The organism is Caballeronia sp. DA-9, from assembly GCF_051615025.1.
GTDB classification, from domain to species: Bacteria; Pseudomonadota; Gammaproteobacteria; order Burkholderiales; family Burkholderiaceae; genus Caballeronia; species Caballeronia sordidicola.
The window spans coordinates 1651259-1707923 of sequence record NZ_CP195132.1; the positions used below are offsets into that span (position 1 = coordinate 1651259).

Genomic DNA, 56665 nt, shown 5'->3' on the forward strand with positions numbered 1-56665 from the left:
CAGCTCCAGCAAGGTGCTTGCGACCTGCGCTTCGGGATTGAGCGTCGCGAGTTGTTCGTCGCGAAAGCCTTTGTCCATCAGCAGGCGGATCAAATGCGGATAGCTCGTGAATGGGCCGCCGTTGGGGTGATCGGTTGTCATCGACACGCGCCAGGGATCTTCGACCAGCAGGAAGATCTCCAGTCCGATGATCCATTGCAACGCGTTCACATAACTCTGCTCGCGATATTTGAATGGCACGACGCCGCAGCCCGCGTCGCATTCAATGTCGCCGGCTATCCACTTCTTCGGGTTGCCGAGCGGCGCGTTTCTGAACTGCATCATGGTGTCGCCGGAAGCGGTCACGGTCTGCCCGAAAATGATCTGCCCGACATCGATGGACACATTCGGCCGCGCGTTCACAGCGTCCGCAATCGCCAATGCGCCCGATGAAAACTTGCGCGGGCCCTCCACGCCATAGCTGTGAAACTGGATGTGCGTCAGATGGATCGGCAGGCCGCCGGCGGCGTCCATGGTTGCGATTGTCGAATCGATATTGCCCGGCACGCCGAGATTGCTCGCATGCACGTGAAGCGGATGCGGCACGCGCAATTCGTTCAGTGCGCGGGTCAAGGTATGCAGCACGTCGCGCGGCGTGATGCCGTAATGAATGTGCGGTTCGTCCACGTTCAACGAGCGCTGGTTGAACTTGAACGCCGAGATGCCGCCGGGATTGACCACCTTCACGCCGAGCGCCTTGCTAGCATGCAGCGTCCAGCCAAGGTAGTCGCGCAAGCGCTCATAGTTGTCCTGTCCGGCGAGCAGTTGCAGGAACAGTTCGTCGTTGCCGAGCATGACGTATGCGCCGTGATCGATGATCGGCGTGTCGCCCATTTCCAGATGCGTATGGCGCGCGTTGGAGGGCATCATGGCGGGCTCGAACGCGGCGGTGTATCCCATCTCCGCGTAACGGTAGCCGGTGGCGAGCGTGCCGGGTGTGCAGACGCCGCACGAAGGCAGCTTCAGATAACGGCCGTCGGCGCTCACCGGTTCATCGGCGGCGCTCGTGTTGCGATGATCTTCCGGCAGCAGCAGGCGCGAGAGATTGGTCTTGCCGCCGCCAATATGCGAATGCAGGTCGATACCGCCCGCCATCACAACCATGCCGTGCGCATCGAAGTCGTGCGCGATGGATGCATTGGGTTCTTCGGCGACAATGCGGCCGTCGCGCATATACAGGTCGCGGCGTTCGCCATTGACGCCGTTTGCCGGATCGTAGAGCGTGCCGCCTTTAAGCCGCGTCAGGCTCATGGCTGGCTCCTCGCGGCTGGTGTGCTGGCGAGTGCGCCGTGCAGACGTTCGACGATGTCGGCGAGCGTTGGCAGTGTGCTCGCCCGCGTGGCCGCGAGCGACGCAACCACGGAACCGTCGATACGAAAAACATGACCGGCACTGTCGATCGCGGGCGTCGCGACAGGAATAAAAACGGTGGAACCGCCTCGCTTGCCGAGCAGCGTTCGCAGCGCGGGATGCCCCAGCACGACGACCGGAATATCGCTGGAAAGTGCTCGAGGCAAGGGCTCGGGTTGATAACTCGATACCCACAGCAAGGCATCCACTTCACGCGCTTCCAGCAGCCGGCGTGTTGCATAACGCGTTGCATCGTGATCGAGCGAAGTTTCGCCGGAAAGACGCGTTGGCTTCGATACGCGGGTGCGCAGCGGAAAGCCCGACAGCCACGTCACGGCCTGATTGACGGTCAACGCGCCATCGTCGCCGCCAAGCGCCAGCGCGCCCGCGCGCGTTGTCCGGTTGATCGCCTTCACGATGCGGTGCAGCGCTTCTATCAGCAGCGCCGCGTGCGGCCCGGGCAACGCTGCGGGTTCGTAAACCACGACCGTATAACGTGCCGCATCCACGCGTTCCAGCAACACGGCAAGCGCTTGCGCCATGCCTGGATTGTCGCTAAAGGACGCTGCGCCGCGGCCTTCCGCCAGTGCGGACCAGATGGCAAGAAGATCGAATGGATCGGCTTCTTCAAGGACGCCTTGCAGGCGCGCATTGCCGGTTTTCTGCGCTGCGGGATCGATAGGGCAGCCGAGAAAAACCAGTTCGCGCGGCTGTTCCGTGCCGCCAAGCACGCGCTCATAGAAGCGCGGGTATTTCGCCGATGGCGTGCTGCAGAACACGATCAGCAAATCGGCGCGCGCGCGCACTTCGGAGAGCGTGGTGAAGAATGCGCCACGATCCTGCAATGCCGCGTTCGATGCCGCCATCGCATCGCCGTGCAGATGGTCGAGGATCGCGCCGCACCCGGCTGCGAGCGGATAGAGGGCGCGTGCGCCGGCGACATCGGTGGCAAGGCCGCCGAAGAGTGGGCGTTTTGTGGCGCGCAGGATATCGGCGGCCTGATTGAGCGCCGAGTCGAGGTCGGTGTCCACGTTATCGATTGCGGGCGTCGGCGCCGGGCTTCCGGCAAACCACGTCAGTGCGTGGGCAAGCCGTGGGCAATCGGTGCCGGGAGTGGCGGGTGCGCCGTCGTCCTGGACGATGATGGTGATGTCATCGCACAGCAGCGGGCAGAACGGGCACGTCCAGTCGCGCACGCCCGCTGTGACGGGCGTCCTGGCGGCCAGCGTTCCTGTGTTCGACGTGGGGGCGGACGAAAGAGGCATGAAGCCCCGTTTGCAAGGTCCATGCCGGTTAGGTAACCCGCAATCGAGGATGGCCGCGGCTTACGTGTAGTGCAGGATGGGAACGGATGCTCCCCTGTCCGGGCAACACAGGTTGTGCGTTGCTGGAACAGTGTGTCACCTTGCTGGCTGCTTTGCGGCAGTCTTGCCAAACACTTACAGGCATGCGCCAGTATTGCCGGTTGGCATGGATATTGTGTAGTCGCATCGGGGCTGCGACGTATGGCGCTATATGTGCCGCAACATGTGCCGCAGATCGATTCGCCGGTCGTGGATAGCCGATGCCACGAGCCACGCAACGGCGCGGCTTTGCGCCGCGGCGGAAAGATCCGAATCGTTGCGGATGCCGCCAGCGCCGATCAGTTCGCGCTCGCCTGCGTGAGCGCGTATGGCTTCGAATGTGGCGAGGTCGGGACCTTGGTAAGCGCCGACCTGATCGAGCGTCATCACGATCACGCGCGCCGGCCACCATGAGGTATCGGCATGTGCGGCAGCCGGGTCCGAAGCGTCCGTCATGAGCCGGCCCGCGCGATGATCGAGCGACAGCACGGGCGCGAAGCCGGCGGCCTGCGCTTCTTGCAGTGCATCGGTGCTGACAAGCGTCTCGGTGCCGAAGACCGGAACGAGTTTGCCGCGAGGGAAGGAGGCAGTGCAAATGCGATCGAAGAGCGTACGCATGGAAGCGAAATCGGTAAAGCCCGCATCGAGCCAGATTTCGATGTCGAGCGCATCGAGCAGCGTGGCAATTTGGGTGGCGTGATCGTTCTGCTTGAGGATTGCGCCCAGGTCCGCAATGTAGAGCGTGCGCGCGCCGCTCGCGGCCAGCAGTGCCTGCGCGACAGCCAGTGGTTCGCTGGATGCGCACAGCGAGGACTCGACGGGCCGGTAGCGTTCCCGCTCGCCGCGCACGGCGCGCACCGCGTGGCCATCGAGAAGATCGAGTACGGGTATCACTTGCATGGAAGGAACCTTGACCAAGTTATTCGTCTACGAGTATCTCACTGGCGGCGGCATTGATCCGGCATTGGCCGGCGAGGCCAGCTTGCTCGATCTTGGCGCGCTGATCGTCGAAGGACGCGCCATGCGCGATGCACTGGTCGCGGATCTGCTCGATCTCGGCGGCGTGCAGGTCACCTTCGCCACTTCGCGCTTCGAGACTGCGGCGTCCACGCGTTCGCACTGCATGGCAATGCCCGGCGAGTCGATCCCGGGGTTTGTTGCACGCGTGGCGCGCCAGCATGACCACGCATGGATTATCGCGCCGGAATGCGACGGTCTCTTGCTGCATCTGCACGACTCGGTAGGCGCTGCGCGCTGGCTGGGATGTTCGAAAGAAGCCATCAGGACGGCATCGAGCAAGAGCGCGACGGCCGCGTGCCTTGAAGCGCACGGCATACCCGTGACGGCATCGCTCAAGCTCGATGCGGTCGTTCCGCAGACCGGCGCGGCCGCGCGTTGGGTGGTCAAGCCAGATGATGGCGCAGGCGGGCTCGACACTTTCGTTTATGACCGGATTGAAGACGCTGGCGCTGAATACAAAGCCCGTGCGGCTGCGGGACGCAACCCCGTGATGCAGCAATGGGTCGACGGCGAGCCGCTTAGCCTCTCGCTCGTATGCGGCGCGCACGACGTCGAACTCGTCAGCACCAACCGGCAGTTGATCGGGCTGCCAGACACAGCCGCGCCTGGAAAAAGCGCGCGCGTGCTCGAGTTCAGCGGCGTGCAGATCAACCAGATCGACAAGCGAAGCAAGCAAGGCGTGGAGCTTGAGGCGCTCGCGCGCAGGGTTGTATCGGCTATACCGGGGTTGCGCGGTTTCGTCGGCATCGATGTCGTCTGGCATGCGCAGCGAGGGCCGGTTGTCATCGAGGTCAATCCGCGGTTGACGGCGGCGTATGCGGGTTTGTCGGCGCAACTCGGGCGCAATCTCGCGGGCGATCTTCTCAGGGCGCACGGGGTCGCGTGTGCGGCGGGAGTGCGCGCATGAATGCCGGCACGGAAATCTTCGGCTGGGACGTGGGCGGCGCGCACGTCAAGGTATCGGTGGCGACAGGTTCGGGGGCGCTGCGCGATATCGCGCAATGGGCATGTCCGCTATGGCAAGGACTCGGGCATCTTGAACAGGTCATCGATTCCGCATTCCAGCGCTGGCCGCTTGCTTGCGACCCGCATGCGAGTCACGTTGTCACCATGACGGGCGAGATGGTCGATCTCTTCGCGGATCGCGAGGAAGGCGTGCGTGTTCTCGCCGATACATTGGTGCGGCGGCTCGGAGCACAGACGCGGTTTTTCGCAGGCGCGGCCGGTTGGCTGGACGCGCAGGGTGCTTGGCTGCAATGGCGCGAGGTTGCATCGGCGAACTGGCTGGCGACCGCGCAATGGGTCGCACGCCGCATGAACGAAGCCGTTCTGATCGATATAGGTAGTACCACGACTGATATCGTGCCGGTCGTCGCGGCCCGGGTCGCGGCGCGCGGCTGCAACGACGCGACCCGGCTCGTGAGCGGCGAGCTTGTTTATCAGGGCGTGGTGCGCACGCCCTTGTGCGGTATTGCGCACCGGATCGGATTTCGCGGCGAAGACACCAACGTCATGAATGAGTGGTTTGCCACCACCGCCGATGTTTATCGATTGACGGGCGAACTCTGGGCGGCGCACGATCAGCATGCGAGCGCCGACAACGGACCGAAGACGCAAGCCGCGAGCCGTGCGCGAATTGCGCGAACCATAGGACACGATGCCCGCGACGCCAACGAAAACGAGTGGCGTGATTTTGCCGGGTGCTGGCGAGAAAAGCAGATGCAAATCCTGATGGCGAACCTTGGCGATGTGATAGCGGTGCATCCTTCGTTGCAGCGTGCGCCGCTGGTTGGCGCGGGGTGCGGGCGCTTCCTCGTCGAGGCAATTGCGCGACGGGAGAAACGGGCGTTCATCGATTTCTCCGATCTCGTCGATACCCCCGCCAACGAGCGCGAGCGCCGCGAGTGGATCGCGACGTGCGCGCCGAGTGTGGCAGTTGCGCTCCTCGCGCAGCACGAAAACACGGTCGCGCCTCAGGGCGGGTGACAGCAGTGAAACTCAAAGCGGGGGACATGTCATGTGGGTGGTGAAGATCGGGGGAAGCCTGAGTCACGACCCGTCGCTGCGCGAATGGCTTACCCAGCTTTGGGAAGTGGGCGGCGGGCGGGTCGTGATCGTTCCCGGCGGCGGAGATTTCGCCGATAAGGTTCGCCAGTATCAGAGCGAGTGGCAGTTCGGCGACCTCGCGGCGCACAACATGTGTTTGCTTGCCATGGCGCAGTACGCAATCCTCATGCAGGGCGTGATGCCGGAACTGGTGCTGGCGTCGAACGAAATGCGGATCCGGCGTGCATTGCGCGATGGCCGCGTGGCGGTGTGGGTTCCCACCGACCTGATGCGCGACAAGCCCGACGAAATGACGAACTGGAACACGACATCGGATAGTCTTGCCGCATGGCTTTCGACCACGCTCAACGCCGAGCGTCTGATGGTGGTCAAGTCGTGCGCGGTGGAAGCAGGCACACCAATGGAGACGTTATCGGCCAAAGGCGTGGTCGATGCGGGCTTCGCTCGATACGTGAAAGACGCGAACTACGTGGTCGAGTTGTTCAACAAGGGCGACGTCGCGTTGATGCGCGAACGCTTGCTGCATATTCCCGTGGCGTAGTCTTTGGATTTAATGAGGCTGAGCCACGGCGTGAGGATGAAGCGCCTCCGCCCATTGCGCGACCCGCGCGGGGTCGAGCCGGGACACGCGGCCGTTATTGCATAACGCGGTGCGAAATCCCGCTATGTCCGGCCGGAGTTCATGAATCATCGGCAAGTGCGCCCAGTTCATGGAACCGGCAAGTCCTGTCATTCCGCCGCGCGCGCTGGCTGCATGCAGACAAGCCTTGAGTGTGCCCACGTCCACGCAGTCGAAGATGCTCTGGCCGTTCTTCGTCGCGGTATCGAAGACGATTCCCGCAAAGCCCAACCCGGCGGCGAAGCGGATGAGTTCCAGATCGATACCCGCATCGCAGAGCAGTACAGGCACAACAGCGGCGCGCAAGCTCGCCAGCACGGCAAGGCAATGGTGCGCGGACGCTCCGGGGGTCACGCCAACCTTCACATAATCCACGCCCGTAGTGTTCACTTCGATGACTCGCCGGGTGATGGCGTCGGACGCGTCCGTGGGCACGTCGCCTATGGTTGCGCTGATCGGCTTGACCGGATAACGCGCGCGCAGCAGGTTCACGATCAGCGTGATTTCATCGATCGCCACGCCGCCCAGCGCACCCGCGCCAGGCTCTTTCAAATCGATCAGATCGGCGCCTGCGCGTGCCGCGTCGAGCGCTTCTTCAGCCGAGCGGACGCTCGCGAGCAATGCGGTCATGTCAGACTCCGGAAGATTCAGCGCCGCTCGGGCGCGGAGGTGTTCAACGCTGTATCAGGTTGCGGCGATTCACCGGACGTCCGGGCATTCGCGCGATGACGCTTGACCGCCGCCGTGATCCAGTTCCATGCAACGCGTTCGCGCTCGCCGGCGGTTTTATCGATGGCAATCTGAAGGTACGCCATCTCGCTGTCCACTTTTTCCGCGGGCAACATGAAGAGGCGGCTCACGAGGATCGCACCTTCCACAACTGCGTTCTGCGCACGATTAAACCCTTCGAACGGCCCATGCGTCTCGCGATACACGCTCTTCATGCGCAGTATCGGGCGCTGCGGGTCATCCTGAAGCGAATGGAGTTCGAGTTCGGTGTGCGCGAGCGAATCCGCAAGGCGCACGCTGTTGACAACAGTGGCCGGGAGCGTTGGCCAGTCGTTCGCATATCCGGTCACGCAACCTGCGAACACGCGCGCATCGGTCGTGAAATTGATGACGGCCGCTTGCGTCGCGATGATGTTGTCGAGCGTCGCCGAGGGACGAAACGGCGCGAGAATCGCCAGCCCGTCTTCGAAACGCACGCCCATGGGCGCGATGTGAGGCCGGCCATCGTGCGCCGCGGTCGTGACGATCGTCTCGTGGATCATGGCGAGGAACGCTGGTCAACGCAGCGCACTATGGTCCGGCGGTTATGACTTTGAAATGAATCTGAAAAAACAGGCTTACGGTCAACGCAGGCACCACTAAAGCCGCGCGTCAGTAGTTACGGCCGACGGCGGCGGCAGCGCTTTAACGCGTTGCGATATACATCGTGATTTCGAAACCAAAACGCATATCGGTGTAGCTCGGGGTCGTCCACTGCATAGTCGTCTCCATCAAGTTGACCAACGGAAACCGGCGCGACGACACTTTCACGCGCGTACCGGCAGGTACGTCGTTGCAAACAGCGTGCCTACGCAGCGAAAGGGGCTGCGCCGCTTGTTTGAAGCACGTACCGAACATCGCGGCGGGTAGGGGCTGATTTTGCCGGCGGAATGTGCCGCGCCGGGCGCGCGCCTGACTGTCGCGGTTCTGCAGCAAAGTGTCCCACGTCCCCATTGGCTGTGACCTTAGGGTGTTCCCCACGTTAACGGATCGCTTAAGCCTGCCGAAGAAAATCGTGAATTCCCCTCGCCGCAGGTCGCGCCTACATTGCATTCACGGCACAAGCGCCGGGTCCATCCCGCTCACAATCCTTAAGGAAACGCCATGAACGACTTCACCAAGGCCGCGGTCGCGCCGGCATCCGCGACGCCGCAACCAGCGGCCGCGCCCCGTTCCCGCTATTCGGCGGGCGTCATGAAGTATCGCGAGATGGGTTACTGGCAGCCGGATTACGTACCGAAAGATACCGACGTCATCGCGCTGTTCCGGATCACGCCGCAAGCGGGTGTCGAGCCCGAGGAAGCGGCGGCTGCGGTGGCGGGCGAGTCGTCGACGGCGACCTGGACCGTGGTGTGGACCGATCGCCTTACGGCGTGCGACATGTATCGGGCAAAGGCGTATCGCGTGGATCCCGTGCCCTCGTCCAGCAGTGACGAACCGCAATTCTTTGCTTATATCGCCTATGAGCTCGATCTCTTCGAAGAGGGATCGGTCGCGAACCTGACGGCCTCGATCATTGGCAATGTGTTCGGCTTCAAGCCGTTGAAAGCGCTGCGGCTGGAAGACATGCGCATGCCGGTGGCTTACCTCAAGACCTTCCAGGGGCCGCCGACCGGAATCGTGGTCGAGCGCGAACGGCTCGATAAATACGGCCGTCCGCTGCTCGGCGCGACCGTCAAGCCGAAGCTCGGGCTCTCGGGCAAGAACTACGGCCGCGTGGTCTATGAAGGGCTGAAAGGCGGTCTCGACTTTCTCAAGGACGACGAAAATATCAACTCGCAGGCGTTCATGCACTGGCGCGACCGCTACCTTTTTTCCATGGAAGCCGTGGCCCGTGCGCAAGCCGCGACCGGCGAAGTGAAGGGCCACTATCTCAACGTCACGGCCGCGACCATGGAAGACATGTACGAACGCGCCGAGTTCGCGAAGGAACTGGGGTCGTGCATCGTCATGATCGATCTGGTGGTCGGATGGACTGCGATCCAGTCAATGGGTAAATGGGCGCGCAGGAACGACATGATCCTGCATCTGCATCGCGCGGGTCACGGCACGTACACGCGCCAGCGCAATCACGGGATTTCGTTTCGCGTGATCGCGAAGTGGCTGCGCATGGCGGGCGTGGATCATGCACATGCTGGCACGGCGGTCGGCAAGCTCGAAGGTGATCCGCTTTCGGTACAGGGCTATTACAACGTGTTGCGCGAATCGGGCAATGCAGTGGACCTGTCGCGCGGCATCTTCTTTGAACAATCGTGGGCAGGCTTGCGCAAGGTCATGCCGGTTGCTTCGGGTGGTATCCACGCCGGGCAGATGCATCAGTTGCTCGACCTGTTCGGCGACGACTGCATTCTCCAGTTCGGTGGTGGAACCATCGGACATCCGGGCGGTATTCAGGCCGGAGCAGTGGCGAATCGCGTGGCGCTGGAAAGCATGGTAAAGGCGCGCAACGAGGGCCGCGACATTGCAAACGAAGGACCGGAAATCCTGGAAGCCGCGGCGCGCTGGTGCACGCCGCTGAAACAGGCGCTGGATACATGGCGCGACGTGAGCTTCAACTATGCGTCGACCGATACACCCGATTTCGCCGCCACGCCGACGCCGGCTTGACGCCAGCCGAAGCAATCATTGAATGAGAGGTACACCATGCGCATTACCCAAGGTACGTTTTCATTTCTCCCCGAGCTCAACGACGAAGAGATCGGCCAGCAGATCGACTATGCATTGCAGCAGGGCTGGGCGTGTTCGGTCGAGTACACCGACGACCCGCATCCGCGCAACACATATTGGGAAATGTGGGGCTTGCCGATGTTCGACCTGAAGGACGCGGCCGGCGTGATGCTGGAAGTCACCGCATGCCGCAATGCTTGCCCGCAGCACTACATCAAGGTCAACGCGTTCGATTCGGTGCGCGGCTTCGAGACCATGCGTCTTTCGTTCATCGTGAATCGTCCCGATCATGAGCCGGGATTCAGGCTCGAACGGCAAGACGTTCAGGGTCGCGTGCAGCACTACGCAATCAAGGCCTATTCGCTGGATCAACCGCCTTCAAATCATTAGGCAAGGGAGGCAGACATGTCGTTAGCCGTCGCTGAGCTGCGGGTGCCCGAGCCAGCCGCGCCAACCGTCGATCTCGTTGCGCTGTTTCGCGAATCGACGGTTGGCGAGGTGCTGGCCGAGCTGGATCGCGATCTTGTCGGATTGATGCCGGTGAAGACACGCATCAGGGAAGTCGCGGCGCAGTTGCTGGTGGAACGCGCCCGCGAAACGCTCGGCATTGCGAGCGGCGCACCGACCTTGCACATGTGTTTTTCCGGCAATCCGGGCACGGGCAAGACCACTGTCGCGATGCGCATGGCCGACGTGCTGTTCAGGCTCGGCTATATTCGCCGCAGGCATCTCGTGTCGGTTACGCGCGACGATCTTGTCGGGCAATACATCGGCCATACAGCGCCAAAGACGCGAGACGTGCTCAAGCGTGCAATGGGCGGCGTGCTGTTCATCGATGAAGCGTATTACCTGTATCGCCCCGAGAACGAGCGCGACTACGGGCAGGAAGCCATTGAGATCCTCCTGCAGGTCATGGAAAACCAGCGCGCCGATCTGGTCGTGATCCTCGCCGGCTACGAGCAGCGGATGGAAACGTTTTTCCAGAGCAATCCGGGCTTTCGTTCACGAATCGCGCATCACATTACCTTCCCCGATTACGACGCCGCCGAGTTGCTCGCGATTTCCGAAGGCATGCTTGCGCGCATGCATTACAGGCTCGACCCGGAAGCACGCGCCGCATTCGAGGACTATCTCGCGCTGCGTATTCGTCAGCCGAATTTTGCGAACGCGCGCTCGGTGCGCAACGCGCTCGATCGCGCGCGCCTGCGTCAGGCGAACCGCATTTTCGCCGAAGCAATGCAAGGCGCTGGCCCATCGAGTTCTGAGGCGTTGACGTTGTTGTCCGCCGCCGATATCCGCGCGAGCCGCGTGTTCAACACGCCGCCGTCGAGACCCGCTTGATCACAACCCTTCAGGAGTGCGCCATGCTGGACGGACGGACCACGCTTTCAAAGTTCCTGATCGATACACTTGATCGCAATCCATCGCCGGTTCAGGCGAGCGGCTTGTCTGCCCTCTTGATCGACGTAGCGGCGTCGATCAAGACCATCTCGGCGCAATTGACGAAGGGCGCGCTGGGCGGCAATTACGGGTCGGCATCGAGTATCAACACACATGGCGAAGAGCAAAAGAAGCTCGACCTCGCGACCAATGACATCTTCCTTCAGCACTGCGAGTGGGACGGATTGCTGGCTGGCATGGTGTCCGAGGAAATGGAGGATGTGTACGCGATACCGCCCGCCTATCCGCGCGGCGAATATCTGCTGGCGTTCGATCCGCTGGACGGCTCGTCGAATATCGATATCAACGGTGTGGTCGGTTCCATCTTTTCGGTACTGCGCATTTCCGAAGGGACGAAGGCGAGCGCTGGCGTCGATGCTGCATTCCTTCGCCCCGGCCATGAGCAGGTTGCAGCGGGCTACGCGGTTTATGGTCCCGCTACCATGCTGGTCATTTCAGTCGGCACCGGCACGCATGGCTTCACGCTTGATCGTGAGGTCGGTAATTTCGTGCTGACCCATTCCGGCATCCGCATTCCCGACGACACGTGCGAGTTCGCCATCAATGCATCGAACGAACGTTTCTGGGAGCCGCCCGTGCGGCGTTATGTGCAGGAATGCAAGGATGGCCGCAGCGGTTGCCGCGAACGGGATTTCAACATGCGCTGGATTGCTTCCATGGTGGCGGAAGTCCATCGCATCCTGATGCGCGGGGGCGTCTTCATGTATCCGCGCGACTTCAAGACGCCTGCAATGCAAGGTCGATTGCGACTGCTGTACGAAGCCAGCCCGATGAGTTTCCTGGTCGAGCAGGCGGGCGGCATGTCGATCACGGGACGCGAACGCATACTCGACGTGCAGCCTTGCGCGTTGCATGAACGCGTGCCCGTCATCCTGGGATCGAAGAATGAAGTCGAGCGTATTGCGCGCTATCACGCCGACTACGATCGCGGCGAGGACAAGCCCTTTACGTCGCCGCTATTCAACACCCGGTCCTTGTTCCTGCCCGAAGCGCCGGTCTGAGCGAACCTGAAGCCGGACACGAAAATCCAGGAGAGGCCTTATGTCAGTCAAGCATCCGATCATCGCGGTGACCGGCTCCAGCGGCGCGGGCACGACTACTGTCATGAAAAGTTTCACGCATATTTTCAGGCGCGAAAAGATCAACGCGCAGATTGTGGAAGGCGACGCGTTTCACAGGTACGACCGCACTGGCATGCGCGAGGCGCTCAAGCAAAGCGAACGCGATGGAGTGCGAGACTTCAGTCACTTTGGCCCCGAGGCCAACCTGCTGGAAGAACTGGCGCAACTGTTTCAAACCTATGGCGAAAGCGGCGGCGGGCAAATCCGTCATTACGTTCACGACGACAACGAAGCCATGATTCACCAGCAGGATTCGGGTACGTTCACACCGTGGAAAGACATTGCTCTCGGCACCGATCTGATGTTCTACGAAGGTCTGCACGGCGGCGCTGTAACGGACAAGGTCGATATTGCAAAGCACGCGGACCTGCTTGTGGGCGTGGTGCCGATCATCAACCTCGAGTGGATCCAGAAGCTGCACCGCGATCAGAACCTGCGCGGTTATTCGCACGAAGCCGTGGTCGACACCATCCTGCGCCGCATGCCTGATTACGTGAACTATATTTGCCCGCAGTTCTCGCGCACGCATGTCAACTTCCAGCGCGTGCCGACAGTGGACACGTCGAATCCGTTCACCGCTCGCGAGATTCCGCAGCCCGACGAGAGCTTCGTCGTTATCCGCTTTGCGCGCCCGAAGGGCATCGACTTCCCGTATCTGCTCACCATGCTGCACGACTCGTTCATGTCGCGTCCCAATGTGATCGTCGTGCCGGGCGGAAAGATGGGCATTGCCATGCAACTCATCTTCACACCCATGATCCTGCAATTGCTGGATCGCCGCGCCCGGGCGTAAGCACTCCGTTCATCGTTAAGTAAAGGAGGTTTCCATGGATGCAGTCATCATTGAGCAGCACTCACCGCCCGCCGTTCACGACGACACGCGGCTGATGGCGAACGCGCTTCGCATGCTGGCGGTCGATGCGGTCGGCCAGGCGAAGTCCGGTCATCCCGGCATGCCAATGGGCATGGCCGAAATTGCCGTTGCATTATGGGACCGGCATCTGAAACATAATCCGCTTGATCCGGACTGGCCAGACAGGGATCGATTCGTGTTGTCTAACGGACACGGCTCCATGTTGTTATACGGCGTGCTCCATTTGACCGGATACGACTTGCCGCTTGATGAGTTGAAGCGCTTCCGGCAACTCCACAGCAAGACGCCGGGGCATCCCGAAACCGGTCTCACGCCTGGCGTGGAAACGACGACTGGACCATTGGGGCAAGGATTGGCCAACGCGGTTGGAATGGCGCTCGCAGAGACGCTGCTCGCGCAGGAGTTCAACCGTCCGGGGCATGCGATTGTCGATCATCGAACCTATGTTTTTGCCGGCGATGGATGCCTGATGGAGGGCATCTCGCACGAGGCGGCGTCTCTTGCAGGAACGCTGGGACTGAGCAAGCTCACGGTGCTTTACGACGACAACGGCATTTCTATCGACGGCCATGTGGCGAACTGGTTTGCCGACGATACTCCCGCGCGTTTCGAAGCGTACGGGTGGCACGTCGTGCGCGAGGTGGATGGTCATGACGTGGAGGCTGTCGACCGTGCCATTGCCTGCGCACGCGCCAGTGAAAAACCGACGTTGATCTGCTGCAGGACGGTCATAGGAAAAGGCGCGCCGTCGATGGCAGGCACGCATGACGTGCACGGTGCGCCGCTGGCCGCGGATGAGGTCGCGGCGATGCGGCGCGCGCTCGACTGGCCTTACGCACCCTTCGATATCCCCGCTGAAATAAGAAGCCGCTGGGATGCGCGCGAACGTGGCAGGAAGGCCGAGTCGGACTGGAACATTCGCTTCAATGCGTATCGTCGGCACTATCCGCGCGAGGCGTCCGAGCTCGAGCGCCGCATGCGTGGCGCCCTGCCTGCGCATTGGCGCACGGCGGCGAGCGCGCTCGTGCAGGATGCGGACCGTGCCGCTCAAACTATAGCAACACGCAAAGCCTCACAACAGACCATAGAGGGACTGGCGCGCGCGTTACCCGAACTGCTGGGAGGATCGGCGGATCTCACGGGTTCGAATCTCACGCGGTGGAAGGAAGCGGTCACCGTGCATACCGAGGGAGGAAGCTTGCACGGCGGCAACTACGTGCACTTCGGCGTGCGCGAGTTCGGCATGAGCGCGGCATTAAATGGAATTGCCTTGCATCGCGGCTATCTGCCATTTGGCGGCACGTTCCTCACGTTCTCCGACTATTCGAGGAACGCACTGCGCATGGCAGCGCTGATGAAAGTGCGCACCGTGTTCGTTTTCACGCACGACTCGATCGGCCTGGGAGAAGATGGTCCGACCCATCAATCGGTCGAGCATGCGGCCAGCTTGAGACTCATCCCCGGTCTCGATGTCTGGCGTCCTTGCGACACCGTGGAAACGGCGCAAGCCTGGGTATGCGCGGTCGATCGCAATCGTGCGTCGTGCCTGTTGCTGAGCCGCCAGCCCCTGCCGTTCGTCTCGCGTGATGCAGGGCAAATCGATGCAATCGCACATGGCGGCTACGTGCTGCGCGACTGGCCGGAACCCGTGGGCCGCGCCGTAAAACGCGTTGTGTTGATCGCGACTGGTTCAGAGGTGGCGCTTGCGCTCGCGGCTATCGAGCCATTGCGTGCCGACGGCGTGCTTGCACGGGTGGTGTCGATGCCTTCCACCAATGTGTTCGATCGGCAATCGAGTGTCTGGCGCGACCGCGTGTTGCCGCCGAATGTGCCGCGGGTTGCGATAGAAGCGGGGGTGAGCGCGTTCTGGCGGCAGTATGTAGGGCTTGCGGGCGGTGTGATTGGTATCGATAGTTTCGGGGAGTCCGCACCTGCCGAAGCATTGTTCGAGCATTTCGGGCTGACGGTGGATCACGTGCTCAGCGAAGCACGCAGGTTGGCTCGCTGAAGCCCTGCGCGGTCGCACCATCTTTTGAACGATCTAATACTACGGAGTCCGACATGACTTTTATTGCCTTGCGCCAGTTGCTGGATCACGCAGCCGAATACGGTTATGGCGTGCCGGCCTTCAACGTGAACAACATGGAGCAAATCCAGTCGATCATGCAGGCAGCCGAGACAACACGCAGCCCCGTGATCCTTCAGGCGTCGGCCGGCGCGCGCAAGTACGCTGGCGAACCCTATCTGCGTCACCTCGTGCTTGCGGCGCTCGAGGCGCATCCCGATCTGCCGGTCGTGTTGCATCAGGATCACGGCGCAAGTCCGGCGGTGTGTCAGCAGGCGATACGTTCGGGATTCACGTCGGTGATGATGGATGGATCGTTATTGCCCGACCAGAAGACGCCAGCGGATTACGCGTACAACGTCGAGGTGAGCCGGCGTGTGACGGAAGCAGCGCATGCCGTGGGGGTATCGGTGGAAGGCGAACTGGGATGTCTTGGTTCCCTGGAAACGGGTCATGCCGGCGACGAAGATGGCGTGGGCGCCGAGGGCAAGTTATCGCGCGACGAGTTGCTGACCGATCCCGGCCAGGCAAAGGCGTTTGTGGAAGCGACGGGTGTGGACGCGCTGGCCATTGCGATTGGCACGTCGCATGGCGCGTACAAGTTCAGCCGCCAGCCTGACGGGGAAATATTGGCAATGGACAGGATCGCGGCCATCCACGGGACGATTCCAGATACGCATCTGGTAATGCACGGGTCGTCCTCGGTGCCGCAGGAATGGCTGGCGATCATCCGCGAGCATGGCGGTGAGATTCCGGTGACCTATGGCGTGCCGGTGGAGGAAATCCAGCGCGGGATTGCGAATGGCGTGCGCAAGGTGAATATCGATACCGACATCAGACTGGCGATGACCGGCGCCATGCGCAGGTCGCTTGCAATGTCGAGAGGCGAATTCGATCCGCGTCAGGCGCTGAAGGCCGCCACAGCCGCAGCGCGGGACTTATGCATGGCGCGCTTCGAAGCGTTCGGATGCGCGGGGCAAGCGGACAGGATCAAGCCCTTGGGACTGGATGTCATGGCGCGTCGATATCAGTAGCGCGGCCGTGTTCACTTACTCTTTCGCCGGGTATTTCCCGGCGCTTCCCATTCGTCGAGATTCTGAGCGGCCTTCTCCACCCCGGCTCCCCAGTTCAGCGCCTGATCCTGATCGAACCGCTTCCCCAGCTTCCATGCAATCTCCGCGCGGGCGAGTTGTACGCCCATATAAAACGCATGTCCGCCATCGGCTTCCAGTCCCAATCCCGGATACAAGGCGAACGGATCGCCTTCGACCTGATGTCCGTCGCGGTTATAAACGTGAATTCCGTCGGCTGCGACCTGTACCCGAAAATTCGGATCACGCACCGCTCCTGCAAAAAGCGCGATCTCCTGCGCGTCATAAGGGAAAGGCCGCTTGTCGTGCAGCGTGGAAAGATCGCTGCAGATGCCCTTGGGCAAGACCTGCGCCTCGCGTGCGGCAAACATCATTCGCCGCGCGACATCGGCTTCTTTCACCGCGCGCCGCGCATGCAGGCTCACCGAGGTCGTCAGCACCGCGTTCACCCGCAACTCGGCCGCCATGCCTAGCAACACGGCGTTGATCCCGCTCGTATCGGCTTCGGTGAGTTCCGTCACATTGCCTATGCCCATCATGATGCCGATATCCGGATAACGCTCGCGCACCGCGACGTACCGCACGATCGATGCGGCCAGTCCAAACGGGATCGGATCTAGAATGGGGTCGGCGAGAAACGGCCGTCCGCGCGACAAAAGGGTATCGATAGCGGCATTTAGCGAACCCGGATCGCCCGGTTCACGCGCGACCAGGATAGGTGTCGACGCCACTTCATCAGCTATCCATAACGTATCGGCGTTGAGGCTCATCACGTAATCAGCGCCAGCGCAGCCGCCACGCAAAAGTTCGTCGGTGCGCATGGAGTCCACGCTCACGCGATACCCACGCTCTTTTAACGCAAGCACGGAATCTTCGAGATGCGCGAACGGCGTTTCAGGCAGGCAGCCGATATCGATTACATCCGCGCCCTGAGACGCATAGGCCGAAGCGCGCTCGACGATACCGTCAACCGAAAGCCGGGGGGCATCGACAATCTCCGCGAAAATCTCCGTCTCGTAGCGCGATAAATCCCGGTGCCCCGCCTCGCGTCCGAAGAACTGCGGCAGGTCCTTGACCTCCTCGGGACCGCGTTCGACCGCTACGCCAAAGTGTTGACTCAGCGCGTCGAGGTCGCCACGGCACTTACCCGGCACGATCATCCTGCTTGCGAGAAGCGGCAAGGCGACGCGACGCCGGATCATGTCGGCGGTTATCAAGGCGGCGACCTGCAGGCCGATCTCGCGAACTTCCCATGTGAAGGGTGCGGGCGCCATGCCTTCGAGCACCTGATGCAAACTGCGTTCGGCGAGCCGGCCTGTCAGGAAGACGATGTGGTCCATGCGAGCCCGAGTGTCGATAGCCGTTGATCGAGCGCTGCTTTCAACTCATCGAGCGAGCGCGCTACCGTCGTGTATTCGATCTGCGCCAGTTGATCCACACGTTGCAGTTCGATGTCGCGCGGACGCACCTCGACCCACTCGTGCGGACTCTGCGTGATTACGCTCGGCGCGGTATCACATGCGAAAACAATGCCCGGTATGCATTGCTTGCCGGCCTGCGCGTAAAGGTTGGTCGGTAACGTATCGGATATGCCCAGCGCGCATTTGGCAACCGTGTTGCTGGTCGCGGGGGCAATCACGACCGTGTGATATTTCCCTTCATAGAGCATGCCCACGGGAACGCCGCTCGCGCTGTTGTCGCGGAATACCCGAAAATGTTCGCGCAGTTTTGGCAGAGGCCAGCCATAGAGAGGCAACACTTCCTCTCCTGCCGACGATAAAAACAGGTCCACGCCCGGCAACCGCCGCGCGAGTTCGACCGACTCCTCTATCATGTGGCCCGACCCGGTCACGCACCACGCAAACCCCGCATCGGGCTTGAACTGATCGAGCTTGCGGGCGGGTGTGGGTGTGCGGAAAGCAGACGGTTCGCTCATGCCGCTCACGCGTTGGGAGGCAGCGCCGATCCGTCATGTGACAGCCGGATATGCAACCGATGCATCTTCCTGTACAGCGTGTTCCGGCTGATACCGAGCCCCTTGGCGACGCTGCTGACATTCCAGCGATGTTCGTCGAGCAGTTCCAGCACGGTCTCGCGTTCCTTGAGCTGGATCGCGTTGAGCTCGGACGTGTCGGCGTCATCGGCGGCCTGCATGTAGGGGCTCATCGCAGGCGCGGTGTTCACGCCATAACCCATTCCCATGCCAAGCCGCGCGGCCTGGGTCGTGCCTGCGAACTGGGCGATTTCGACGGGCAGATGCGAGCAGTCGATCTCCATGCCGTCGCACAACGCAATGGCCATTTGCAGCACATGGCGCAACTGGCGGATGTTGCCCGGCCATGGATAATTCAATAGCGCATGACGGGCTTCGGGGGTCAGCGTGGGCGGATCGTCGGCCTCTGCTGCTAGCAGGTGCTGCATCAGCGCAAGTGCATCGGCACGCTCTTTCAGTGGCGGCAAATTGATTTCGATGCCGTTGAGCCGGTAGTACAGGTCTTCGCGGAACGCGCCGCTTTGTACGAGTTCGAGCAGGTTGCGATGGCTCGCGCTGATCAACTGGAAATCCACCTTGACCGTGGTTTCAGCGCCGAGCGGCGTGACTTCATGCTCTTCAAGTACCCGTAGCAAGCGGGCTTGCAACGCCATTGGCATGTCGCCGATTTCGTCGAGGAACAGCGAGCCGCCATTCGCCTGCACGATCTTGCCGCGGCGTCCTTCGCGCTGCGCGCCGGTGAACGCCCCCGCGCGATAGCCGAACAACTCGCTCTCTATCAGGTTCTCCGGCAGCGACGCGCAATTCACCGCCACAAAGCTGCCCGCGCTGTTCGGGCTGATGCTGTGCAGCGCATTCGCGAAGACTTCCTTACCCGTGCCGGTCTGGCCTCTCAGGATGATCGGGATCTTGCGCTGGATGACGCGCACGGCGAGTTGTATCTGCGACGCCATGCGAGGATCGCCGAATTCCAGATGCGCGAGTTTTTCCATCCGGCTGTCCTGTGCGGCGATATCGCGAGTCAAGCGAACGCCTTTGGCGCGCGCGGCCACCGTGGGCGACGGCGCCGCTGCCGCGCGGTTCGCCGGATCGGTCATGAAGATGCGGGTTGCGGTCGTTGCAGCGTCGCGCGGCGTCTGGGCGACGAGAAAAAAGCGGTTGTTCGCGTTCGCGCTGTAGACCGTGACCGGATGGAACGAACCGCGAATGCTGCGCGCGATCATGTCCTCCAGCGGCACGTTGAACGCTTCCTCGATGCGTTTGCCGCACAATTCCGCGTGCGAGCGAAAGTCGAGCTGAAAGAGCGCGCTGCGGCTGGCGGCGAGCACCACGCCGTCGTCGCTGACCGCGAGCTTGCCGGCGTGCAGCGTGCCGACAAACTCCGGGCGGCTGTGAAAATGGATCATGTTCGCGTGGCGATACCGCGCGTCGATCAAACGGTTTTCGATCATCTGCCGCGACATGCCGACCAGCACCAGCGAATGCTGCTGCAGCAGTTTCGAGCGGCTCGTGACGTCGAGCACACCGGCCACCTCGCCGCGGTCGTTGAAGATCGGTGCGGCCGAACAGGTCAAGGACGTATAGCGCGGATAGAAATGTTCGTGCTGGTACACCGCAATGCAGTCGCGTTCGGCGAGGCACGTGCCCATGCCGTTCGTCCCCGCTTCACGCTCGCTCCAGAGCGCGCCGACGCGCAGGCCGTCCGCTGCAATTGCTTCGCCGAACGGGACCGACGCTACCTGATGCACGATCACGCCGTCGGCATCCACCAGCACGACCGCGAGTTCGGGATCCGCGAGTTGTTGATAGAGCGTGGTCATCTCGAGTTTCGAGCACGCAATGAGATCGCTTGCCGCTTCGCGCCGGGCGGCGAGTTCATGCTGAGTCAGCACGGGCGGCATGACAAAGCGGGCCGGGTCGAGCCTGAACTCCTTGAGGCAGCGCATCCACGACTGGGCGACTGAGTCGCTCGTGGGACGCGTTGGCAACTGGTTGTTGACGATGTTCAGTACTTCGCGAACGTGCACGTTGTTCTCGGCAAGCGACGACATTGACATGGGGCCAGTCTCCGGGGCGTCCGCTGGTTCTTGCGACGGTTCGCAAGCGCCGCGGCGCCGTATCTAATGGTATTCCCCTGCGCGGCGTGTCTTTCGCATGCGGCTCTCAGCACGCATGCGCCCGAACCAGTTCATTCATTCTGAAGTGCTTATGAACTGGCGCCACTCACAAAACTTTACATCCGATGACGTTCCGGTTCAATAAGTAGTCGCGTCAGGGCAGGGTGTCGAGCCCGGAATTTGCTTTATTCGCTCGTGGCGATCAATCATTTTCTTTTCCCGCCTTCGAGCAATGGAGTTTCCATGGAGCTTTTCGATGCAATCCGAGCCACGCGCAGTTCCACCGGTTCAAGAGGATCCGCGCGCCGCGCGATTGCCGATGCTGCACCGCAAACCGTGAGCGGCGCGCCAATGGATATTGTCTATATCAACGGCTTTACGGCACAGACCGTAATCGGTATTGATGCAGTCGAACTGCACGAGCCACAACCCGTGCTGCTGGATCTCGCAATCGGAGTCCCTTCCATACGCGCTTGCGTGACGGATCGGATCGAGGACACGGTCAATTATGCGGCGGTGCACGATGCGCTCGGTGTGCTCATGGCTTCGCATGGGGTTCAGTTGCTCGAACGCCTTGCCGAAAAAATCGCGCAGTTGGTAATAGCCGACTTTGGCGCGCGCTGGGTGCGGGTTTCCCTGGCCAAGCCCGCCAAGTTCGATGATGTGGATTCAGTCGGCGTGGTGATCGAAAGAAGAGGCTAAGCTAAGGGCCACTCCTGAATGCTGGCGACGTCACTTGGCTGCGGCCTTGGACACGCCACATGCCCTGAACGCCTCGGTTTGTACAGAGCGGAAGTTCTTTGTCTGCGCCCGGGCCCGGTCTACCCGGAACTCGTTGCCGCCTTCCCCGCCAAGCGTCGCATACTTCGAAAAGGTCATCTGCTCGACGTAGTCATCGTAGGGAAGAACCTTTGCGATGTGATCTATGGCGCATGAGCATTTGTACACGTTCGCAAAGTCATGACCGTTGTCATCCATGCACCCAAGTACGTACTCCACACGGCCCTGCGTGGGATAGTCATAACTGTGCGCGGCACTGCCGCCTGAAGGTGCGGCTTCGCCGGAACCTGCCGCGAGCGCAATCGCCGGAGCCACCGCGAGACCGGCAAGCAACAGCCGCACGCGATATCGATAAGTCATTGCAGTGCCTCTGCCAAAGCATTATTCATCGGTTGAATGCGGGACCGGCCATGAGCAGGCCGCGAATCAAGTCATGCAAAGCACGATCCGCGGCCCGTCTTTCTCTTTCCGGATCCGTGTGGCCCCAGGATTCAGGCCGCGGCAAACGGATGCGCGGCTGCCGCCTTCTTCGATACCACGTCCGCCGCGCTCGGCTCCCCGGCAACGGCTCGCTGGATCGCTTCGCGCGTGGCCTTGTAGTTGTACTCCTGGATCTTCTTGTCGTCGTCGGCTTCCCAGTGGATGAACACGCCGACGCAAACGAACACGTCGTCGGCTTCGTCCGCGGGAATGGTGCCGTCTTCCACGCTGTCGGCAACCGCGAGCGCGACCGCATGCTGCGCCGGGCCGAACATCTGCACAGCCTGCTTTGCACCCTTGATGGTGACCTTGTTGAACATCACCGTATTCGGACGGGTGATGAGATTCGGCGCGACGACCGCGAGCAGCGACGTGAAACCGTCCTTGTTATTGGTCAGGGCGTGGCAGAACGCGGTCTCGACGGCTGAACCGCGCGGTCCGATCAGCAGGTCGATGTGCGCGACCTCGTTGCCGTCGCCGACTAGCGACTCGCCTACCATGACGCGGTTGATTTTGGCCATGCTGTTCCTCCAGTGATTTGGATACGAATGTCCCGCTTGCGGTCAGCTCGCGCCCGGCGCGAACTCTTTGAGAACCATGGCTGTTCCTATCATGTTCCGTGCCAATCCGCTGCGCATGCGCCGCGCGTCAACTCATGCGGCCATGCGCTACGCCGCCCACGAACAATGTCGCGACCGTCAGGTCCGCGCTCGTACCCGGATTGATGCCGCGCGCCTTGAGTTCGCCGTCCCACGCGGCGAGACCCGCGGCCACGCTGCCGGGGCCGTTTCGATGCAGTGCGTCCTGCCAGTGCCGCGCCTCGTCCGTGACACTCTGCGCCATCGGCAGGCCGTGCTTGCGCACAATGTGTGAATCGGGCCAGCCGCTCAGGAAATGCAGGAACAGCGGGAGGGTCGAGGTTTCGTCGATTGCGTGAAGACGGCGCGCCGGTTCGAAGACGTCGGCAAACCCGTTCGCGTACTGCCGCGCAATGCTGTCGCGTTGCGCCGCCAGCGTCATCGCGGTGCGAAGGCCGACAGTGGGCGCATCGCGCACCGATTGTTCGGACGTGTCGCCCAGTCCGCCGGGATTCGCCAGCGCGATCGCGCGGTACGCTTCGCGGGCATCGTCGATACCGAGCCGCGCCAGCGTGTTTTCAGTTGCGTCGCGCCAGGTATCGAGCGTCACGTCAGCGTTGGCGAATTCATCGAGCGCGGCTGCGAGCGGCGCCACCAGCAGCACAATCCCGAGATTGGTGTTGCAGCCAGCGACTTCGCGCGTACGGCGCACGGCGTTCAGCATTCGCTCGCCAACGGGTGCGCCGGTTTCGAACAATCCTATGGCGGCAGCGTCCGCGCTCGCAATGAACTGAGCGGCCGTCATGCCGTGACCTTCGCTCCCGAAACTGACGTTGCCGGGTTTTACTGTCGCCACGTCCAGCCGGCAGGCGTTCAGGAAGGCCGCCAGCGCTCTTGAAGGCAGAGAGTCAGTGATTGGGGTCATCGCCGGTCTTCAAGCGCGCCTGGACGTGGGCCATAAGCTTGCGATCGAGCAGATCGTCGACCAGAGCCGCCGCAATATCGAACTGCGTGACCGACTGCAACCCGCGCCATGCGGCAACGCCGTTGACCTCCAGCACCAGCGCGCCGGCGTCGCCGGGAATCAGGTCCACGCCGGCATAGTCCAGGCCCAGCGCGCGGCTTGCGCGCACGGCGATATCGGCGAGTTCGGGTTCGAGCGGCGCAGCCTCGCATGCCGCGCCTTGCGCAAAGTTGTGAATCCAGCCTTTGCCGCCGACCCGCTTCATGGCGGCTGCGGCACGGTCTCCGATCACGAGCACCCGCCAGTCGAAACCCGGCTGGCGGTTTTCGACCGCGCTTTCCACATAGCGCTGCAAATACGCGACCTGACCCGACGCGCGCAGCGAAGGCAACGGCGCAAGCGACCCATCGCGGCGATTCGCGCCAAGACGTCGCAAGCCCTTGCCCTGCGATCCGAACAGCGGCTTGAGCACCGTGCGGCGGCCGGCCGCCGCTTCGCGCATCAGCACGCGCTGCGCGAATGCGGCCGATTCGCTCGCCCACGTTGCGGGTGTTGGAACGCCGTGCAGATTGAGCAGGAAGCTCGTCATCGACTTGTCGACGCTGCGCTCGATCGCGCGTGCGTCGTTGTACACGGGCACGCCGCATTCGCGCAGCGCGTGCAGGATGCCAAGGCGCAAGGTGACCTGCTCGAAGGTTCCGCCAGCAATACCGCGCACGAATACCGCGTCGGGCAAAGTCTCGCCGAAGCCGGGTATTGCGAGGCCGAACGGGCGCAGGGTCGTATCGATACGGCAATCCGCCAGGTCTACGCAACGCGCCTCCACGCCCCGCGCGCGAAATGCTTTTTTGAGGCGCGAGGTATGCCAGCCGGTTTCGTCGCTCATGATCGCGACGCGCAATCCCGTGGTCATGGCCCGGCCTTTTCACCGCCCGCCACAACCGGCGAGGCGGCGCTCCATTGCGTATCGAGCAATGCCATGTTCAGCGCGCCGCCGTGATACGTCATGCCGCTTTCCAGGCTGCTGGCCCATACTTCCGCGGGCGCGAACAACGCGGCGTCGATCTGGTAGAAGTCGTAATTGAACGCCTTGAAGATATCGGCGAAGGGGCGGCCGTAGTCGCGCGCATTCGAAGACGGCAATTGCGCCGCGAGACGTTGCGCCACCGCATCGCCTTTCACGGTCAGGTGCACGCGCCCGCCATACAGGATAGCGTCGTTGGTGCGGCCCATCGCCTGGATTGCATCGGGCGCGGGCGGGGGCAACGGCGCCGAGCCGCTGCCCTCGACAATCTCGTTCAGGTCCACGCCGAGCACGTGCGTCTTGTGCAGCGCAACTTCCACCACGCGGGCGACGACCTGCACCGTTCCCGCGACAGAGTGTGTCGGCGTGACGGCGATAGTGAGCTTGTCGGGCGCCAGCGCGCAATCGCGCAGTATCTTGTCGATGACGACTTGCGGCGGCAGCCGGTCCACTTCCATTACTAGCGCCCCGCGGTCGTGCCGGTCGCGGTAGCCGAGTTCATCGAAGAGCGGTTCCTTCGCGGCCAGAGCGCGCGCCGGACCCGAACCGAGCGAAAAGAACTTCTTGCCGCCGGTCTGTTCTTTCGTGGCGGAAAGACTCCAGCCCGCGTACTGGCTGCCAAGGCACGCCAGCACGGGCGAGGACGTATGCACCTCGATCATGCTGGGCCAGAGCGGATTCGCGTCGAGGCTCGAGCGCACGGCAACGCGTCCGAGACCGCCCATGCAAAGCCGCGCGATCAGCACGCCCGCTTCCACGCCGCCGGTTGTCTCGACGCCGGCATCCACGATCGCGGTGCCGTCCGGCGTCCGCGACACGGCTATACGCAGGCGCCCGGCGTGCTCGATGAGCCGGCTTGCTAGGCGTTCGCTCAGCGCATTGACGCTTACTTCAGGCGGAGGAAGGGATGACGGCATCGGCGTCCTCATGACATGTTTCGATACGTTGCAAGAGAAGCGCTTCCCGGCGATCGAGTTCTGCCATGACGGCGCGCGTGGAGGCTTGCGTGACAATCAGCGTGCAGACTGGTTCGCCCGCGCCGATGCGCGCGCCCGGATGCGGGACGTCGTGGCATGCGGGGTCGGTGAAACAGGTTTCGCTGAAGGCTCGCGAAACGACGAAATCATATGGCGCGAACAGCACGCGCTGGCCGGTCTGGTTCGAGCGGGTCACGCGTTGAGAAACGGAAGGCAGACGGCCGTCGAGACACGCATCGATATGACACGCGATCAAGCCGCGCGGCCACGCGTCGGGCGAGGCGGTTTCGTAAAGCGTCATCGTGGATGAAGGGCGCGCGTTGATCTCCAATACGTCGACACGTTCGCCGTCGAGCAGGAAATCGATGCTGTTCAGGCCCGTGAGGCCGGTTTGCGCGGTGATCGCTTCGACCGCTTCCACGACCTTGTCTTTGACAACGCGCGGCGGATCCAGGGGTCCTGCAGAACCCGCATGAAGGTACGGAAAACTACCCGCGGCCATGCTGGACTGTTCCGCAAATCCGATCAACCGTGCCTCGCCGCGCGCCGCAATAAAGAGTGCCGACATTGAGCGGCCGAACGCGCGCCGCTGGAAATAGGTGTCGTCAGAGTTCGCGCAATCCAAATTGGACAATATTTTTATATGAGTGCCACCGTAGCCATTCGCGTGTTTGATGAGCCAGCCGGCGTCGTGCGCGGGACGGATAAACGTGGTTTCCGGATGCGCAATGCCCAGGCGATCCAGTAACGCGAAAAACCGGCGCGGGTCACGAACGTCATCCGTCGCGGCCGCGCCGTTGCCTATAAAACGCGGCAATCGCGATGCGGTAAACAACTGCTGCGCCAGCGGTTCAAGCCCGCTGCCGACCACGAATCCCAGCATGCGCGGCAAGCGCGCGGTGCGTTCGAGCGCATCGAACAGCCGTTGCCGGTCAATCGATATCCCCCCGCCGCCAATGTCGAACCAGAGCGGTGCGTAGCTGCGCGTATCGCGGTCGCCGAAGATATCGAGCGCCGCCACATTCAATCCCGCCCGATGCGCGGACTGCGCGAGCATGCGCGCCGACAACCCCACGGCCGCGATAAACGGCGCATGTGACGATCGCGGGGATGTGGTGAAGCGCCACATCATCCGAGCCCGCCGCCGCTCACGCCGACGATTGCGCGGGCCTCGTCGAAGGCTTCGGGAAAACCCAGATACACCGGCTTGCCGCCAGTGCGCATTCGCACGAACAGCCGATGCTCGACCTGATACTTCACATTGCCTATAGCCAGCGCGCCAATACCGAGCGCATCCTGGCGCACGGCGCCTGCGAGCGGTTTGCCGTCGTCCATGACATGCACGCCCGCGATGCCTTCGGGCGGCACGGCGTTGACATCGGCGGCGATCAGCAAGTGTCTTGCATGGGACAGGTCGGCGGCGCTCATGACCTGCACGCCGGCCACCGCGGTCGCCATCACGACCTCGGCAGTGGAAAGCGCGTGGTGAAGATCGTCCGATGTGCGCACGGACACGCCCGTCGTCGCGATATCGAAGCGGCGGTTGACCTCGTCGCTGACCTGCGTGGCGCGGGCGATGTCCGAATGGCTCGCTATCAGGACTTGCGCGCCGAGCGACGCGGCCATTGCCCCAGCCACCCGGCCGACCGCGCCTGTGCCGCCGAGAATCAGCACGCGCTTGCCGCCGAGATCGGCGTTGTGCCCGCCCTTCAGATGTTTTTCGACCAGCGCAACCAGCGCGGCTGCCGTGGTGTACGAACCGCTTGGATCGGCGAATACGGACACTTCGAAGGGCGGCACCATCGCGTGGCGCGCGGTGTCGAGCATGTCGGCGGCGAGCATGACGTCGCGCCCGCCAATGAAAATGCCGGTGCGCGAAACGCTTTTCGGACCGCGCGAGAAGATCGCGTCCTGTGTCAGCGTGACAACGTGCTCGGACCCGACATTGCAGTACGGCACGATCACCTGATAGCCGGCGTCGGCGGCCATGTTGACGTCGAAAGGGCTCATCTGGGGTGTGGCCGTCAACATGTGCAGGATGTACGGCCTTTCGGTGGCTTCGGGCATGGCGATGGACTCATTCAGGTTTCGGGTAGTCTGGTCAGCGGCGGGCCTCGGCCCATGAAGAGAATCCGTCTACGGGCAGTCGGTCTTGCAGCGCTGCATGCCGAGCGTGCGAGTCGTGTGAGTTGCGTGAGTCGCATGAATTGCGCCGCCGCGGTTCGCCGCCGCGACCACCGAGCACGCAATGCCGGGCGTGCCGCGGGTTGCGTCGAGGGCAGCGCTCAAGCCTTGCTGAGCGTCTTGCACGCTACGGAAAAACGCGAAGCCTGTTGGACCCCACGAAGTCTGCCCGATGCCGGGTGTATCGACGGCATCGAGCGCGGCGGCCACGGCGGGACTCGAGAACACGCCGCCCTGGACCGGCGCGAAGTATTCGCCAATGGTCTGCTGCACTTCGCCGATACCTTCGGCGAACGCATCGAAATTGTGTTCGGCGATGCCGGGCAAGACACGCATCAGCACCAGGTGACAGAGGTGCGCGGCGAGCGTTTGCGGGAACGGCGCGAGCGCGGCGAGGGCGTGCCGCTCGGCGTCGCCGTGAAGACCTTCGCGGCGGGTATCGTCAATAAGCAGTACGCGCCACGCGTCCGGAAACACCTGGCGGGAAAGCATCGGCGGGGGACGTTTATGGTCGCCGGGACCGCCGTCCACAATCAGCCCGCCATGATCGAAGCCCAGCATGCCGATGCCCGAGCGCGCCCCGCGTCCGAGCAGCCGCGCGAGTTCGGTGCTCGCCGGCGTGCGCCCGGCCAGACGCGCAAATGCGGTGCCGACCGCCAGCGCGAGTTGCGTGCCGGAGCCGACACCAGAGTGCGCGCGCGGCGCGTGATGCACGTGCACGGCGACGGGTGGCGCGCTGTACGCGGCATGCAACAGATTCAAATACTGTTCGATGCGCGCGCGCTGCGCCTCGCTGCGCGCGCCGGTCACGCCATCTTCTTCGGCAAGGCGCGCGGTGATGCGGGTGCCGGGCGCGTCGACGGCCAGGCCAATGCTCCCGAACGCGCGCCCAAGCGACGCGTTCGGGTCAAGAAAACCGAGGTGCAGTCGCGCGGGAGCATCGACGGTGACGGCCGACAGCGGCGGTAAGCGATCCCGCAAGCTATTGAACGGCAACTGCATTGCGTGTCCCCAGGTTCGTTGTCGTGGGCGAAAGCCGTCGAGCTTCAAGGCAAGAGCCATACCAACGTGCTTTCAGGCATCGTCGTACTTGATATAGCGAAAGCGCTGATCGTCCGATGGCGTGCCTTCCAGCGCGCCGCCCTCGCGTCCCGGCTGCCACTGGATCACTTCCTCGATCTTCGTTGCGAGCGCGAAGTCCTTGTCTGTGATGCCCTTGGCCGAATGCGTCTTGAGCTTCACGACCACGAATGCATACGACACCGTGAGGTCCGGGTGATGCCACGCCGCCTCGGCAAGATGGCCGATCGTTGTCACCACCATCAACGTGCCTTTCCATCCTTCGGTCTTGTATTTGCGGCGCAGCCATCCGTCTTCCATATACCAGTGCTTGAGCGGACCGCTCAGGCGCGCCTGGATCTCTTCATCCGAGAAGGTCTTCTCGGGTTGTTTGCTGGTCATGGCATACCCTCCTTAGGGCCAATGGGCAAAACAATCCTTCGATAAGTGCAAACAACGCGCCAGAAAACGAGGTTCCCGCGCGATACGTTCAGGTCCTTTTCATGGTGCACTGCACAGACTTCCAACCATAACCGCCGGCCGCAGTAGCATCGGCTGTATCGCGGATTTGACACAGTATGTGTCGTAATCCGAATGAAGCGTATCGGAGCCGGGCATTGCCCCGGGCCATCCATTGGCATGCGCGCCGCATCCGGCTACGACGCCAGCCGGTGTTTCGCTGCCCGGCATGGAATATGCAATTCGTCTTCACACAGAAGCCCGTCATTGAACGGGCAGAGCTTAAGCTCGCTGCCTGCACTGGTGAAGGCGCGCCCGGAGCGTGGCGGTGGGGTCATCCCTGAGTCGGACGGCAACACATTCTGGAGGAGACATGAAACTACGCACCCTGGTTCTCGGACTGGCGGTGGTTGCGGGAACGGCCTTTAGCTCTTTTGTGGCGCAGGCAGATTCGCAACTCGACGCCTCGATGAAGAACACATCGAACTGGGCCGCTCAAGCAGGTGACTACTCGAATCACCGCTATAGCCCGCTCAAGCAGATCAACGAAAGCAATGTGGCGAAGATGCAGGTTGCCTGGACCATGTCGACCGGCGTGTTGCGCGGTCACGAAGGTTCGCCGCTCGTGATCGGCGACACCATGTATATCCACTCGCCATTCCCGAACAAGGTCATCGCGATCAGTCTGAAGGACCAGACGTTCCAGTGGCAATACGAACCGAAGCAGGACACGCAGGTGGTATCGGTGATGTGCTGCGACACGGTCAACCGCGGCCTGGCTTATGGCGACGGCAAGATCTTCCTGCAGCAGGCCGACACGAAACTTGTCGCGCTCGACGCCAAGACCGGTGAAGTGAAATGGACCGCGCAAAACGGCGATCCGAAGGCAGGAGAGACCAACACCAACGCGCCGCACGTCTTCGGCGACAAGGTGCTCACGGGTATTTCCGGCGGCGAATTCGGCGTGCGCGGACGCCTGATTGCGTACGACATCAAGACCGGCAAGGAAGTCTGGAAAGCGTACAGCACGGGTCCCGACAACGAAATGCTGCTCGACCCCGACAAGACCATGACCTGGGCCGACGGCAAGATGACGCCGGTCGGCGCGGACTCGTCGCTCAAGAGCTGGAAGGGCGATCAGTGGAAGTCGGGAGGCGGCACGACCTGGGGCTGGTATGCGTGGGACCCGAAGCTGAACCTGGTGTACTACGGCACCGGGAACCCCGGCACATGGAACCCGACGCAACGTCCCGGCGACAACAAATGGTCCATGTCCATCTTCGCGCGCGACCTGAATACCGGTAAGGCGAAATGGGTCTACCAGATGACGCCGCACGACGAATGGGACTACGACGGCGTGAACGAGATGATCCTTGCCGACCTGCCGATGAACGGCAAGACGGTGCCGGCCATCGTCCACTTTGATCGCAATGGGTTCGGCTATACGCTCAATCGCGAGACAGGGCAGTTGCTGGTTGCCGACAAGTACGACCCGGCGGTGAACTGGGCTGACCGCGTGGATCTCAAGAGCGGCTTGCCGGTTCGCAACGTCGCGTATTCCACGCAGGCAGCGGGTCCCGATCACAACGTCAAGGGCATCTGCCCAGCGGCGCTGGGATCGAAAGACCAGCAACCTGCCGCCTTCGATCCGAAGAGCAACCTGTTCCTGGTGCCGACCAATCACGTATGCATGGACTACGAGCCGTTCGAGGTCGAATACGTGTCCGGCCAGCCTTACGTTGGCGCGACGCTGTCCATGTATCCCGGCCCCAACGAAAAGGGTGCAATGGGCAACTTCATTGCGTGGGATGCGAGCAAGGGCAAGATTGCGTGGTCCAAGCCGGAGAAGTTCTCGGTGTGGTCGGGCGCGCTTGCGACCGCTGGCGGCATTGCGTTCTACGGCACGCTTGAAGGCTATCTGAAGGCCGTGCGCATCTCGGATGGCAAGGAGCTGTGGAAGTTCAAGACGCCTTCGGGAATCATCGGCAATGTGTTCACCTACCAGTATCAGGGCAAGCAGTTCGTGGGTGTCTATTCGGGCATTGGCGGATGGGCGGGCATTGGCATGGCGGCGGGCCTTGAAAAGTCCACGGAAGGACTGGGCGCGGTCGGCGGGTATCGTGAACTGGCGAAGTACACCGCGCTTGGCGGCACGCTCTTCGTGTTCGCCATCCCGAGTTGAGCGCGAGTTCATTCCTGCCGTAGCAGGCCGTGAGGCGGCTTCAGTCCGCCAGACTTGAGAGTGCAGACGCGTGCTGGCCGAAAGTCTTGCCGCACGCGTCCCCCATCCCGAACCATCAATCCCGCACTGCGCTCGAGCTTACCGACGCTTGGGCGCGCACGCTCCAAACGAAGGAGACATTTGCAATGAAAGGCCGAACACTTTTGCCGCTGGCGATAGCGCTTGTCGCGTTGCCCGCTTCCTACGCCCAGACCGATCCGGCGCAGATGAAGCCGGTCGCGTATCAGGTGGTCGACGGCAACAAGGTCGACAACAACACGCTGCAAGGCTGGAGAACCTGGCGTGCGCTCGCATGCGAACGGTGCCACGGCGCGCAGCAGCAAGGCATGGTGGGACCGTCTCTGATCGATGCGTTCAAGACCCTCGATACCAATGAGTTTCATCGGACCGTGTTCGGGGGACGCCTTGACAAGGGTATGCCCGACTTCAGTTCGAGCCCCATGATGCAGAAGAATTGGCAGAACCTGTATGCGTATCTGAAAGGGCGCTCCGACGGCAAGATCAAGCCGGGCGACCTGCAGGCGATCGACGCCAAGTGACCGTGCGCATGGTTCGCGCTTTACCGGAGGGTTCGATGTCTGATGGCAATACAAGGCGTGCGGTTCTGACGATACTTACCGTGGCATTTCTCGGCGCGGGCGGCGCACATGCGGAGGGGCCCGCACTGCCGCATAACGACGGGGCCGACGGCGTGCTGCGTGTCTGCGCCGACCCGAACAACATGCCTTTGTCGAACAGCAAGGGCGAGGGTTTCGAAAACAGGATCGCCGAGCAGATGGCCAGCGACTTCGGCTACAAGGTCGAATACACGTTCTTTCCGCAGCGCATGGGCTTTATCCGCCGCACGTTGCGCGAAAAAATCCCCAACACCGACGACTACAAATGCGACCTTGTGATAGGCGTGCCGAAGGGTTACGACATGACTTCCACCACGCGCGTATGGCTGCACTCCACCTACGCGATGGTCTTCCCCAACAGGCCCGAGTTTGCGTCCATCACAACACCGGCGGATCTTCTCAAGTTGCCGCCTGACCAGTTGAGCAAGCTGCGTCTTGGCATCTTCTCGAACACGCCCGCGGTTGACTGGCTGCTGGGCAATAACCTGATCGAACAAGCGGTATCGTACAAGGTGCAAAGCGGCGACCCTGCCGAGTTTCCGGGCGAAATGATCCAGCGCGACCTCACGGCGGGCAACGTGGACGTTGTGTTCCTGTGGGGACCCATAGCCGGATACTTCGCGAAGCAGGCCGGTAACAAGGTCAGGCTCGTGCCGTTCCCGCCCGCGCCGGGTCCGCGCTTCGACTATGAGATTTCAATGGGCGTGCGCTATGGCGAAGCGCCATGGAAAACAAAAATAGACGACTGGATCGGCGCGAATCACGCGAAGATCGACAAGATCCTCACGAGTTACGACGTGCCGCTGCTGCCGATCAACGACAAGCCGCCTGCACAGGCCAACGCCAAATGACAGCATTGATCAGCCGCTTTCGGCGCGCATGCAGCGTGGCGGCGTTGAGCGCGTGCACGGTGCTTGCGTTCGATCACGCACGCGCCGCCGATGCACCCGGCGCCGCGAGCGCTGAAGCCGCCGACATTGCACCGGCTGAGCGGCTGCTGTTTTTATCTACGCACCTGAAGGGCGTTCAGCCTCAAACGGAACTCGACTACGCGGTCGATCGATCTGGTCCGCCCGCGAAGGAGAAGGACACGGTCAAGGTGCTCGTCGTCAGCGCCGATAACGCCAACGGCGACGCGCGTATTACCGATCATCGAGGACCGGTGGAGATGTCCGGCGAAGGCTTGCCGTGCAATCCGGTGATCCTGTATTTCCTCGAACACGATGTCGCTGAAATGCAGCAACTGACCGGCGGCCAGCGTCGCTATTTTCAACGACGGGTACGGCTTGCGCTGGCGGCGAACCCTGCCATTACAGCGGTCACGCGCGACGCCCAGGGCAAGAAGGTGAACGCGCGGCAAATCGTGATCCAGCCTTATCTCGACGACCCGAACGGTTCGCGTTTTTCGCAGTACGTGGGCAAGCGCTATACCTTCGTAATGTCGGACGCGGTGCCGGGCCAGGTCCTGCTGATTCGCACGGAAGTGCCGGGATCGAACAATGATTTCTCCCATCCGGTGCAGATCGAGACGCTCAGCTATCAGGGTGCGTTGCGCAGTTTGACGCCGCCGCCGGGCAAGAAAATGCCCGACAAGTCCGCGAACGCGCCGCGCGCCAGCAACTGAACGCACGTGAGCTTAAGCTGCGGCGCTTGTCTGAACTTGCCGTCCTGCACGACGGCCGCCTAATGTGAACTTCATTCGCTCGCTGACCTTGCGGCAGTTGCAGATATTCGTGATCGCATGCCGGTATCCGAGCTTCGCGCGCGCGGCGGAAGAGTTGCATCTGACGCAGCCGGCCATTTCAATGCAGATCCGTCAGCTCGAAGAAGCGGTTGGCCTGCCGCTTTTCGAGCGCGTTGCGCGCAAGCTGACGTTGACCGAAGCTGGAGAGCGGCTGTCGCATCACGCAAGCAGGATACTTGGCGAGATCAAGGATGCCGAAGACGCAATGACTTCGTTGTCGCTCGCGGATAGCGGATCGATTGCCGTGAGTATCGTAAGTTCTGCCACTTACTTTGCGCCGAAGTTGCTCGCAGCCTATTCGCGCCAGTATCCGCGAGTCGATGTACGGTTTTCCGTGGGCAATCGCGAGACGCTGCTGCGCCAGCTTCAGGATAACGCCACCGATATCGCCATCATGGGAAGGCCGCCTCCCGAACTGGGCACGACCGCCGAGCCGCTTGCCTATCATCCGCATGTGCTTATCTGCCCGGTCGATCATCCGCTTTGCAACGCGCGGCGGTTCGACCTGCAGGAACTTGCGGGCGATACGTTCCTGTTGCGGGAACCGGGGTCGGGCACGCGCGCGGTCAGCGAGCAGATGTTCAGGCAACACCTGTTCATGCCGGCGCGCAGCGTGACGCTTGGCAGCAACGAGAGCATCAAGCAGGCCGTGATGGCAGGCATGGGCGTGAGCCTTATTTCGCTGCATACGCTTGCGCTCGAACTGCGTTCGAATGAGCTAGCATTGCTCGATGTCAACGGCACGCCGGTCGAGCGCACCTGGCAGATCGTGCACTTGCGCTCGAAGCGTTTATCGCCGACATGCATTGCGTTTCGGCGCTTCCTGCTGGAGCACGCCGCGCCATTTCTGGAACGCGAATACGCCGGATTCGCCGTGCACGCCAATTCCCCGCGATAACGCCTGAACGCGTCGGCCGCCGATTCGATACACTTGAGCGCATCGACGGCACGGTGAGGAGGGTTCATGGCAACGCGAAAGACAGCGGTGAAAACCACGGCGGCAAAGAAGACGGTCGCAGTCAAAGCACCGAAGAAGAACGCAGGCGTGATCCGGGTCGGCATTGGCGGCTGGACATTCGAACCGTGGCGCGGACTTTTCTACCCGAAAGACCTCGTGCAAAAGCGTGAACTCGAATATGCAAGCCGGAAGCTGAATTCCATTGAAATCAACGGCACGTTCTACGGCTCGCAGAAACCGGCAACGTTCGCGAAGTGGCGCGACGAGACGCCCGACGGCTTTGTGTTCTCGTTGAAGGCGCCGCGCTTTTCCACGCATCGGCGAGTGCTTTCCGAAGCCGGCGAATCCGTCGAGCGTTTCCTGTCGAGCGGCGTGCTGGAACTGCAGGACAAACTCGGTCCAATCAACTGGCAATTTGCCCCGACCAAACAATTCGATGCCGACGACTTCGAGGGCTTTCTCAAGCTCCTGCCCGCGAAAGTGGAGGGGCATGCGATCCGTCATGCGGTGGAAGTGCGGCACGAAAGTTTCCGCGACGAAGCGTTCATAGCGCTGGCTCGAAAATACGGTGTTGCGATTGTCATGTCGGGCGATTCGCATTACCCGCAGATCGCCGATGTCACAGCGCCGTTCGTCTATGCACGCATCATGGGGACGACCGAAGATCAGGCGCAGGGTTACGACAAAGCCGCGCTCGATTTGTGGGCCAAACGCGCACGCGAATGGTCATCGGGCGCTACACCGAAAGGACTCGAAACAGCCGCGAAGACGGCTCCCGAAGATACCGCTCGCGACGTCTATCTCTACGTGATCAGCGGATTCAAGGCGCATAACCCTGCGGCGGCCATGGCGCTGACCGAGCGCTTGAACGAAGGATGATTCACGCGACGCATCGCTGAAAAACCGCCAGGATATGCGGCCTCGTGTATCTACGCACTGGCATACGGTACGATTCGAGCGTCCAATTCCGAGGCGGAGCGCTACCAGGTTCATGACTTCCCGTCTACTGCTTGCGGCATTGCTCGCGTGCATGCTTCGCCCCGCTTTCGCGGCCGATGCCATGGAAACCGAGCAGCCGTCGACCACCATCCGCGACGTGCATGTCTTCGTCGTGGCCGAAGATGGCTCGCTCACCGAGGACGACGAAACCACGCTCAAGGCGAACACAGCGGCGGGTATCGGCGATATTGCGCAGCGCTATATCTGGTTCGACAAATCCACGTCGACGGTTCAAATCAGCGAGGCGTATTCCGTCAGCGCGGACGGCGTCCGCCACGACGTCGCCCGACCAGATCCGCGAAATCCAGGAGCCGCGTTCGGCGGGTGCGCCCACCTTCGCCGATGCGCGCCTGAAAGCCGTGATCTTTCCTGCCGTCGATGCCGGCTCGACCGTGCATCTGCGCTTTCACAAGACGCTGTCGAAGTCCGTCATTCCCGGCCAGTTCGACTATTTCGTGGAACCGAGCCGCGGCCCGGTACAAAGCCAGACGCTGATCTTCGATCTGCCCGAAGGCAAGCCGCTTTACGCCGATGCACGCGGCTACACGGCCTTGCCCGCGGTGACGCGCAACGGCCGCACGCGCTACGAATTCACTTATAGCGACCTGCATTACGACCGCGTCGAAGCCGGTGCGGTTGGATATGTGCAATATGGCGACCGCTTGATGGTGTCGACCTTTGCCGACTACAAAAGCTTTGCGGCGAGTTATCGCGATGCCGCGATTGACCCGAGCGCAAACGATCCCCCCATTCGTAACCTGGCCGAGTCGCTGACACGTAACGACGCCGGCCCGCGCGAAAAGGCGGCGACACTCTATGACTGGGTTCGTCACAATATCCGCTACGTATCGCTTTATATCGGGCAAAGTCCGGCGGTGCCGCACAAGGCGACGGAGATTCTCGCGAACCGCTATGGGGACTGCAAGGACTATGTTGCGCTGTATGGCGCGTTGTTGTCGGCGGTGGGTATCGAGAACCAGCCCGCGCTGATTGCGCTCGGATCGGTGTACACGCTGCCCTCGGTGCCCGGTTATGGCGCGGCCGCGATCAATCACATCATCACGTGGCTTCCGGGTCTTGGGATGTATGCCGACGCCACGGCTTCCACGGTCGAGTTCGGATATTTGCCGCTTGCGGAAATGGATCGTCCGGTGTTGCTTGTTGGCGATGGCACGCTCTCGCGCACGCCGTCCGCGCAGCCGTTATCGCGCAATGTGCGGTTGCAGATCGCGGTCGCGCCGGATGGATCGGCGTCGTTTTCGTCGCAGGTGGAAGATGGCGGATGGAGCGCCGGCCCCGAGCGCGCGAACCTGCGGCACGCCGCGCCTCAACGCCGCCACCAGATTGCCGATGCCCGCCTGCGTGCAACAGGGCTGCGCGGCACGGCAAGCCTCACGGCGAGCGACCTGGACGCCACGGGTACGCCCGTGACAACCACGTTGCGCGGCACGCTGGACGATGTTGTATGGCCAACCGGAACCACGGCGTTGCCGGCGTTGACGAGCCTGTCGGGTGGCATAGCCTCGCAGGTCGATTACCTGCTTGCCGAACGCGTTCGCACGCAACCGTTCGTATGCACGGGCGGCAGCTTCAACGAAGTTGCGCAGCTCAGCCTTCCAAAGACCGTTCGGGTGACCGACCTTCCCGCCGATACCAACATAGCCGACACGTTCCTCACATACTCATCGCGCTATGTCTTCGATCCCGCGACCAGCACGCTTCAGGCCGAGCGTCATATGCAGGCGAACTTCGGCAAGCAAGTGTGCTCGGCCGCCGAGTTCGCCGCCATGCAGCCGGTGTTGAAACGCATTGCACGGGACACGAGATCGCAGGTTGTCGTCAAGGCGGTTTCAATACCGGACTAAGCGTTCACGCGGCGGCTTTGGATAGCGTGTCCTGCTCACCGCCAAGCGCATCGATGATATCCGCGAGCATCTTCGCCAGTTCACCTGTCATCAGCGTGAAGTCGGAATCGAAGACTTCGTCGTCGTTGTGCGCGGTCGGATCGGCTGCGTCCTTGATGACGTCGAGCGGCGTAACGCGCTTGATGGTGAGCGATGGCGTCAGCACGAACGAGATCCTGTCCCGCCACGTCATTGCGAGGCGCATGCATTGTTTGCCCGCTTCTATGTGGCGGCGCATGTCGTCGATCTCGAGCGCATGGCCGACATAACGCACCGTGGCGTTACCCTCGCCGCTTGCGCGCAGCTCCGTGTCCTGATCGAGCGAAAAGCCGCCCGGCGCTTCGCCGGAGAGCAGCCAGTCGGTCATTGCCGCGACCGGCGCCATGGCTGCACGCACGCTTGAAAGCGGCAGTTGATCGATAGATTTCACGAGCAGGCCGAGGATGTCGTCCGCGAGCGTGGGCGACGCGGCATCGATGACAAGCCAGCCGTTCACTGTATCGATCCACACCCGCGTGTCGCGACGAATGCTGAAAGCGCGCGGCAGAAGTTCGTCGGTGACTTGCTCCTTGAGTTCGCGCATTTGCTTGCGGCCGGGCTTGAATCCCTGCTGCTCTTCGAGTTCGGCGGCGCGTTCCTTGACGAACTGTGTCACCACCGACGCCGGCAGCAGCTTCTTTTCCGCACGCGCGACGAGCAGCATCTGGCGGTTGTTGGCGTAGACAAGCGAGCCATTATCACGCGGCGACGCCCAGCCGTGGCTTTGCATTTCCACGCCGCCGCCGGGCTGGAACGCATGAGGCGTAAGCCACTTTTCGATTTGTTCGGGAGTGACGGCCCAGGGGGCCGGAAGGCGATGAATCTGAAGGTTCTTGAACCACATAGGCATCCGGGCAAAACGCACTATTCTATAGGACAGTGAACCTGCTTTTAAACAAATGAACCTTGACATACGGCAGGCTGTATCGGCGGACTCGGCGTGGTTGTACGAGACCTACAAGCAAACCATGATTGGTTTCGTTACGCGCGCGACCGGTTGGGACGAGCACGCGCAACGAAACGGATTCGCGAAAAGCCTTCGGCAAGGATCATGCAGCATTGCGCTGCGGGGAGGCGAGCGCTGCGGGTTCGTTCACTGGGAGGTCGAACCGGACCTGGTGTGGCTGCGCATGCTGTGCATTGTGCCCGCGATGCAGCGGCAAGCCATCGGCCGCCAGTTGCTTGGCGACGTGCTGTTGTTATCGGATAAGCTGGGGAGGCCGCTTTACCTGCACGTCTTTCGCTGCAACGAGGTCGCATACGGGTGGTACAGGCGGATGGGGTTTGCTGAAATTGAAACCGAAGCGAGCAACGATGATATTGCGACGTTGGCGCTGGGCGGCCAATAAACCCGCAAGGTGAAGCGATGTACGAATGATGGCCTGAACATGCATGCCATCACGCGAAAGTATTTGAAGCGGGGCTGCAAGTGTACTTGCCACCCCTGGCTCGCTGAAAATGTTTGGCAACAACTTTCGTGGAGAACGCGAGTTGTTTTTAATTTATCTCAAAAGCGCGCGTGGCTCAACGCCAATTACGTTTTATCCGGCTGCGCACCATCACGCCATGGCGCGCAGCCGCGCCGTGCGGAGGACTTTCCGAAAACGGCAATTCAGTTTTGCATTTTTATGGGCAATTCTGACAAGACCGTATCACGCGATGCAAGCCCTGTACATGTTTGCATCGCGTGTCGTTGTTCGTCGTGCGAACGCCTAGCTCTGATCCTGCGCGTGCTGTGCAGCCTGTTCGATCAACGCTGCCACTTCTTTCGGATGCGATTCGTAAACCGAGTGGCTCGCCCCCGGAATTTCGACGGTATGGCTATGGGCGCGCGCGGCGTACATGCGTTCCAGATCCGGGTTGATGATCTTGTCCGCCTTCGCGACCATGTACCAGCTCGGCTTTGTCTTCCATGCCGGGTCGGCGATCTCGCCAGTGAAGACCGACGCCGCCGTGGGCATCTGCGCATTCGCTTCGAACTGGGCTTGCTTGAGCGGAAGGTCTGCGGCGAAGTCAGCGGGGTAATCGGCCGGGTTCAGGAACAGGAAACCGTCCGGCGTCTTCACCACGGCCTTGGTCGAGTTCGGATACTTCTTGCCGTTGCTCACTTCGGTTTCACCCACGTCGAGCGCATGCGCCGCGATGTAGACGAGCGCCTTCACATGAGGATCGTTGCCGGCTTCCGTGATGATTGCGCCACCATAGCTGTGACCCACGAGCACGGCCGGACCGTCCTGCCGGTCCAGGACTCGCCTGGCCGCGGTGACGTCTTCCCCGAACGATGTCAAGGGCTCCTGAACGAGGCTCACGTGATAACCGTCCTTGGTCAGGATGTCGTAGACAGGCCGCCATCCCGCTCCGCCCACGAATGCGCCATGCACGAGCACGATGTTCTTGATCGGCCCATGAGCGGCAGCGGACGCGGTCATGGCAGCGGGCGCAGCGGACTGATCCTGCGCTTGCTGTGTTTGCTGCGCGAGTGCGCCGGTTGAAACCAATGCGCTTGCGATCAGCGACACGAATAATTTTGCAGGAACCTTCATTTTAAAACTCCGGGATATAAGTGGTACGTGCAAGTGCTAACACTGCCGCTTCCCGGCTATTCCCATCGATTGAAAAAAATTCTCAAACGATCGCCGCATTAAAGAATGCCGCGCGTGGGCCGTTAATCAGCCTTGGAGTTTCGAGCCCCGGTTGGACCGCAATTTTCTCTGCACGTTTCCGGCCTTTAAATAGAGGGATAGAACCGATTTCCCCTTGTGTCTCATGGCATCGAAACGGATGTCATGACAGAGACGGCACACCAAAGGCTTCAATGCGATGGCTTACAAACCAAAGCGTGACTTTGTTTCGGTAACCTTACAGGGCGAGCATTGCCGTGCCGGTCCCGGCTCATTTGTGTGTTTGCGAATCTTTGGAGAACGCCCCACTGGTCGAGCAGCCACGGCCGCCGCGCAAGCCATGGGGGATCAGGCCAACAGTCTGCACGATGCGGTTGGTGTCTTCAGGGTGGCGCGGGTGGTGCTGATGCCGCAGTGCGCATGTTGGCTGCTTGAAGTTGCGGGGGCGCAGCATCCCGCTATTGGTAACTCATCGTGAACGTTGCTTTCGCATTGGCCGATCCGGGAGTAATCGCGCCGGTACGCACGTAACGCGCGATGAAAGGAATGATTAACGCGCCCACGGTGCCGGCCGGTGCCACGCTGAACTGGTTGACGTTATTGGCAATTGACGAATCGGGGCCGTAGTTAATCACCTTGTTGGTGTACAAGATCTGATAACCGACGCCTTTGGCTGTGGAGTCGCTTGAAAGAGAAAGAGTGGTGCCGACGTTGTCTGGATTGGTGGCGTCGGTGAAAGTCATTGATATGGAGACCGGGGTAGGGCAATTGAGTGAAATGCTGAAGCCCGTATCGCCCGTTGTTGATCCTACGGCTGAGAGGTAGCGCCCTGACCCCACCGGCATTGTTACTGATTTTATGGAGTCCTGTATAGAACATGCGGGTGCTACGACCGATGCAGTGTTATTGACCAACTGCAATGCGTTGATCTCCGCCGAGCCGTAGACTCCGTTCGCCAGCTTGACCGGAAGATTGAAATTCCCCGCCGATATGGGTCCGACCTTGATGAGTTGCGCCCGAAAGTATCCCATGTTGCCCTGAAGGCCTGCAATGTACGTTGCTACGTTCGAGGCTGGTGACGTCACCATCTTGCCCCCGTCAATACTATATGAGCCCACGTTAACTACCGTATTCAGCCAGCCTACCTTTATTCCGATTCCGTCGACTCCTGTTTTGTAGACATTCGCTTGTCCGGGAACGGGGACCAAAGGTGCGAGATAACCGGCGGTGATGGTTCCAGTACCTGAACAGTTGGGCCTCACCACAGTTGTTGCGACCCAGTTACTATCGAAGAGGATCGTTCCAATGGCATCACGCGCAATGTTTAGGTTTGCGGGAAGTGTAATGGTGGCAATGCCGGACGGGCCGCCACCGTACACGTTGCAGTCGGCGAAGACGGGGGGAGCAATGCATGAGGTCAGGACGAAAGATCCACATACCTTTATCCACACGGCGGTTCGTTTGCTTCGCTCCTTGAGCCATTTGTGCCACATAGTCAGCTATCCGAAAGTTTCGTCTGATCTTAGTTTCGGACTGAAGCGCATCCGCTTCAAGCAATTTTTCGCGCATCCCGGGCCTGTTTTCGCGATCTCATACGGGTTTGGTCATCGTTCAGTTTTCCGAAGCGTTCTTACTCAATCCATTGCGACGATCACACGGCAGATTGCGCCACCGCAACGTTTTTCGATTGTGCGTTGGGATGGCCGGAGTGCGTCTGCGCCACCCTTATTCGCGAGTTCCCGACTGAATTAAAAGCAGCGTTGTGAAACGTCCGCAGGGCGGCGCAGCGCAAATGACGCGCTTGTAATCCTGGCGTCAGCCTAAGCCTATGGTCGCACGCGCAAAATGATGGAAGGTATGGCTCAGTGAAAGCACGTCAGGTTGTCGTTTCACTCACACTAAAATGTAAGGATCATGAAAACGTCGATCTGCGCTGCTATTGCTGTCGCCGTCATCGCAGTTCCTCCCTTCGCGTTTGCAGGCCGACACCACGAATACGGGGATCCGTCACACGCGGCCAGGTCAGGGCTGACCTGACTCGCGTCGAACAAGCGGGATACACCCGGCATCGAGAGACATCAACTATCCGGCGGTCCATGCCGCCGAGGGACGGCTCAATACGGGAACCGACGCCGGGCGCAATTACGGCGGATCATCCAACGGCTCTGAAACAGAGCGCTGCGAGTCAGAATCCGGGTCAGTGATGCAGCGTCACATATCTCAATGTTCTCGCTGGTTTTGCGCAATTCGTTTAGTGTTGGCGTCTCGCGCCGAGGGTTTTCTCCAGTATCTCCGATACATTAAAAATTTGTATGATAACCACATCACCTAACAAATCTGATTCGTTGCGGTCATGTTCGAGAAAATTCCAGCACGGGCGCTGAGCGATTCCGTCGCGCAACAGCTCTTGCTTCAAATCGAAAAGGGTGGTTTCGCCAGCACCGGCAAACTGCCGACCGAAGCCGTGCTGGCGCAGGAATTCGGCGTCAGCCGGACCGTCGTGCGCGAAGCGATTTCCCGGCTCAAGAACGAAGGCATGGTTGAGCCGCGGCAAGGCAGCGGCGTTTTCATTGTCGAGCGAGCGGGCATCCGGCCGCTGCGCATTGATTACGCGCAGGCGGTCGAGCCGGGCGCGGTCGTGCAGATATTGGCGCTGCGGCGCGCTATTGAGGCAGAAGTGGCAGCCGAAGCGGCCATGCGCCGGACCGACGAACAGATGGACATCATTGAAGCCAAGCTGGCGCAAATCGATGTCGCTGTGGCGCAAGGCAACGACGGTGTTACCGAGGACGTGGAGTTTCATCGCGCGATCGCGAGCGCCACGGGCAATCCCTACTTCCTGACCACGCTCGCTTTCTTGAATCAGTATCTTGAGGCCGGCACGCTGGTCACGCGCCGCAATGAAGCGCTGCGCGAGGATTTTTCGCGGCAAGTGCGTGAGGAGCATGCGCGCATTGCCGCCGCCCTTCGCGCACGCGATCCGCTCGCCGCACGCAGCGCCGCTCAGACTCACCTGTACAACGCCGCTCGCCGCCTCGCGGAAGCCGGCATCTGCTGACAGAGCTATTATGAGGATGACGAAATGTCGAGAAACGTAGGGGTGATCGGCCTGGGCGCCATGGGTCTGGGCGTCGCTCGCTCGCTATTGCGCGCGGGCTTCAAGGTGCACGTGTGCGATGTGCGTGCGCAAGTGCTCGAAGCCTTTGCAAGTGAGGGCGGAATCGCGTGTGCCACGCCTGCGGAATTGGGCAGTCACTGCGACGCAGTGGTCACGGTTGTGGTCAACGCGGCGCAGACGGAGGCCGTGCTGTTCGGCACTGACACACAACCGGGCGCGGTTGCATCGATGAAGCGTGGCGGCGTTGTGCTCGCATGCGCGACGGTGTCTCCGGCGTTTGCGATTGAACTGGGAAAGCGCGTGGAGGCGGCCGGTCTCCAGATGCTGGACGCGCCTTTGTCGGGGGGCGCCGCCCGCGCGGCATCGGCCGAAATGACGATGATGACCTCCGGTCCCGCTGCCGCATATGCCGCATGTGAGGACGTGCTCGGGGCGATTGCGGGCAAGGTGTACAGATTGGGCGAAACACACGGCAAGGGATCGAAGGTCAAGATCATCAACCAGTTGCTTGCCGGCGTGCATATTGCCGCGGCCGCCGAAGCCATGGCGCTTGGCCTGCGCGAGGGCGTGGACGCCGACGCGCTCTACGACGTCATCACGCATAGCGCAGGCAACTCATGGATGTTCGAGAACCGCGTACCGCATATTCTCGCTGGCGACTACACGCCGCTTTCCGCCGTCGATATCTTCGTCAAGGATCTCGGCCTCGTTCTCGATACTGCGCGCGCTTCCAAATTTCCGCTGCCGTTATCCGCGGCCGCGCATCAGATGTTCATGATGGCGTCCACGGCCGGACACGGCGGCGAGGACGACTCGGCGGTAATCAAGATTTTCCCAGGCATCGATGTGCCGAAAGGAGCGAAGTGATGACCCAAGCCCTGCTAGGCTGCATTGCCGACGACTTCACCGGTGCGACCGACCTTGCCAACATGCTCGTGCGCGGCGGCATGCGCGCGGTGCAGACCATAGGCGTGCCGCAGACGGATACGGCAATCGAAGCCGACGCGCTGATCGTCGCCTTGAAGTCACGCACAATTGCCGCAGCGGACGCAATCGCGCAGTCGCTGGCCGCGCTCGAATGGCTGCGCGCGCAAGGTTGCCGGCAGTTCCTGTTCAAGTACTGCTCCACTTTCGATTCCACCGCTCACGGCAACATAGGTCCGGTCGCGGATGCATTGCTCGATGCACTCGGTGACGACTTCACAATCGCATGTCCCGCGTTTCCTGAGAATGGGCGCACGATTTATCGCGGATATTTGTTTGTCGGCGATGTGCTGTTGAACGAGTCCGGTATGCAGAATCATCCGCTCACACCAATGACCGACGCGAATCTCGTGCGCGTGTTGCAGCAGCAGACAAAATCGAAGGTCGGACTCGTAGCGTATGACGTGATTGCGAAAGGCGCGCAAGCCGTGCGCGAAAAGATCGCGGCATTGAAGCGCGATGGCGTGCGGCTTGCCATCGCCGATGCCATTTCCGATGCCGATCTTCATGTGCTCGGCGAAGCGTGTTCGGAACTGAAACTGATCACGGGAGGGTCGGGCATTGCGCTTGGCTTGCCGCACAATTTCCGCGCGACGAATGGTTTGGCCGAGGCAGAACACGCAGCCGGTTTGCCGAAGATGGAAGGACGATCGGTCGTGCTGGCAGGCAGTGCATCGAAGGCGACCAACGAACAGGTCGCAGCGTGGCGCGAGACAAAGCCGGGCTTTCGCATCGATCCGCTCGCGCTTTCGCGCGGCGAGCCTGTTGTGGAACAGGCGCTCGCATTTGCAGCGGAGCATTCCCCACAACCCGTGCTGATCTATGCCACATCGACGCCCGACGAAGTGAAGGCCGTGCAGAAGGAACTCGGCGTAGAAAAAGCGGGGCATCTGGTCGAGCAGGCGTTGGCATCGATCGCATGGAAGCTGCGCGATGCCGGCGTGCGCAAGTTCGTGGTTGCGGGTGGCGAGACCTCGGGCGCCGTGGTGCAGGCGCTGGGCGTGAAGTCGTTGCGCATTGGCGCACAGATCGATCCGGGCGTGCCCGCGACGCAATCCATTGGCGATGAACCCGTTGGTCTTGCATTGAAGTCCGGCAATTTCGGCGCGAAGGATTTCTTCGTGAAAGCGTTGAAGGCGCTGGACGGAGCGGCCTGATCGTGACGACTACCGAAACCCGCATCCGCGAAGAAATCTGCACGACAGGCGCAAGCCTCTATGAACGCCGGTACACGGTTGGCAGCGCAGGCAACATCAGCGCACGCATTGACGACGGCTGGCTCATCACGCCCACCGATGCATGCTTGGGGCGGCTCGATCCGGCCGATATCTCCAAGGTCGATAGCGCGGGCAACCATGTGTCGGGCGGCAAGCCCTCCAAGACGCTGGCCTTGCATCGACGGATCTATGAGAACAACAGCGAAACGCACGGCGTGGTTCACACGCATTCCACACATCTCGTCGCGTTGACTCTTGCGGGCGTGTGGCGCAAGGAGGACGTGCTGCCGCCCATTACGCCGTACTACGTAATGAAGGTCGGTCATGTGCCGCTGATTGCATACCGACGCCCAGGAGACCCTGCCGTCGCCGAAGAAGTCGCGGCGCTTGCATCGAAGGTGCGCGGCGTGCTGCTGGAACGGCTTGGGCCGGTGGTATGGGAAAAATCGGTGAGCCATGCGTCCTACGCACTGGAAGAACTGGAGGAAACCGCGCGGCTCTGGATGCTGGCGCTTTCGACCGATGCACCGCTTCCCGAGCCGCTCGCAGAAGCGGCTATCGAGGACTTGCGCAAGACCTTCAACGCGCGATGGTAGCGAAGCAGGTCTGATCACCCACCTCAATCCTGGAGACAAGCATGACCCCTGACCACGCCGTGCCGCCCGGCAGCGCGCGAACGCCCGTAGCTGCCCCCTACGACGAAAAAGATCTGGCGCGCACCTACAAGAAAGTCTTTTGGCGCATCGTGCCGTTCCTCATGCTATGTTATGTGGTCGCTTATCTTGACCGAGTGAATGTAGGTTTCGCCAAGCTGCAGATGTCGCAGGATCTCGGGTTCAGCGAAACGGTGTTCGGTCTCGGTGCGGGCGTATTTTTTCTTGGTTATTTTCTGTTCGAACTGCCAAGCAATATTCTCATGCACAAGATCGGCGCGCGGATCTGGATTGCACGGATCATGATCACATGGGGCATCCTTTCCGCACTCTTCGTTTTCGTAAAGACGCCCACGCAATTCTATGTCCTGCGGTTTCTGCTGGGTCTCGCAGAGGCCGGTTTCTATCCGGGCGTGATCCTGTATCTGACCTACTGGTTTCCGTCGCACCGGCGCGCGAAGATTGTCGCGGTATTCATGTCGGCTATTCCGGTCGCGGGCATCTTCGGCAATCCGCTGTCCGGCTGGATCATGCAGAGCTTTTCGGATAGCCGGCACTTCGAAGGCTGGCAGTGGATGTTTCTCATTGAAGCGATCCCCGCGTTGCTGATCGGCGTTGCGACCATTCTTTATCTCGACAACAACATCCGCAGCGCGACTTGGTTGACGGAACCGGAAAAGCGTTTGCTGGAACACGAAATCAGCGCCCAGCCGAAACACGAAGGGGATAGCACGAAGCATTCGCTGCGCGCGCTGTTTTCCGACAACCGCATGTGGTGGATGTCGCTGATTTACTTTGCCTTCGTAACGGGTCAATACGGACTGACGTTCTGGATGCCCACCTTCATCAAGTCGACGGGCGTGACGGGCGCGTTTAATATCGGCTTGTTAAGCGCAATTCCGTTCCTGGTTGCGATTGTCGTGATGAATGTACTCGGTCACAGTGCCGATAAGCGCCGTGAACGCCGCTGGCATCTGATTGTTCCGGCGCTTTCAGCCGCCGTTGGCTTTTCGGTTGCAGCGTCGTTCGCGGGTAACACGGCGGTATCGATTGTTGCATTGTCCGTGGCCGCCGCCGGGGTCCTGACCTGCGCGCCGCTCTTCTGGTCGCTGCCCACGGCTTTCATGTCCGGCGCGGCGGCCGCCGCCGGCATAGCGGTGATCAATTCGATTGGAAACCTTGCTGGCTTTGCGAGCCCGTACATGATCGGGTATCTCAAGGACCTGACGCACAGCACTGCGTCGGGCATGTATGTGCTCGCCGGCATGCTGGTGATCGGCGCCATTGCTACGTGGCTTGTGCCGGCCAAGCTCGTGAATCGCTGAACTAAAAGGAGTCTATAGTCATGCCTCGTTTTGCCGCCAACCTCACGATGATGTACACCGAGCACGCGTTCCTCGACCGTTTCGCCGCCGCTGCCAAGGACGGTTTCAAGGGCGTCGAATTCCTGTTTCCGTACGACTTCGCCGCGACAGACATCAGGACCCGTCTCGATGAAAATGGCCTCACGCAGGCCCTGTTCAATGCGCCGCCGGGTGACTGGGCTGCAGGGGAACGCGGCATTGCCTCGCTGCCTGGACGCGAGGACGAGTTTGCGCGTGCGCTTGATAAAGCCCTGGAATACACCGCCGTGCTAGGTAACAAGACGCTGCACGTGATGGCCGGCCTGATCGGTCCCGGGCAATCGCGCGAAGCGCATCGGGCGGTTTATCTGAAGAACCTGGAGCGTGCCGCAAACGCGGCGCATTCAGTGGGAATCACGGTGGTTATCGAGCCAATCAATACGCGCGATATTCCTGGTTTCTTCCTCAATCGGCAAGACGACGCGCAGTCGATCTGCGACGAAGTGGGCGCGCCGAATCTGCAAGTGCAATTCGATTGTTACCACTGTCAGATCGTGGAAGGCGATCTGGCAGTCAAGCTCAAACGCGACATGAAACGGCCGAACGCTGGCATCGGTCATATTCAGATTGCAGGCGTGCCGGATCGCAACGAACCGGATGTGGGCGAACTGAATTATCCGTATCTCTTCGACCTGATTGACTCGCTGGGCTATGACGGCTGGATTGGCTGCGAGTACCGGCCGAAAGCGTCGACCTCGGCTGGCCTCGGCTGGCTTAAACCTTATCTGCAAACTGCGTGAGTGGGATCATGAACATTCTCATTACCGGCGGCGCCGGTTTTCTTGGCCAGCGGCTCGCACGTGGCCTGCTTGAACGCGGCACGCTGATGGGCAAGCCAATCACCGCGCTCACGCTGCTCGACGTTGTGCGTCCGCCTGATTTGAACGACAAACGCGTGCGCGTCGAGACGGGCGATATAGCAGATCGAAGCGTGCTCGAGCGATGCATCAGTACCGGGACGCATGCGATCTTTCATCTTGCAGCCATTGTCAGCGGCCAGGCGGAAGCGGATTTCGATCTGGGCATGCGCATCAACCTGGATGCGTCGCGTTTGCTGCTCGATGTATGCCGCGCACTCGGGCATGCGCCGCGCGTGCTGTTCACGAGCTCGGTGGCTGTGTACGGCGGCACGCTGCCGGATGTGGTTCGCGACGATACCGCGCTGAATCCGCAGTCGTCGTATGGCACGCAGAAGGCAATTGCCGAACTGCTGCTGTGCGATTACTCTCGACGTGGTTTTGTAGACGGACGTGTGCTGCGTTTGCCCACGATCAGCGTGCGTCCGGGGCGGCCAAACGCGGCTGCGTCATCGTTTGCAAGCGGCATCATTCGCGAGCCGTTGAACGGCGAACGTGCAATCTGTCCGGTCAATGGCGACACGCGTTTGTGGCTGTTATCGCCGCAAAAGGCGATCGAATCGCTGATCGCCGGCTGTGAGCTCGATCAAGCCGCGTTAGGTCTGTGGCCCGTGGTCAATCTGCCGGGGTTGTCGGTCAGCGTGACGGAAATGGTCGCTGCGTTGAAGGACGTTGCGGGCGAAGAGGTTACTGCGTTGATTGACTGGAAGCCCGATCCGAAGATCGAGAAGATCGTGGGGAGCTGGCCGGGCGCGTGGGACGTTTCACGCGGGAGGCAACTGGGCTTGAGCGCGGACTCCGGTTTCGCCGATGTCATTCGCGCCTTTAAACAAGAGTCCTAGTGGACGCCGGGGCTTGCACATGACGCGTGACCCCCGGCACCCGCATTAGAGCGCTGCCTGCTCACGCCATTTATATTTTTGCTCCCAGCCAAGCAGCCGCTTCAACTTTTCGTTGCTGAGCAGCGTCTCGAACTCGCCCATCTGCTTTTTCACCGGCACGCCCGGATAAAACTCGTTCAGCAATTGCGCAGTCGGCCGGTCCGATGAAACGTCATCGGCCGCCACGTTCATGACCTCGAAGCCGAGCCCATCTTTTTCAATGCCGAGCCGGCATGCCGTCGCCAGATCGCGGCCATCGATATAACTCCATGCAATGCGCTTGCGCAGACCCGGATCTTTCAGCCACGCGGGGAATTTCTGATAGTCCACAGGGTCCAGTACGTTGCCAATCCGGAAGCAATAAATATCCGCGCCCGTGCGCGCGTGGAATGCTTTTGCGGTGACTTCGTTGATCACCTTGGACATGGCGTAGCTGTCCATTGGATCGACCGGATATTCTTCGTCGAGAGGGAAATATTCGGGATTGCGGTGCCGATGCGCGAACACCACGCCATATGTTGTCTCACTCGAAGCGACGATCACCTTCTTGATACCAAGCTTGGATGCTGCGTCGAGCACGTTATAGGTCGCCATCACGTTGATGCGAAAGACCTCATTGTCGGGTGTGATGAGGATGCGCGGAATAGCCGCGAAATGGACGATTGCGTCGATAGGCTTGGGTTCGATATCGTCTTCGAACTCCTTGAGCACGGTCGTCGACGCCAACGCGTTGAACACTTGGCCCGCATCGGTCAGGTCGGTAATCAATGTGCGTGCGATGGGCTTGGCCATTGGCACGCGGTCGAGATTCAATACTTCGTAGCCATGCGCCACGAGATCTTCAACGACCCATTTGCCGGCCAGTCCACTGCCGCCGGTCACTATTACTCGCTTCGTCATGTCTCGCGCTCCTGATCTGGTTTTATGAGGGTTTCATCGTGAGGAACCATGTTACAGAGGGCCGGGCGCCGCTTCTGTGACGAACTTCATAGTCCCGCGAGGTCCCGCATCAGGGACAACCCCGATCCACATGTATGACGCTCGTCACAGACGCGCCGGGCGCCACCGCCTACGATCCTTCCAAACCAGAATCAGATCAAGGAGACATCGGTGGCCGCAATATCGTCTAAAGAAAATCCGCACCGGCAAGCGACTGGATTCGCTGGCACTTTGCGCGGCCTGCTCAAGATTCGCGAACTGAATATCTTCTCGGTATTGCTGCTGGTCGGAATCCTGATCAGTATCTTTTCGCCGTATTTCCTCACCACCAACAATTTGATGGGCGTCTTCAGGTCGTTCTCGCTGATCGCCATCATGGCAATAGGCATGATGCTCGTGATCATTACGGGCGGCATCGATTTGTCGGTGGGTTCGGTGATGGGCTTGTCGTCGCTTGTGACGGCGTTGGCGTTCCAGCATGGCGCGGGTCCGGTCCTCGCGGTGATCGCGGGACTCTTGGTCGGGCTTGCGGTTGGATGCTTCAACGGCTTGCTGATCACATGGATCCAGTTGCCGCCGTTCATTGCCACGCTGGGGACGCTGAGCATCGGGCGCGGCCTCATGTACATGATTACGAAGGGCGTGCCGGTTACGCCGGATGTTCCCGACAGTTTCACGTTCATTGGCCAGGGGTACGTTGGCTTCGTACCGTTCCCCGTGATCATCATGATTGTCATGACCCTGTGCTTCTCCGTGCTGATGCGGCAAACGCGTTTCGGCCGGCACGTCTACGCAACAGGCGGCAACGAAATGGCGGCGCGTCTTAGCGGCGTGCGTACGTATCGCGTCAAGTTCATCGTGTATGCGCTCTCGGGCCTTATTGCGGCCATTGCGGGCATTGTCAGCTTCTCGCGGTTTGTATCGGCGGAGCCTGCGTCGGGGTTTGGCGCCGAACTCGACGTGATCGCGGCCGCTGCCATTGGCGGCGCGAGTCTTTCCGGCGGCGCGGGCAGCGTGGAGGGCGCCATTATCGGCGCGGCGCTTGCGGGGATCATCACTAACGGTGTGGTTCTTTTGAATATCGATACTTATGCGCAGCAGGCCATTACAGGATGCGTGATCCTGCTCGCGGTCAGTATCGATATCTGGCGCGTGCGCCGAAAGGGACGTTGAGCGCCTTGCGTCCGATCTTTTGTTTCACCACTAAAACTAGACCCTTGGAGACGAAAATGGATCAAGCAATTCGCAGCGCAATGAGCATTGGCGTGGCAACGGTTGCGCTTTGTATCGGCACGTTGGCGCATGCCAAGGACGCAAAGGACATCTCCGTTGCAGTTGTGCCAAAGGTGGCCGTTCCGTTCTTCGATGACTGCAACAAGGGCGCGCAGACATCTGCCGACAAGCTCGGCGTGAAATATCAATGGGTCGTGCCGCAAAACACGCAGGGGTCCACGCAGGTCAAGATCATTGAGGACCTGATTTCCAAGCACGTGGACGGTATCGCCATTTCGGTGAATGAGCCCAAGTCGGTCGAGAGCGTCATGAAACGGGCGGAGCAAAGCGGCATCAAGGTACTGACATTCGATTCTGATTCGCCCAAGAGCGGGCGCTCGATGTATATCGGCACGAACAATGAATCGGCTGGTGCAACCATGGCCGAGACCATGGGCAAAGCGCTGGGTGGCAACGGCGAGGTCGCGATCATCACCGGACAACTGGGCGCGGTTAACCTGAACGAGCGCATTGCCGGCATCAAGAAGGGCTTGGCGAAGTACCCCGGCATCAAGATCGTGGAAACGCAGGGGACGGAAGACGACCTTGCAAAAGGTGTGTCGGTCGTCGAGACGACATTGCGCGCGCATCCGCAGTTGAAGGGCATTTTCGGTGTAAGTCAGGTTGGCGGCCCGGCGGTATCGAAGGTGCTGAACACCAAAGAGTTTGGCGCGATGAAAGGCAAGCTGGAAGTCCTCGCGTTCGACGATCTTCCCGACACACTCAAGGCGCTCAAGGACGGCTCCATTCAAGGGATCATGGTCCAGCGGCCGGTCACCATGGGCTCGCTTGCTGTCGATAACCTGGTCGCCCAGATCCAGGGCAAGGGCGAAGCGCCCAAGGATATCGACACAGGCGTGACAGTGGTGACCAAGGACAATATTGGCAGCTACACGAAATAAGCAACATTACTCAAGGGAGCGTCATGGCAACGCCATTCCTGGAAATGCGCGCTATTTCCAAAACCTTTCCCGGCGTGAGAGCACTGGACGGCGTGCACCTTCAAATCCGGCAAGGCGAAGTGCTCGCGCTCGCCGGGGAGAACGGCGCAGGCAAGAGCACGCTCATGAAAATCCTGACGGGCATCCATGCGCCCGATTCGGGCGGAAAGATCCTGATAGAAGGCAACGAGATCGAGATGCGCGACGGCAATCACGCGCGTGCTTTGGGTATAGGCATCATTTATCAGGAACTGTCTGTCGTAGAGAATCTCAGCGTGGCGGAAAATCTTTTCCTTGCACGAGAGCCGCTCAATCGCCTGGGTTTGCTCGACCGGCCACGCATGGAGCGCGAGGCCCGAGCAATGCTCGACACCATCGAACTGGATGTCGATCCGTCCACGCGCGTCAGCGAACTGAGCGTGGGGCAGCAGCAAATGGTCGAGATTGCGAAGGCGCTCGCGTATCAGTCGAAGGTCATCATCATGGACGAACCGACTGCATCGCTCAGCCATCACGAGACACGAACGCTGCTGCGGCTGATCAAGCGGCTGCGCGAACGCAACATTGCGGTGGTCTATATCTCGCACCGGCTCGAGGAGATATTCGAACTGGCGGATCACGTAAGCGTTTTGCGCGACGGCCGTACCGTCGCTACCTCGCCCATAGCCGAGGTTACGCGTGATTCGCTGGTTCGCATGATGGTCGATCGTGAACTGAGCGACCTGTATCCTGGCTCAACCCGTTCTCATGCAAGCACGGTTCCCGTGCTTGAGGTTCGCGATCTGTCGCTGCGCGCGTCCAAGGGCGCCGAGGCGCGAATTAGGGATATCAACTTCACGCTGCATCGCGGAGAAATTCTCGGGGTTGCGGGGCTGGTTGGATCGGGGCGCACGGAGATCATGGAAATGATTTTTGGCATTCGACCATGCACGGGAAGCATTGCCGTCGATGGCAAACGCCTGAGCATTCGTAATCCTCACGATGCCATTGAGCATGGCATTGGGTTCGTGACAGAGGACCGCAAGGCTCAAGGGCTGATACTGGGAATGAGCGTGCGCGAGAACTTCAGCCTTACGCATTTGAAACGCTATTCGCCTTTTCAGTTTTTGCAACGCGCCAAGGAAGAAGAGAGCTGCAAGCAATTCGTGCGAAGTCTCGGGATCAAGACGCCGGGTACGGAGCAGAAAGTCGTCAATTTGAGCGGTGGCAATCAGCAGAAGATTGTCATTGCCAAATGGGTGGCGCGAAATCCGAAGGTGCTGATTGTCGATGAACCCACGCGCGGTATCGATATCGGTGCGAAAGCGGAAGTGCATGCACTGCTGGCGCGGCTGGCCTCGCAAGGTATCGGGATCATTGTCATCTCGTCTGATCTGCTTGAAGTGCTCGCAGTCAGCGACAGGATTCTGGTGGTTCGGGAAGGACGATTGAACGGCGAGATGACGCGCGCCGAGGCCACGCAGGAACGCGTGATGGCGGCAGCCACCGCATGAATTTTTTCAACAAACCCAACTCAAGACCATGACAACGATAGCTGTGATTCACACCGGACCCGTGACCGTTTTGCCAATCAAGGAGCAACTCAACGAATTGATCGCCGACGCGCGCGTGATCAACATCATGGACGACAGCTTGCTGAACGACGTGCGCGCAGCCGGCCATCTGACGCCGGAAGTCGCGAGCCGCATTTATAGCTATATGCTGAACGCGCAGGCAATGGGCGCGGACATCATCCTGAACGCGTGTTCGTCCGTGGGCGAGGCATCCGACTCGCTGAAGGAATTCATTCGCACACCTATAGTAAAGATCGACGAGTCGATGGCCGAAGAAGCAAGCGCGATCGGGCGGCGTATCGGCGTGGTCGCAACGGTATCGACAACGCTGGACCCGACCGTGCGACTGATCCGGCGCAAGGCCGCCGAACTCGAGCGCACAGTGGAAGTAACGGAGCGGATCGCGGAAGGCGCGTTCGAAGCACTGCTGGCGGGAGACGGTACGCGCCACGACGCCATACTCAAGCAGACGATCGTCACGCTTGCAGATGAAGTCGACGTCGTGGTGCTCGCGCAGGTTTCCATGGCGCGTCTCGTGCCCGCGCTTGGAGATTTGCGCGTACCCGTGCTGTCCAGTCCGCGCAGCGGCGTGGCAGCGGTCAAGCGCGCGCTAGAGGCGCTTTGACATAGTGGGTGCTGAATGGTGAAGGCGGCGCCGTGAACGTCGCCGGCAAGATCCGTTGCGCAGGCGCTGTCTTGTGCGGCAAGTAGCGGGTTACGAAAAGCGGCGTCAGCACGATCTTGCGTTCATGCATGGCAGTCAACCCTTCAGCCTTCAGGTCGTTGAAGTGCCGGTTGACGGATTCGCGCGATGTTCCAATGAATTCGGCAAGCTTGTCCTGTGGGATCGACAAGTCGATCAGTACGGAGTCGCCTCTATCCGCATAGTCGAATTCCACTCCAATCTGGTTCGCGAACATCACCAGGATGTTTGTGAGCCGCTTGCGGACGTCGTGCAGGGAAAGGTTTTCTATGAGTTGTTGCGCTTCCTGCCACCGGCGGTAATGGCTCTTCAAGACGAACTGATTGATGACGTCATAGCGCTCGAGCAGCTGCTTGAAATCCGCCTTGCGGATATAGCAGATCATGCTTGGCGCAAGCGTCTGCGCATTGTGCGAATAATTGGCCTCGTTCAGCACGTCGCCATCTCCGAACAACATGCCGGCTTTAATGAACGACAACGTGATTTCCTGCCCGTCTTCAGTCAACCTGAACAGGCGCACGCTGCCGCTCTTCAGCAAATAGACATGATTGCTCGAATCTTCCGGCCGATAAATCGTCGTGTTTTTCCTGACGGTCCGATGTTCGCTGAATGCAGGCATGACCTCATCGAGGCAATGACGTTCGATGAGCGAAAGCAGCTCGCTTTTTCCGACAAACCACATTGAGTGTCTCCTTGAACTTTGCCTCGAAAACCGTGGACGGTCATGAGGTGTTTGTATGCAGGCGGTCGCTGTCATTTTATCGACTCATCAAGTCTACACAGGGCTTGCGATTCTTGTGCGCAAGGGCTCAAGCCTGCGCATCCGCAAGCTCACATTGTTTGTGGCGTATTCGCCTCATGCGATGCAAGCAACGCACAGACGGCATCGGTCACTTGCCGCGTCGTGGCCTTGCCCCCGAGATCGCTGGTATGCAAGGAAGGGTCTGCCATGACGCGTTCGATTGTGTTCATCAGCGTGCCGGCCGCGTCCATTTCACCGAGATGTTCGAGCATCATCACCACAGACCAGAAGGTACCGATGGGATTTGCAAGACCTGATCCCATGATGTCGAATGCGGAGCCATGGATTGGCTCGAACATCGACGGATAGCGGCGTTCCGGATCGAGATTGGCGGTCGGCGCAATACCAAGACTGCCGGCGAGCGCGGCAGCGAGGTCGCTCAGGATATCCGCGTGGAGATTGGTGGCGACGATGGTGTCGAGCGTCGCCGGGCGATTCACCATGCGTGCGGTGGCGGCATCGACGAGTTCCTTGTCCCACGTTACTTGCGGGAATTCCGCTGAGATCTGCACCGCGATCTCGTCCCACATCACCATGGCGTGGCGTTGCGCATTGCTCTTGGTAATGACGGTCAATTGCTTGCGAGGACGCGACGCCGCAAGTCGAAACGCGAAGCGCAGGATGCGTTCTACGCCGGCCCGCGTCATCATGGAAACATCGGTGGCGACTTCTATTGGATGCCCTTGATGCGCGCGCCCGCCAATGCCTGCGTATTCGCCCTCGGAGTTTTCCCTGACGATCACCCAGTCGAGATCGCGCGCGCCGCAGCGTTTAAGCGGTGCATCAATGCCGGCAAGGATGCGGGTGGGACGCACGTTTGCATATTGATCAAAGCCCTGGCAAATCTTGAGACGAAGACCCCAGAGCGTGACATGGTCGGGTATATCCGGATCTCCAGCCGAGCCGAAGAGAATGGCATCCTTGTCCCGCAGCGCATCAAGGCCATCGGCCGGCATCATTACGCCATGCGCGCGATAGTAATCTCCACCCCATCCAAAGTTCTCGAATTCGAATTTGAATTTGCTGGTGTGCGCTGCAAGTACTTCAAGCACTTCTTGCCCAGCGGGAACGACTTCCTTGCCAATTCCATCTCCAGGAATGGTTGCAATGCGGTAATT

General features: G+C 60.9%; 53 protein-coding genes and 1 pseudogene (2 of these 54 cut by a window edge). 30 read left to right on the forward strand and 24 right to left on the reverse strand.

Annotated features, from left to right (window positions below; translation table 11 throughout):
* The 3 genes from ACRWA7_RS13780 to ACRWA7_RS13790 all read right to left on the reverse strand — a co-directional run.
* Positions 1-1290, reverse strand: partial view of a formylmethanofuran dehydrogenase subunit A gene (locus tag ACRWA7_RS13780; RefSeq protein WP_438391474.1) — the 5' portion only. It extends 399 nt beyond the left edge of the window; the window shows 1290 of its 1689 coding nt (coding positions 1-1290); the start codon lies at positions 1288-1290; its stop codon lies beyond the left edge, outside the window.
* On the reverse strand, positions 1287-2654 hold the full coding sequence (locus ACRWA7_RS13785; RefSeq protein WP_438391475.1) for a formylmethanofuran dehydrogenase: 1368 nt from the start codon (positions 2652-2654) through the stop codon (positions 1287-1289). The genes ACRWA7_RS13780 and ACRWA7_RS13785 overlap by 4 nt, the downstream gene beginning before the upstream one ends.
* Before the next feature lie 246 nt (positions 2655-2900).
* Entirely contained in the window at positions 2901-3632 is a 732-nt protein-coding gene (locus ACRWA7_RS13790) for a HisA/HisF-related TIM barrel protein (RefSeq protein WP_438391476.1), read from the reverse strand.
* A 10-nt stretch (positions 3633-3642) separates the two neighbouring features.
* Here ACRWA7_RS13790 and ACRWA7_RS13795 point away from each other — a divergent pair, with 10 nt between their 5' ends.
* Genes ACRWA7_RS13795 through ACRWA7_RS13805 form a run of 3 tightly spaced genes read left to right on the forward strand, consistent with a single transcriptional unit; the run spans position 3643 to position 6360 of the window.
* Positions 3643-4659: an ATP-grasp domain-containing protein gene (locus tag ACRWA7_RS13795; protein WP_438391477.1), complete on the forward strand. Its 1017-nt coding sequence runs from the start codon at positions 3643-3645 to the stop codon at positions 4657-4659.
* Entirely contained in the window at positions 4656-5738 is a 1083-nt protein-coding gene (locus ACRWA7_RS13800) for a hydantoinase/oxoprolinase family protein (RefSeq protein ID WP_438391478.1), read from the forward strand. Before ACRWA7_RS13795 ends, ACRWA7_RS13800 begins: the two co-directional genes overlap by 4 nt.
* A 31-nt stretch (positions 5739-5769) precedes the next feature.
* Positions 5770-6360, forward strand: coding sequence for an amino acid kinase family protein (locus ACRWA7_RS13805; protein ID WP_438391479.1), 591 nt, complete (start codon positions 5770-5772; stop codon positions 6358-6360).
* A gap of 9 nt (positions 6361-6369) precedes the next feature.
* Here the strand turns inward: ACRWA7_RS13805 and ACRWA7_RS13810 are convergent, their stop codons facing one another.
* The 3 genes from ACRWA7_RS13810 to pqqA form a co-directional block, all read right to left on the reverse strand.
* On the reverse strand, positions 6370-7068 hold the full coding sequence (locus ACRWA7_RS13810) for a (5-formylfuran-3-yl)methyl phosphate synthase (RefSeq protein WP_438391480.1): 699 nt from the start codon (positions 7066-7068) through the stop codon (positions 6370-6372).
* 17 nt (positions 7069-7085) lie between these two features.
* Entirely contained in the window at positions 7086-7709 is a 624-nt protein-coding gene (locus ACRWA7_RS13815; protein ID WP_438391481.1) for a DUF447 domain-containing protein, read from the reverse strand.
* 142 nt (positions 7710-7851) lie between these two features.
* Positions 7852-7926: a pyrroloquinoline quinone precursor peptide PqqA gene (gene pqqA, locus ACRWA7_RS13820; RefSeq protein WP_013342881.1), complete on the reverse strand. Its 75-nt coding sequence runs from the start codon at positions 7924-7926 to the stop codon at positions 7852-7854.
* A gap of 384 nt (positions 7927-8310) precedes the next feature.
* Here pqqA and ACRWA7_RS13825 point away from each other — a divergent pair, with 384 nt between their 5' ends.
* From ACRWA7_RS13825 to fba, 7 genes are read left to right on the forward strand one after another with little or no spacing between them, the layout of a single operon-like run.
* A complete protein-coding gene (locus ACRWA7_RS13825; RefSeq protein WP_060818005.1) occupies positions 8311-9813 on the forward strand; it encodes a ribulose-bisphosphate carboxylase large subunit in 1503 nt (500 codons plus the stop codon).
* Positions 9814-9849: 36 nt separating this feature from the next.
* Entirely contained in the window at positions 9850-10263 is a 414-nt protein-coding gene (locus ACRWA7_RS13830; protein ID WP_438391482.1) for a ribulose bisphosphate carboxylase small subunit, read from the forward strand.
* 15 nt (positions 10264-10278) lie between these two features.
* On the forward strand, positions 10279-11214 hold the full coding sequence (gene cbbX, locus ACRWA7_RS13835) for a CbbX protein (RefSeq protein ID WP_438391483.1): 936 nt from the start codon (positions 10279-10281) through the stop codon (positions 11212-11214).
* Between the two features lie 23 nt (positions 11215-11237).
* Positions 11238-12335 carry a class 1 fructose-bisphosphatase gene (locus ACRWA7_RS13840; protein WP_438391484.1) on the forward strand — a complete coding sequence of 366 codons (1098 nt, stop codon included), beginning with the start codon at positions 11238-11240 and terminating at the stop codon, positions 12333-12335.
* Positions 12336-12375: 40 nt separating this feature from the next.
* Positions 12376-13248 carry a phosphoribulokinase gene (locus ACRWA7_RS13845; protein WP_438391485.1) on the forward strand — a complete coding sequence of 291 codons (873 nt, stop codon included), beginning with the start codon at positions 12376-12378 and terminating at the stop codon, positions 13246-13248.
* A 34-nt stretch (positions 13249-13282) separates the two neighbouring features.
* Entirely contained in the window at positions 13283-15337 is a 2055-nt protein-coding gene (tkt, locus tag ACRWA7_RS13850; protein WP_438391486.1) for a transketolase, read from the forward strand.
* Positions 15338-15390: 53 nt separating this feature from the next.
* Positions 15391-16428, forward strand: a complete 1038-nt coding sequence (fba, locus tag ACRWA7_RS13855) for a class II fructose-bisphosphate aldolase (protein ID WP_438391487.1) — start codon at positions 15391-15393, stop codon at positions 16426-16428.
* 11 nt (positions 16429-16439) lie between these two features.
* Here the strand turns inward: fba and ACRWA7_RS13860 are convergent, their stop codons facing one another.
* From ACRWA7_RS13860 to ACRWA7_RS13870, 3 genes are read right to left on the reverse strand one after another with little or no spacing between them, the layout of a single operon-like run.
* Positions 16440-17825, reverse strand: coding sequence for a DUF6513 domain-containing protein (locus ACRWA7_RS13860; RefSeq protein WP_438391488.1), 1386 nt, complete (start codon positions 17823-17825; stop codon positions 16440-16442).
* Positions 17804-18421: a flavoprotein gene (locus tag ACRWA7_RS13865; RefSeq protein ID WP_438391489.1), complete on the reverse strand. Its 618-nt coding sequence runs from the start codon at positions 18419-18421 to the stop codon at positions 17804-17806. The genes ACRWA7_RS13860 and ACRWA7_RS13865 overlap by 22 nt, the downstream gene beginning before the upstream one ends.
* Positions 18422-18426: 5 nt before the next feature.
* Complete coding sequence (locus ACRWA7_RS13870; protein WP_438392792.1) at positions 18427-20529, reverse strand: sigma-54-dependent Fis family transcriptional regulator; 2103 nt, start codon at positions 20527-20529, stop codon at positions 18427-18429.
* A 309-nt stretch (positions 20530-20838) separates the two neighbouring features.
* Here ACRWA7_RS13870 and ACRWA7_RS13875 point away from each other — a divergent pair, with 309 nt between their 5' ends.
* A complete protein-coding gene (locus tag ACRWA7_RS13875) occupies positions 20839-21297 on the forward strand; it encodes a dihydroneopterin aldolase (protein ID WP_438391490.1) in 459 nt (152 codons plus the stop codon).
* A 30-nt stretch (positions 21298-21327) separates the two neighbouring features.
* Here ACRWA7_RS13875 and ACRWA7_RS13880 read toward each other — a convergent pair whose 3' ends face one another.
* The 9 genes from ACRWA7_RS13880 to ACRWA7_RS13920 all read right to left on the reverse strand — a co-directional run bounded on the left by ACRWA7_RS13880 (position 21328) and on the right by ACRWA7_RS13920 (position 29043).
* Positions 21328-21735 carry a hypothetical protein gene (locus tag ACRWA7_RS13880; protein WP_060818025.1) on the reverse strand — a complete coding sequence of 136 codons (408 nt, stop codon included), beginning with the start codon at positions 21733-21735 and terminating at the stop codon, positions 21328-21330.
* A gap of 131 nt (positions 21736-21866) precedes the next feature.
* Positions 21867-22376: a formaldehyde-activating enzyme gene (fae, locus tag ACRWA7_RS13885; RefSeq protein WP_060818027.1), complete on the reverse strand. Its 510-nt coding sequence runs from the start codon at positions 22374-22376 to the stop codon at positions 21867-21869.
* A 127-nt stretch (positions 22377-22503) separates the two neighbouring features.
* Complete coding sequence (locus ACRWA7_RS13890; RefSeq protein ID WP_438391491.1) at positions 22504-23358, reverse strand: triphosphoribosyl-dephospho-CoA synthase; 855 nt, start codon at positions 23356-23358, stop codon at positions 22504-22506.
* On the reverse strand, positions 23342-24310 hold the full coding sequence (locus ACRWA7_RS13895) for an ATP-grasp domain-containing protein (RefSeq protein ID WP_438391492.1): 969 nt from the start codon (positions 24308-24310) through the stop codon (positions 23342-23344). Before ACRWA7_RS13895 ends, ACRWA7_RS13890 begins: the two co-directional genes overlap by 17 nt.
* The gene (mch, locus tag ACRWA7_RS13900) at positions 24307-25338 is read right to left on the reverse strand and encodes a methenyltetrahydromethanopterin cyclohydrolase (protein WP_438391493.1); all 1032 of its coding nucleotides are present in this window, start codon (positions 25336-25338) and stop codon (positions 24307-24309) included. Before mch ends, ACRWA7_RS13895 begins: the two co-directional genes overlap by 4 nt.
* Entirely contained in the window at positions 25313-26530 is a 1218-nt protein-coding gene (locus ACRWA7_RS13905) for an ATP-grasp domain-containing protein (protein WP_438391495.1), read from the reverse strand. Before ACRWA7_RS13905 ends, mch begins: the two co-directional genes overlap by 26 nt.
* Positions 26527-27465: an NAD(P)-dependent methylenetetrahydromethanopterin dehydrogenase gene (locus ACRWA7_RS13910; protein ID WP_438391496.1), complete on the reverse strand. Its 939-nt coding sequence runs from the start codon at positions 27463-27465 to the stop codon at positions 26527-26529. Before ACRWA7_RS13910 ends, ACRWA7_RS13905 begins: the two co-directional genes overlap by 4 nt.
* Before the next feature lie 69 nt (positions 27466-27534).
* Entirely contained in the window at positions 27535-28584 is a 1050-nt protein-coding gene (locus ACRWA7_RS13915; protein ID WP_438392794.1) for a beta-ribofuranosylaminobenzene 5'-phosphate synthase family protein, read from the reverse strand.
* Between the two features lie 72 nt (positions 28585-28656).
* Entirely contained in the window at positions 28657-29043 is a 387-nt protein-coding gene (locus tag ACRWA7_RS13920) for a 4a-hydroxytetrahydrobiopterin dehydratase (RefSeq protein ID WP_438391497.1), read from the reverse strand.
* Between the two features lie 430 nt (positions 29044-29473).
* On the opposite strand from ACRWA7_RS13920, the gene ACRWA7_RS13925 reads away from it, so the two are divergent.
* From ACRWA7_RS13925 to ACRWA7_RS13955, 7 genes and pseudogenes are all read left to right on the forward strand, one after another.
* The gene (locus ACRWA7_RS13925; RefSeq protein ID WP_060818040.1) at positions 29474-31282 is read left to right on the forward strand and encodes a methanol/ethanol family PQQ-dependent dehydrogenase; all 1809 of its coding nucleotides are present in this window, start codon (positions 29474-29476) and stop codon (positions 31280-31282) included.
* 185 nt (positions 31283-31467) lie between these two features.
* Entirely contained in the window at positions 31468-31881 is a 414-nt protein-coding gene (locus ACRWA7_RS13930) for a c-type cytochrome (RefSeq protein WP_060818041.1), read from the forward strand.
* A 35-nt stretch (positions 31882-31916) separates the two neighbouring features.
* On the forward strand, positions 31917-32810 hold the full coding sequence (locus tag ACRWA7_RS13935; RefSeq protein WP_438391498.1) for a substrate-binding domain-containing protein: 894 nt from the start codon (positions 31917-31919) through the stop codon (positions 32808-32810).
* Positions 32807-33583, forward strand: a complete 777-nt coding sequence (locus tag ACRWA7_RS13940) for a hypothetical protein (RefSeq protein WP_438391499.1) — start codon at positions 32807-32809, stop codon at positions 33581-33583. The genes ACRWA7_RS13935 and ACRWA7_RS13940 overlap by 4 nt, the downstream gene beginning before the upstream one ends.
* A gap of 64 nt (positions 33584-33647) precedes the next feature.
* Positions 33648-34601 carry a LysR substrate-binding domain-containing protein gene (locus tag ACRWA7_RS13945; RefSeq protein WP_438391500.1) on the forward strand — a complete coding sequence of 318 codons (954 nt, stop codon included), beginning with the start codon at positions 33648-33650 and terminating at the stop codon, positions 34599-34601.
* A gap of 66 nt (positions 34602-34667) precedes the next feature.
* Complete coding sequence (locus tag ACRWA7_RS13950) at positions 34668-35540, forward strand: DUF72 domain-containing protein (RefSeq protein ID WP_438391501.1); 873 nt, start codon at positions 34668-34670, stop codon at positions 35538-35540.
* Between the two features lie 112 nt (positions 35541-35652).
* Positions 35653-37525, forward strand: a pseudogene (locus ACRWA7_RS13955) (DUF3857 domain-containing transglutaminase family protein).
* A gap of 4 nt (positions 37526-37529) precedes the next feature.
* Here the strand turns inward: ACRWA7_RS13955 and ACRWA7_RS13960 are convergent.
* Complete coding sequence (locus ACRWA7_RS13960; protein ID WP_438391502.1) at positions 37530-38447, reverse strand: recombination-associated protein RdgC; 918 nt, start codon at positions 38445-38447, stop codon at positions 37530-37532.
* A gap of 55 nt (positions 38448-38502) precedes the next feature.
* On the opposite strand from ACRWA7_RS13960, the gene ACRWA7_RS13965 reads away from it, so the two are divergent.
* Positions 38503-38952, forward strand: coding sequence for a GNAT family N-acetyltransferase (locus ACRWA7_RS13965; protein ID WP_438391503.1), 450 nt, complete (start codon positions 38503-38505; stop codon positions 38950-38952).
* Between the two features lie 363 nt (positions 38953-39315).
* Here the strand turns inward: ACRWA7_RS13965 and ACRWA7_RS13970 are convergent, their stop codons facing one another.
* Complete coding sequence (locus ACRWA7_RS13970) at positions 39316-40146, reverse strand: alpha/beta hydrolase (RefSeq protein WP_438391504.1); 831 nt, start codon at positions 40144-40146, stop codon at positions 39316-39318.
* Positions 40147-40682: 536 nt separating this feature from the next.
* Complete coding sequence (locus ACRWA7_RS13975) at positions 40683-41717, reverse strand: fimbrial protein (RefSeq protein WP_438391505.1); 1035 nt, start codon at positions 41715-41717, stop codon at positions 40683-40685.
* Between the two features lie 860 nt (positions 41718-42577).
* On the opposite strand from ACRWA7_RS13975, the gene ACRWA7_RS13980 reads away from it, so the two are divergent.
* The 7 genes from ACRWA7_RS13980 to denD are packed head-to-tail and all read left to right on the forward strand — an operon-like array spanning position 42578 to position 49298.
* Positions 42578-43282 (forward strand): FadR/GntR family transcriptional regulator, encoded by a 705-nt coding sequence (locus ACRWA7_RS13980; protein ID WP_438391506.1) that lies wholly within the window; start codon positions 42578-42580, stop codon positions 43280-43282.
* Between the two features lie 24 nt (positions 43283-43306).
* Entirely contained in the window at positions 43307-44209 is a 903-nt protein-coding gene (gene ltnD / locus ACRWA7_RS13985; protein ID WP_438391507.1) for an L-threonate dehydrogenase, read from the forward strand.
* Positions 44209-45483, forward strand: coding sequence for a 3-oxo-tetronate kinase (gene otnK / locus ACRWA7_RS13990; RefSeq protein ID WP_438391508.1), 1275 nt, complete (start codon positions 44209-44211; stop codon positions 45481-45483). The genes ltnD and otnK overlap by 1 nt, the downstream gene beginning before the upstream one ends.
* A gap of 2 nt (positions 45484-45485) precedes the next feature.
* On the forward strand, positions 45486-46139 hold the full coding sequence (gene otnC / locus ACRWA7_RS13995; protein WP_060818051.1) for a 3-oxo-tetronate 4-phosphate decarboxylase: 654 nt from the start codon (positions 45486-45488) through the stop codon (positions 46137-46139).
* Between the two features lie 41 nt (positions 46140-46180).
* The gene (locus ACRWA7_RS14000) at positions 46181-47521 is read left to right on the forward strand and encodes an MFS transporter (RefSeq protein WP_060818052.1); all 1341 of its coding nucleotides are present in this window, start codon (positions 46181-46183) and stop codon (positions 47519-47521) included.
* Positions 47522-47541: 20 nt separating this feature from the next.
* Positions 47542-48339 (forward strand): 2-oxo-tetronate isomerase, encoded by a 798-nt coding sequence (gene otnI, locus ACRWA7_RS14005; RefSeq protein ID WP_438391509.1) that lies wholly within the window; start codon positions 47542-47544, stop codon positions 48337-48339.
* Positions 48340-48347: 8 nt separating this feature from the next.
* A complete protein-coding gene (gene denD / locus ACRWA7_RS14010; protein WP_438391510.1) occupies positions 48348-49298 on the forward strand; it encodes a D-erythronate dehydrogenase in 951 nt (316 codons plus the stop codon).
* A 45-nt stretch (positions 49299-49343) separates the two neighbouring features.
* Here the strand turns inward: denD and ACRWA7_RS14015 are convergent, their stop codons facing one another.
* Positions 49344-50237 (reverse strand): NAD-dependent epimerase/dehydratase family protein, encoded by an 894-nt coding sequence (locus ACRWA7_RS14015; protein ID WP_438391511.1) that lies wholly within the window; start codon positions 50235-50237, stop codon positions 49344-49346.
* 210 nt (positions 50238-50447) lie between these two features.
* On the opposite strand from ACRWA7_RS14015, the gene ACRWA7_RS14020 reads away from it, so the two are divergent.
* From ACRWA7_RS14020 to ACRWA7_RS14035, 4 genes are all read left to right on the forward strand, one after another.
* The gene (locus ACRWA7_RS14020) at positions 50448-51449 is read left to right on the forward strand and encodes an ABC transporter permease (protein WP_438391512.1); all 1002 of its coding nucleotides are present in this window, start codon (positions 50448-50450) and stop codon (positions 51447-51449) included.
* Between the two features lie 80 nt (positions 51450-51529).
* Positions 51530-52450 carry a sugar-binding protein gene (locus ACRWA7_RS14025; protein ID WP_438392795.1) on the forward strand — a complete coding sequence of 307 codons (921 nt, stop codon included), beginning with the start codon at positions 51530-51532 and terminating at the stop codon, positions 52448-52450.
* A gap of 23 nt (positions 52451-52473) precedes the next feature.
* Entirely contained in the window at positions 52474-53982 is a 1509-nt protein-coding gene (locus ACRWA7_RS14030; RefSeq protein WP_438391513.1) for a sugar ABC transporter ATP-binding protein, read from the forward strand.
* Positions 53983-54010: 28 nt separating this feature from the next.
* Positions 54011-54667, forward strand: coding sequence for an aspartate/glutamate racemase family protein (locus ACRWA7_RS14035; protein ID WP_438391514.1), 657 nt, complete (start codon positions 54011-54013; stop codon positions 54665-54667).
* Here ACRWA7_RS14035 and ACRWA7_RS14040 read toward each other — a convergent pair.
* Together ACRWA7_RS14040 and ACRWA7_RS14045 are read right to left on the reverse strand one after the other, a co-directional pair.
* The gene (locus ACRWA7_RS14040; RefSeq protein ID WP_060818060.1) at positions 54642-55427 is read right to left on the reverse strand and encodes a Crp/Fnr family transcriptional regulator; all 786 of its coding nucleotides are present in this window, start codon (positions 55425-55427) and stop codon (positions 54642-54644) included. The genes ACRWA7_RS14035 and ACRWA7_RS14040 overlap by 26 nt on opposite strands.
* A 149-nt stretch (positions 55428-55576) precedes the next feature.
* Positions 55577-56665, reverse strand: the 3' portion of a protein-coding gene (locus tag ACRWA7_RS14045) for a tartrate dehydrogenase (RefSeq protein ID WP_438391515.1). It continues 6 nt past the right edge of the window; the window shows 1089 of its 1095 coding nt (coding positions 7-1095); its start codon lies beyond the right edge, outside the window; the stop codon is at positions 55577-55579.

Excerpts from the sequence above, each read along its gene's own strand:
- ACRWA7_RS13785 (WP_438391475.1), bottom strand. The coding sequence starts at position 2,654 with ATGCCTCTTTCGTCCGCCCCCACGTCGAACACAGGAACGCTGGCCGCC.
- ACRWA7_RS13790 (WP_438391476.1), bottom strand. The coding sequence starts at position 3,632 with ATGCAAGTGATACCCGTACTCGATCTTCTCGATGGCCACGCGGTGCGC.
- ACRWA7_RS13800 (WP_438391478.1), top strand. The coding sequence starts at position 4,656 with ATGAATGCCGGCACGGAAATCTTCGGCTGGGACGTGGGCGGCGCGCAC.
- ACRWA7_RS13805 (WP_438391479.1), top strand. The coding sequence starts at position 5,770 with ATGTGGGTGGTGAAGATCGGGGGAAGCCTGAGTCACGACCCGTCGCTG.
- ACRWA7_RS13810 (WP_438391480.1), bottom strand. The coding sequence starts at position 7,068 with ATGACCGCATTGCTCGCGAGCGTCCGCTCGGCTGAAGAAGCGCTCGAC.
- ACRWA7_RS13815 (WP_438391481.1), bottom strand. The coding sequence starts at position 7,709 with ATGATCCACGAGACGATCGTCACGACCGCGGCGCACGATGGCCGGCCT.
- ACRWA7_RS13825 (WP_060818005.1), top strand. The coding sequence starts at position 8,311 with ATGAACGACTTCACCAAGGCCGCGGTCGCGCCGGCATCCGCGACGCCG.
- ACRWA7_RS13830 (WP_438391482.1), top strand. The coding sequence starts at position 9,850 with ATGCGCATTACCCAAGGTACGTTTTCATTTCTCCCCGAGCTCAACGAC.
- cbbX (WP_438391483.1), top strand. The coding sequence starts at position 10,279 with ATGTCGTTAGCCGTCGCTGAGCTGCGGGTGCCCGAGCCAGCCGCGCCA.
- ACRWA7_RS13840 (WP_438391484.1), top strand. The coding sequence starts at position 11,238 with ATGCTGGACGGACGGACCACGCTTTCAAAGTTCCTGATCGATACACTT.
- ACRWA7_RS13845 (WP_438391485.1), top strand. The coding sequence starts at position 12,376 with ATGTCAGTCAAGCATCCGATCATCGCGGTGACCGGCTCCAGCGGCGCG.
- tkt (WP_438391486.1), top strand. The coding sequence starts at position 13,283 with ATGGATGCAGTCATCATTGAGCAGCACTCACCGCCCGCCGTTCACGAC.
- fba (WP_438391487.1), top strand. The coding sequence starts at position 15,391 with ATGACTTTTATTGCCTTGCGCCAGTTGCTGGATCACGCAGCCGAATAC.
- ACRWA7_RS13860 (WP_438391488.1), bottom strand. The coding sequence starts at position 17,825 with ATGGACCACATCGTCTTCCTGACAGGCCGGCTCGCCGAACGCAGTTTG.
- ACRWA7_RS13865 (WP_438391489.1), bottom strand. The coding sequence starts at position 18,421 with ATGAGCGAACCGTCTGCTTTCCGCACACCCACACCCGCCCGCAAGCTC.
- ACRWA7_RS13870 (WP_438392792.1), bottom strand. The coding sequence starts at position 20,529 with ATGTCGTCGCTTGCCGAGAACAACGTGCACGTTCGCGAAGTACTGAAC.
- ACRWA7_RS13875 (WP_438391490.1), top strand. The coding sequence starts at position 20,839 with ATGGAGCTTTTCGATGCAATCCGAGCCACGCGCAGTTCCACCGGTTCA.
- ACRWA7_RS13880 (WP_060818025.1), bottom strand. The coding sequence starts at position 21,735 with ATGACTTATCGATATCGCGTGCGGCTGTTGCTTGCCGGTCTCGCGGTG.
- fae (WP_060818027.1), bottom strand. The coding sequence starts at position 22,376 with ATGGCCAAAATCAACCGCGTCATGGTAGGCGAGTCGCTAGTCGGCGAC.
- ACRWA7_RS13890 (WP_438391491.1), bottom strand. The coding sequence starts at position 23,358 with ATGACCCCAATCACTGACTCTCTGCCTTCAAGAGCGCTGGCGGCCTTC.
- ACRWA7_RS13895 (WP_438391492.1), bottom strand. The coding sequence starts at position 24,310 with ATGACCACGGGATTGCGCGTCGCGATCATGAGCGACGAAACCGGCTGG.
- mch (WP_438391493.1), bottom strand. The coding sequence starts at position 25,338 with ATGCCGTCATCCCTTCCTCCGCCTGAAGTAAGCGTCAATGCGCTGAGC.
- ACRWA7_RS13905 (WP_438391495.1), bottom strand. The coding sequence starts at position 26,530 with ATGATGTGGCGCTTCACCACATCCCCGCGATCGTCACATGCGCCGTTT.
- ACRWA7_RS13910 (WP_438391496.1), bottom strand. The coding sequence starts at position 27,465 with ATGCCCGAAGCCACCGAAAGGCCGTACATCCTGCACATGTTGACGGCC.
- ACRWA7_RS13915 (WP_438392794.1), bottom strand. The coding sequence starts at position 28,584 with ATGCAGTTGCCGTTCAATAGCTTGCGGGATCGCTTACCGCCGCTGTCG.
- ACRWA7_RS13920 (WP_438391497.1), bottom strand. The coding sequence starts at position 29,043 with ATGACCAGCAAACAACCCGAGAAGACCTTCTCGGATGAAGAGATCCAG.
- ACRWA7_RS13925 (WP_060818040.1), top strand. The coding sequence starts at position 29,474 with ATGAAACTACGCACCCTGGTTCTCGGACTGGCGGTGGTTGCGGGAACG.
- ACRWA7_RS13930 (WP_060818041.1), top strand. The coding sequence starts at position 31,468 with ATGAAAGGCCGAACACTTTTGCCGCTGGCGATAGCGCTTGTCGCGTTG.
- ACRWA7_RS13935 (WP_438391498.1), top strand. The coding sequence starts at position 31,917 with ATGTCTGATGGCAATACAAGGCGTGCGGTTCTGACGATACTTACCGTG.
- ACRWA7_RS13940 (WP_438391499.1), top strand. The coding sequence starts at position 32,807 with ATGACAGCATTGATCAGCCGCTTTCGGCGCGCATGCAGCGTGGCGGCG.
- ACRWA7_RS13950 (WP_438391501.1), top strand. The coding sequence starts at position 34,668 with ATGGCAACGCGAAAGACAGCGGTGAAAACCACGGCGGCAAAGAAGACG.
- ACRWA7_RS13960 (WP_438391502.1), bottom strand. The coding sequence starts at position 38,447 with ATGTGGTTCAAGAACCTTCAGATTCATCGCCTTCCGGCCCCCTGGGCC.
- ACRWA7_RS13965 (WP_438391503.1), top strand. The coding sequence starts at position 38,503 with ATGAACCTTGACATACGGCAGGCTGTATCGGCGGACTCGGCGTGGTTG.
- ACRWA7_RS13970 (WP_438391504.1), bottom strand. The coding sequence starts at position 40,146 with ATGAAGGTTCCTGCAAAATTATTCGTGTCGCTGATCGCAAGCGCATTG.
- ACRWA7_RS13975 (WP_438391505.1), bottom strand. The coding sequence starts at position 41,717 with ATGTGGCACAAATGGCTCAAGGAGCGAAGCAAACGAACCGCCGTGTGG.
- ACRWA7_RS13980 (WP_438391506.1), top strand. The coding sequence starts at position 42,578 with ATGTTCGAGAAAATTCCAGCACGGGCGCTGAGCGATTCCGTCGCGCAA.
- ltnD (WP_438391507.1), top strand. The coding sequence starts at position 43,307 with ATGTCGAGAAACGTAGGGGTGATCGGCCTGGGCGCCATGGGTCTGGGC.
- otnK (WP_438391508.1), top strand. The coding sequence starts at position 44,209 with ATGACCCAAGCCCTGCTAGGCTGCATTGCCGACGACTTCACCGGTGCG.
- ACRWA7_RS14000 (WP_060818052.1), top strand. The coding sequence starts at position 46,181 with ATGACCCCTGACCACGCCGTGCCGCCCGGCAGCGCGCGAACGCCCGTA.
- otnI (WP_438391509.1), top strand. The coding sequence starts at position 47,542 with ATGCCTCGTTTTGCCGCCAACCTCACGATGATGTACACCGAGCACGCG.
- denD (WP_438391510.1), top strand. The coding sequence starts at position 48,348 with ATGAACATTCTCATTACCGGCGGCGCCGGTTTTCTTGGCCAGCGGCTC.
- ACRWA7_RS14015 (WP_438391511.1), bottom strand. The coding sequence starts at position 50,237 with ATGACGAAGCGAGTAATAGTGACCGGCGGCAGTGGACTGGCCGGCAAA.
- ACRWA7_RS14025 (WP_438392795.1), top strand. The coding sequence starts at position 51,530 with ATGAGCATTGGCGTGGCAACGGTTGCGCTTTGTATCGGCACGTTGGCG.
- ACRWA7_RS14030 (WP_438391513.1), top strand. The coding sequence starts at position 52,474 with ATGGCAACGCCATTCCTGGAAATGCGCGCTATTTCCAAAACCTTTCCC.
- ACRWA7_RS14035 (WP_438391514.1), top strand. The coding sequence starts at position 54,011 with ATGACAACGATAGCTGTGATTCACACCGGACCCGTGACCGTTTTGCCA.
- ACRWA7_RS14040 (WP_060818060.1), bottom strand. The coding sequence starts at position 55,427 with ATGTGGTTTGTCGGAAAAAGCGAGCTGCTTTCGCTCATCGAACGTCAT.